The organism is Paenibacillus sp. UMB7766-LJ446 (genome assembly GCF_030226665.1).
Taxonomy (GTDB): Bacteria; Bacillota; Bacilli; order Paenibacillales; family Paenibacillaceae; genus Paenibacillus; species Paenibacillus vandeheii.
The window spans coordinates 1-57671 of sequence record NZ_JASOYM010000001.1; the positions used below are offsets into that span (position 1 = coordinate 1).

Annotated in this window: 44 protein-coding genes (1 of these 44 running past the window's edge); 9 read left to right on the forward strand and 35 right to left on the reverse strand. The window is 47.0% G+C overall.

Annotated elements, in window-relative coordinates; all coding sequences use genetic code 11:
• Window positions 1-58: 58 nt before the first annotated feature.
• The 13 genes from QP794_RS00005 to rpiA form a co-directional block, all read right to left on the reverse strand.
• Window positions 59-1000, reverse strand: coding sequence for a phosphotransferase enzyme family protein (locus QP794_RS00005; protein ID WP_285074370.1), 942 nt, complete (start codon window positions 998-1000; stop codon window positions 59-61).
• A gap of 248 nt (window positions 1001-1248) precedes the next feature.
• Window positions 1249-1896 carry a GDSL-type esterase/lipase family protein gene (locus tag QP794_RS00010; protein ID WP_285074371.1) on the reverse strand — a complete coding sequence of 216 codons (648 nt, stop codon included), beginning with the start codon at window positions 1894-1896 and terminating at the stop codon, window positions 1249-1251.
• Window positions 1897-2069: 173 nt separating this feature from the next.
• A complete protein-coding gene (locus tag QP794_RS00015) occupies window positions 2070-5237 on the reverse strand; it encodes an MMPL family transporter (RefSeq protein WP_285074372.1) in 3168 nt (1055 codons plus the stop codon).
• A complete protein-coding gene (locus QP794_RS00020) occupies window positions 5234-5692 on the reverse strand; it encodes a MarR family winged helix-turn-helix transcriptional regulator (protein WP_285074373.1) in 459 nt (152 codons plus the stop codon). Before QP794_RS00020 ends, QP794_RS00015 begins: the two co-directional genes overlap by 4 nt.
• Before the next feature lie 209 nt (window positions 5693-5901).
• A complete protein-coding gene (locus QP794_RS00025) occupies window positions 5902-6339 on the reverse strand; it encodes a GNAT family N-acetyltransferase (protein ID WP_285074374.1) in 438 nt (145 codons plus the stop codon).
• 63 nt (window positions 6340-6402) lie between these two features.
• Window positions 6403-7389 carry an N-acetylglucosamine kinase gene (locus QP794_RS00030; protein ID WP_285074375.1) on the reverse strand — a complete coding sequence of 329 codons (987 nt, stop codon included), beginning with the start codon at window positions 7387-7389 and terminating at the stop codon, window positions 6403-6405.
• A gap of 120 nt (window positions 7390-7509) precedes the next feature.
• Window positions 7510-8223: a class I SAM-dependent methyltransferase gene (locus QP794_RS00035; RefSeq protein ID WP_285074376.1), complete on the reverse strand. Its 714-nt coding sequence runs from the start codon at window positions 8221-8223 to the stop codon at window positions 7510-7512.
• A gap of 17 nt (window positions 8224-8240) precedes the next feature.
• Window positions 8241-8591 carry a hypothetical protein gene (locus tag QP794_RS00040; protein ID WP_285074377.1) on the reverse strand — a complete coding sequence of 117 codons (351 nt, stop codon included), beginning with the start codon at window positions 8589-8591 and terminating at the stop codon, window positions 8241-8243.
• Window positions 8592-8638: 47 nt separating this feature from the next.
• Entirely contained in the window at window positions 8639-9601 is a 963-nt protein-coding gene (locus QP794_RS00045) for an alpha/beta hydrolase (protein WP_285074378.1), read from the reverse strand.
• Between the two features lie 56 nt (window positions 9602-9657).
• Window positions 9658-10170: a response regulator gene (locus QP794_RS00050; protein WP_285074379.1), complete on the reverse strand. Its 513-nt coding sequence runs from the start codon at window positions 10168-10170 to the stop codon at window positions 9658-9660.
• A 260-nt stretch (window positions 10171-10430) separates the two neighbouring features.
• Complete coding sequence (locus QP794_RS00055) at window positions 10431-10889, reverse strand: MarR family winged helix-turn-helix transcriptional regulator (protein ID WP_024630132.1); 459 nt, start codon at window positions 10887-10889, stop codon at window positions 10431-10433.
• Between the two features lie 23 nt (window positions 10890-10912).
• Window positions 10913-11458 (reverse strand): GNAT family N-acetyltransferase, encoded by a 546-nt coding sequence (locus QP794_RS00060; RefSeq protein ID WP_285074380.1) that lies wholly within the window; start codon window positions 11456-11458, stop codon window positions 10913-10915.
• Window positions 11459-11527: 69 nt separating this feature from the next.
• Entirely contained in the window at window positions 11528-12199 is a 672-nt protein-coding gene (rpiA, locus tag QP794_RS00065; RefSeq protein ID WP_285074381.1) for a ribose-5-phosphate isomerase RpiA, read from the reverse strand.
• Between the two features lie 674 nt (window positions 12200-12873).
• Between rpiA and QP794_RS00070 the strand changes: the two genes are divergently transcribed.
• Together QP794_RS00070 and QP794_RS00075 are read left to right on the forward strand one after the other, a co-directional pair.
• Window positions 12874-14616, forward strand: coding sequence for a methyl-accepting chemotaxis protein (locus QP794_RS00070; RefSeq protein WP_285074383.1), 1743 nt, complete (start codon window positions 12874-12876; stop codon window positions 14614-14616).
• A 45-nt stretch (window positions 14617-14661) separates the two neighbouring features.
• Window positions 14662-18369, forward strand: coding sequence for a non-ribosomal peptide synthetase family protein (locus QP794_RS00075; RefSeq protein WP_285074384.1), 3708 nt, complete (start codon window positions 14662-14664; stop codon window positions 18367-18369).
• Between the two features lie 126 nt (window positions 18370-18495).
• Here QP794_RS00075 and QP794_RS00080 read toward each other — a convergent pair whose 3' ends face one another.
• On the reverse strand, window positions 18496-19116 hold the full coding sequence (locus tag QP794_RS00080) for a TraX family protein (protein WP_285074385.1): 621 nt from the start codon (window positions 19114-19116) through the stop codon (window positions 18496-18498).
• Window positions 19117-19167: 51 nt separating this feature from the next.
• On the reverse strand, window positions 19168-19665 hold the full coding sequence (locus tag QP794_RS00085; RefSeq protein ID WP_285074386.1) for a GNAT family N-acetyltransferase: 498 nt from the start codon (window positions 19663-19665) through the stop codon (window positions 19168-19170).
• A gap of 205 nt (window positions 19666-19870) precedes the next feature.
• Between QP794_RS00085 and QP794_RS00090 the strand changes: the two genes are divergently transcribed.
• The 4 genes from QP794_RS00090 to QP794_RS00105 are packed head-to-tail and all read left to right on the forward strand — an operon-like array spanning window position 19871 to window position 23847.
• Window positions 19871-21316 carry a spore germination protein gene (locus QP794_RS00090; protein ID WP_285074387.1) on the forward strand — a complete coding sequence of 482 codons (1446 nt, stop codon included), beginning with the start codon at window positions 19871-19873 and terminating at the stop codon, window positions 21314-21316.
• Window positions 21313-22464 carry a Ger(x)C family spore germination protein gene (locus tag QP794_RS00095; RefSeq protein ID WP_285074388.1) on the forward strand — a complete coding sequence of 384 codons (1152 nt, stop codon included), beginning with the start codon at window positions 21313-21315 and terminating at the stop codon, window positions 22462-22464. The genes QP794_RS00090 and QP794_RS00095 overlap by 4 nt, the downstream gene beginning before the upstream one ends.
• Before the next feature lie 43 nt (window positions 22465-22507).
• Window positions 22508-22714, forward strand: a complete 207-nt coding sequence (locus tag QP794_RS00100; protein ID WP_285074389.1) for a hypothetical protein — start codon at window positions 22508-22510, stop codon at window positions 22712-22714.
• Between the two features lie 14 nt (window positions 22715-22728).
• Window positions 22729-23847: a GerAB/ArcD/ProY family transporter gene (locus QP794_RS00105; protein ID WP_285074390.1), complete on the forward strand. Its 1119-nt coding sequence runs from the start codon at window positions 22729-22731 to the stop codon at window positions 23845-23847.
• 9 nt (window positions 23848-23856) lie between these two features.
• Here the strand turns inward: QP794_RS00105 and QP794_RS00110 are convergent, their stop codons facing one another.
• Complete coding sequence (locus tag QP794_RS00110; RefSeq protein ID WP_285074391.1) at window positions 23857-24330, reverse strand: RbsD/FucU family protein; 474 nt, start codon at window positions 24328-24330, stop codon at window positions 23857-23859.
• 300 nt (window positions 24331-24630) lie between these two features.
• Between QP794_RS00110 and QP794_RS00115 the strand changes: the two genes are divergently transcribed.
• Window positions 24631-25059 carry a MarR family winged helix-turn-helix transcriptional regulator gene (locus tag QP794_RS00115; RefSeq protein ID WP_079347093.1) on the forward strand — a complete coding sequence of 143 codons (429 nt, stop codon included), beginning with the start codon at window positions 24631-24633 and terminating at the stop codon, window positions 25057-25059.
• A 31-nt stretch (window positions 25060-25090) separates the two neighbouring features.
• Entirely contained in the window at window positions 25091-26419 is a 1329-nt protein-coding gene (locus QP794_RS00120; protein ID WP_285074395.1) for an MFS transporter, read from the forward strand.
• Between the two features lie 97 nt (window positions 26420-26516).
• On the opposite strand, the gene bcbE is transcribed toward QP794_RS00120, so the two are convergent.
• From bcbE to yicI, 4 genes are all read right to left on the reverse strand, one after another.
• Complete coding sequence (gene bcbE / locus QP794_RS00125) at window positions 26517-27818, reverse strand: bacillibactin exporter BcbE (protein ID WP_285074396.1); 1302 nt, start codon at window positions 27816-27818, stop codon at window positions 26517-26519.
• A gap of 180 nt (window positions 27819-27998) precedes the next feature.
• Complete coding sequence (locus QP794_RS00130; RefSeq protein WP_285074397.1) at window positions 27999-30911, reverse strand: glycoside hydrolase family 3 C-terminal domain-containing protein; 2913 nt, start codon at window positions 30909-30911, stop codon at window positions 27999-28001.
• A 15-nt stretch (window positions 30912-30926) separates the two neighbouring features.
• Window positions 30927-31943 carry a phosphotransferase gene (locus QP794_RS00135; protein ID WP_285074399.1) on the reverse strand — a complete coding sequence of 339 codons (1017 nt, stop codon included), beginning with the start codon at window positions 31941-31943 and terminating at the stop codon, window positions 30927-30929.
• Between the two features lie 173 nt (window positions 31944-32116).
• Window positions 32117-34435, reverse strand: a complete 2319-nt coding sequence (yicI, locus tag QP794_RS00140) for an alpha-xylosidase (protein WP_285074400.1) — start codon at window positions 34433-34435, stop codon at window positions 32117-32119.
• 171 nt (window positions 34436-34606) lie between these two features.
• On the opposite strand from yicI, the gene QP794_RS00145 reads away from it, so the two are divergent.
• Window positions 34607-35521 carry a helix-turn-helix transcriptional regulator gene (locus QP794_RS00145; RefSeq protein ID WP_024630115.1) on the forward strand — a complete coding sequence of 305 codons (915 nt, stop codon included), beginning with the start codon at window positions 34607-34609 and terminating at the stop codon, window positions 35519-35521.
• 153 nt (window positions 35522-35674) lie between these two features.
• Here QP794_RS00145 and QP794_RS00150 read toward each other — a convergent pair whose 3' ends face one another.
• The 15 genes from QP794_RS00150 to QP794_RS00220 all read right to left on the reverse strand — a co-directional run.
• On the reverse strand, window positions 35675-36595 hold the full coding sequence (locus QP794_RS00150; RefSeq protein WP_285074402.1) for a hypothetical protein: 921 nt from the start codon (window positions 36593-36595) through the stop codon (window positions 35675-35677).
• 390 nt (window positions 36596-36985) lie between these two features.
• Window positions 36986-38842 carry an adenine deaminase gene (locus tag QP794_RS00155; RefSeq protein WP_285074403.1) on the reverse strand — a complete coding sequence of 619 codons (1857 nt, stop codon included), beginning with the start codon at window positions 38840-38842 and terminating at the stop codon, window positions 36986-36988.
• Window positions 38843-39155: 313 nt separating this feature from the next.
• The gene (gene helD, locus QP794_RS00160) at window positions 39156-41531 is read right to left on the reverse strand and encodes an RNA polymerase recycling motor HelD (protein ID WP_285074404.1); all 2376 of its coding nucleotides are present in this window, start codon (window positions 41529-41531) and stop codon (window positions 39156-39158) included.
• 241 nt (window positions 41532-41772) lie between these two features.
• Entirely contained in the window at window positions 41773-42234 is a 462-nt protein-coding gene (locus QP794_RS00165) for a pyridoxamine 5'-phosphate oxidase family protein (protein WP_285074405.1), read from the reverse strand.
• 140 nt (window positions 42235-42374) lie between these two features.
• The gene (locus tag QP794_RS00170) at window positions 42375-43442 is read right to left on the reverse strand and encodes an FUSC family protein (protein WP_285074406.1); all 1068 of its coding nucleotides are present in this window, start codon (window positions 43440-43442) and stop codon (window positions 42375-42377) included.
• 252 nt (window positions 43443-43694) lie between these two features.
• The gene (locus QP794_RS00175; RefSeq protein ID WP_285074408.1) at window positions 43695-44420 is read right to left on the reverse strand and encodes an HD domain-containing protein; all 726 of its coding nucleotides are present in this window, start codon (window positions 44418-44420) and stop codon (window positions 43695-43697) included.
• A gap of 1 nt (window position 44421) precedes the next feature.
• Window positions 44422-45861, reverse strand: coding sequence for an NAD-dependent malic enzyme (locus tag QP794_RS00180; RefSeq protein WP_079347122.1), 1440 nt, complete (start codon window positions 45859-45861; stop codon window positions 44422-44424).
• A 280-nt stretch (window positions 45862-46141) separates the two neighbouring features.
• On the reverse strand, window positions 46142-48214 hold the full coding sequence (locus tag QP794_RS00185; RefSeq protein WP_285074410.1) for a beta-galactosidase: 2073 nt from the start codon (window positions 48212-48214) through the stop codon (window positions 46142-46144).
• A gap of 37 nt (window positions 48215-48251) precedes the next feature.
• Window positions 48252-49361 carry a glycoside hydrolase family 53 protein gene (locus tag QP794_RS00190; protein WP_285074411.1) on the reverse strand — a complete coding sequence of 370 codons (1110 nt, stop codon included), beginning with the start codon at window positions 49359-49361 and terminating at the stop codon, window positions 48252-48254.
• Window positions 49362-49393: 32 nt separating this feature from the next.
• On the reverse strand, window positions 49394-50272 hold the full coding sequence (locus QP794_RS00195) for a carbohydrate ABC transporter permease (protein ID WP_285074412.1): 879 nt from the start codon (window positions 50270-50272) through the stop codon (window positions 49394-49396).
• A gap of 30 nt (window positions 50273-50302) precedes the next feature.
• On the reverse strand, window positions 50303-51193 hold the full coding sequence (locus QP794_RS00200) for an ABC transporter permease (RefSeq protein ID WP_024630104.1): 891 nt from the start codon (window positions 51191-51193) through the stop codon (window positions 50303-50305).
• Between the two features lie 247 nt (window positions 51194-51440).
• Window positions 51441-53126 (reverse strand): type 2 periplasmic-binding domain-containing protein, encoded by a 1686-nt coding sequence (locus tag QP794_RS00205; RefSeq protein WP_079347300.1) that lies wholly within the window; start codon window positions 53124-53126, stop codon window positions 51441-51443.
• A gap of 124 nt (window positions 53127-53250) precedes the next feature.
• Complete coding sequence (locus tag QP794_RS00210) at window positions 53251-54873, reverse strand: response regulator (protein ID WP_285074413.1); 1623 nt, start codon at window positions 54871-54873, stop codon at window positions 53251-53253.
• A gap of 85 nt (window positions 54874-54958) precedes the next feature.
• Window positions 54959-56704 (reverse strand): sensor histidine kinase, encoded by a 1746-nt coding sequence (locus tag QP794_RS00215; protein ID WP_285074414.1) that lies wholly within the window; start codon window positions 56702-56704, stop codon window positions 54959-54961.
• Between the two features lie 333 nt (window positions 56705-57037).
• Window positions 57038-57671, reverse strand: partial view of a hypothetical protein gene (locus QP794_RS00220; RefSeq protein WP_024630100.1) — the 3' portion only. 65 nt of this gene lie beyond the right edge of the window; only the last 634 of its 699 coding nucleotides appear in the window; its start codon lies off the right edge, out of view — the gene reads right to left on this strand; the stop codon is at window positions 57038-57040.

Consider the following 57671-nt stretch of genomic DNA (forward strand, 5'->3'; position numbering starts at 1 on the left):
CCTCAAGGCAGGAACCGGTGCACTTTTTTGCACATCGAAATTCTTCCTATGGTTATCGCTATATCAGCAGCCCACGCAGCCGCTCCTCATTACCTTTCATCCAGTCTACCCGTTCTCTCAGCGTTCTGATTTGCTGCACAGCCACTTCAGGCTCATCTGTACCTTCGAACAACCGACTGATAAAGTGCATGACCACATCCAGACTTCGAAGCAAAACAAGCTCTGGAATTACACTCAGCTCCTTTGGTTCCAGGCTGACCTGTTGTCTGAATCCCTGGATTAATCCCTCCAAAGCCGCCCAAATCCATGCTTCATCCTTGTCCATCGTCAGAAGGTCAGACATGGGAACAGCAAGCTCCATCACCCGCAGATCCCATGTGGCAAATTCAAAATCCAATATGGCACATATGCCTTCCTGAGAGTCTGCCAATACATTGGATGCATTCAAATCCCCATGTACCAGTTGATGCGGCAAAACCTCCATACCTCGCAGCGTATCGAACAAGTCTGGCAACACCATCCTCAGCTTCTGCAGGTCATCCGCACATGCCATGAGCGTATCCGGGGGTGAAGTGCATAGTTGTAACAGTTTCTCCGGTGAACAGAGCGGGTAAGCCTCCTGAATTTGATAATAGGGCGGGTAAACGGGAGCCAGAGATATGGGAAGACTCGCCATAACAGAAGATAACATTCCCGCCGCCCGGCCCAGTCCGATCAGTTGATCGGGTGTAATCCAGACCGGATTGTGGCCTTCACGATAATGGAACAAGGTTACGATTTTGGTATGGCCTGTTAGACGATCCTGTACGGTAAGAAATGTCGTATCTTTATCATCAGGAAGGCTAACGGGTGCAGGCACATCAAACTCCAAATCTGAACGCAATAATGCAGACAACACCTCGTGTTCAAAAGCAATTTTCTCTTGATCGTTATGCGTTTCATACTGCCTAAGCACGTAACATTCTTGGTCTATCTCTACCATGAAGGTAGAGTTGTTCATTCCTCCCCTTCCGCGCTGAGCGTTCCAATGGGACGTGAATCCATATGAGGATAAAACTGTAGATATCAGCTGCTGTTCTGAATCGTTTAGGGAATCTGAATCGATGATGTGCACCAAAAATAACTCCTTTATCTCACGTAATACAACCTCTATATGTCCTCATCTTAACGGAAGTATTTCTTTCGGTCTAGTCAGCTCTTCGAGGTAATCGTCATTCTAAACTTTAACCCCACTTTAAACCCTGCTGATCAGGCAAAAGGATAGTATCCTGTACGATTTAGCTGTTCTGCAATTACGCGATAGCCTTTTGCATTTGGATGAACCCTGTCCCAAAATAACAGTTCACGTTCACGCCCTTCAAACCGGTCATAGATCTGGGCACAGGCATAGTTCCCCGATCCCACACCATTCAGAAAGGAATTATATTGCCGCACCCAATATGATGCTTCGGCTGCTTGCGGATACGGGTTGTACAACCCAATCGTACGAACCAAATATAAACTGTTGCCTTTCAACTGCCGGATGTGCCTCATAATCTGGGACACGTTGCTACGCGTTTCGCCAAGCACCTGTGTCATTTTACTTGCGTTCGGGATCCCGCCACTCGCTTTGAACGTACGAATCAGATCGTTTCCACCAATCGATAATGTAATAATATCTGCTTCACGCAGCGATTGCCGTACTCTTGGATTGTTGGATATCATCTGCAGCATTTCCCCTGACGTAAGTCCATTCACTCCAAGGTTATCCATCGATACAAACGTACGTACATTCGTTTCTGCCATTCTCCGATATAAAGGAACAAAGCCGGTGCCCAGCAGCGCTCCTGTACCTACCGTTAATGAATCTCCTATAGCCACATATCGATATACCATCCCGCCGCCCCTCTCTGCCATGTTATAACTACTCCATATACAATTCCTATATATCGTATGAGAGGAATGCAGACAAGGCGCGGGATGGTGTCCGTAGGCATACACATTTATTTGTCGTTTCACGGTTTTCTTGCATAAAACAATACAGAAAGCCCCGCCGGCAATGCCAGCGGAGCTGTTCTTTAATCATTTGATTACATGCCTATATTACGATCCGATTCAACGGAATCTGCCTGTTCCTTGTTCGGGAATGGCCACCAGTTGGCACGGCCAAACATTTTCACCATTACAGGAACGAAGAATGGCAGGAATAGAAGAGAATACAAGATTAGACCGCTGAGTACAACCGTCGCAATCTGCATCATTGAAAGTACTCCCGATGGATACATGGCGGCAAAGGTACCGCTCAGAATAACGGCTGCAGACAGAATGACTGTACCCATGTTTTTCATGGCATACAGCATGGCATCCTGTACTTTCATTCCTTTATTCTCATTGAAACGATCCATCAGGAAGATGCTGTAATCCACCCCGAGTGCAATCAGCATGACAAAGCCGAAGAACGGTGTAACCCAGCTGATGCCCGAGAATCCAAGTATATTCACAAAAATGGCTTCCGTCAGGGCCATGGAAGTGAAATATGCCAGCAACAACGAGATGATGAGATACAGCGGCATAATGACCGAACGGAGCAGCAGGACCAGAATGATAAACGTTCCTGCAAGCATCAACATGACCGTGCGTGTATAGTCGTTGTTGGAGACTTCCTGCAGATCTGCAAACGTACTGGTTACCCCGCCAATGGCGATATCCGCTTTTTCAAGTGCACTTCCCTGTACAGCACGATGTACAGCAGCTTCGATATCCGGAACCCGATCAATCGCTTCTGTCCCATATGGATTTTCGGCAAAAATAACGTCAATCGTCATCGTTTTCCGATCCTTGGACAGATACGTATCGAATACCTGCGTGAAGTCTTTACTGTTCAGTGCTTCTTCAGGAACATACCAGCCTGCCAGATCGGAATCAGGAGAATTTTGCAATTGTGTCAGGTAGTCCTGCGCTGAATCGAGTCCACCTGAAACCTGTTCGATTCCATCTACACTCTGATTAAGACCATCCGTCAGTTGCGTCAGTTGACCACTCAGATCCGAGAAGCCTTGCTGAATTTTCTCCTGACCACCCTGAAGCTGACCAAGTCCGTTCTGGATGGAAGGAATTTCACTTATGACTTTACCTTGACCGTCAGCGGCCTGTTTGAGACCGGATTGCAACTGACTGATTCCCGTCACAATCTGACCCAGACCATCGGCAAGTGCCTTCTGTCCGGAAGCTGCGGAGGCAAAGCCTTCGTTAGCCTGATTGATTCCAGCCGCGGCTTCGCCCAGCTTGGATTGAATTTGACCCAATCCTTGAGCGAGCTGTGCCGTTCCGGTACCCGTCTCTCCAAGGGTTCCTTTGATACGCTGATAATCGGCGTCTTGCAGCAAATCAGGATAGCGCTCCTCAAGTGCTGTGAACGATTCATTCAAGCTGGTCAACGCTGTAGATACACCTGTGAGCTGTTGTTGCAGTTCACCTACGCCATCACCCAGGGCAGCGACACCTGCTCCTGCCTGACGATAGGCTTGAAGCAATTGATTGTTCGCTTGTGCAAGTTGATCAGCACTCGTTTTGGCTTTCTGAAGTCCGGCTTTCAGTTCCCCGGCACCTGAGGAGCCGTCACGGATTCCTTTTTCAATCTGCTGAAGTCCTTCAGATAACTGTGTAATACCCGATTGCAACTGGGAAGTACCCTTCGACAGTTCTCCTGCTCCATCAGCAGCTTCTTTAAGCTGTGGTTCATTTTTGCTTAACTGACTGCTGGCCTCACTCAGACCATCACGGATTTTATCCAGACCCGTCTTTCCTTCACCCAGTCCATCAGATAATGTCCCCACTTGTTGTGTTACTTCAAAATCTTTGATCTCATCACCGGTTGGACGTGTCATGCTGCGGACACCAGAGATACCTGGCACCTTCTCCACTTCCCGGCTGATCTTCTCGGCGAGCGCCATATATTTGGCGTTGTCCATTGCTTCATCATTCTGGATGACGACCTGACCCGGCAAGGATTCACCCGGACCGAAGCTGTCCGAAATGATATTGAATGCTTTGACCGAATCATATTTGTCACCAATTTCATCGAGACTGTTAAACGACAGTTTGCCGTCGTAAGTCGCCAGTAATGGCACACATACCGCTGCAACGATGAGCAGGGCTGCCCATGGACGTTTCAGGGAGAAACGACCGGCTGCACCATAAATCCGGCTCTCGGCATGCTCCAGTGAACCCTTGGAAGGCCAGAACAACCTTTTGCCCAGCACCGCCATAAAAAATGGAACAATCGTGACTAATGCCAGCATCATCACGGCAATACCGACAGCGACCGCTACCGCAGAACGATACAGCATAAACTGTGCAAAACCAATGGCAATGAATCCAACCAGCACGGCGAGTGCGGAGAAGAATACCGTTTTGCCTGCTGTGCGATAGGTAGCGATAATGGCATCCCACGTATTTTCATGATGAGCCAATTCTTCCTTGAACCGGCTAATCAACAGGATGCAATAGTCCGTACCAATCCCGAACATGACCGCCACCATAAAGATCTGTGTAAACGTCGAAATCGGGAAGTCTAGTCCGTCCACAAGGAACGCGACAATCTGCTGTGAAACAATGTAGCTGATCCCCACCGTAAGCAGCGGAACAAATGGAGCTACGAATGAGCGGAATACGAGGAACAAAATGAGCAAAATAAATACAACCGTAATGTATTCCGACTTCTTGAGCCCCTCTTGGGAACTCTCCACCGTATCCTCATCAATTAAGCCTTTACCGGTTATGTAATGCTCCACATTGACCGATGACAATGCTTCATTGAGGTCTTCGCGCATTTCCTTGACTGTACGATCTCCCTGATCAATGGAAAGCGATGTTAAGATCGTCTTGCCATCGGCAGAAATCATTTTGTCTGATAATTCAGGCTGAGAGAATGGCTCCAGTATGGACAGAATGCCCAGTTTCTCTTTTTCGGCCTCCAGTTTCTTAACAGCCTGTTCTGCCTCTTCTTTACCATCGGCACCCAAACCATTCGGATTATAAAATACAAGAGCCAGCTGGCTGCCCTGCTGCTCTCCTTTTTGTGCCGCGGCTTCTTCCAGAATCGCCGCTGCCTGGGTGGAGGAGTGCCCTTCAGGAACCGAGAACTGTCCCTTTTCCCGAATCAATTCACTCATGTTAGGGGCGGTGAACATCAATACGGCAGCTACAACGACCCATAGCCCCATCAACCACCATCGCGCTTTCAAAATCGTTCTCATTCGTTCTCCTGTCCTCCTTCATGCGTTAGCAAAGCGGCAAGCTTCTCAAAAGATTCAATGAAATTTTGGACCTCTTCCGGTTTAAAATGAACCAGATACGGCTCCAAAAGCTGCTGTATTTCCCGTTCCGTTTCCTTGTATACTTCCCGTCCGTTATCCGTCAGGGTTAAATACACAACTCTGCGGTCGCGCTCATCTCCCGCCCGATGGACCAGATCCCGATCCACCAGCTTGTTGACCAGTGCGGTGATACTGCTTTTTCCCACACACAGAAGCTCTGCCAGATCGGAGGGCGTACAAAGCGGTTTCTCTTTAATCATACGAAGTGCACAGAACTGATCTGTGGTAATGGTTTGGCCCAGCCGTTCACGTATCTGGGTATCAAACCGTTTGGTTACCAGGAAAGAAGCATCCAAATAGCGGTTAACCAAACTTTTGGCATCCGGTGTGTTCATCCTTGATTCTCCTTCCTCCCAAATATAGTTCATCCATCGAACTATTCTTCAATGAAACTATTCTATAATGAAACTATATTGCAAAGCAATACGTTTTTCCTATTTTTTAAGTGAACGACAAAAAACAGGACGTCTGACTCGGCTGCATCGCCAAATCCAACATCCTGTTATGATATGCTCTCTTTATGTTACACAGTAGTAGACCGATACTAGTCTTCGTCTTGCCCCTCGTCCTTCTCCAATACACACCGGAATCGTTCCACACCTGGATATAATTCACCCAGGCTATACACTACGAATCCTGTATTGCGATAAAACTCTACAGCTTCCACGTCGGTCTCCGCGATCAATCTGTCAGGATTATATTTGGCCAGCACCTGTGAAATCATGCCGCGACCATAATTTTTAAAACGGTTCTCTGGCAGGACTGCGATATGATGAATGGTGACCTCACTAGCTCCTGTTTTCTCATATCCAATCAGGCCTATCAGCTGGCCTTCGTCTTCATAACCGTCCAAATGCAGCTCGTCCTTGTTAACATAATGTTGTAACGCACGATTCAGATGATCCGGATCCGGAAAGACCGAGTAAGACAGCAGTTCCTGCACTTCCGGCTCCTGTATGCGTGATTTCAAATGAATTAACACCCTGATTCCTCCTATAACTTGCTTGTTTCCGTTATCGTATTGTAGTCGTTAGCCTGTAAAAGTTCAAGTCATGTACCGTTCCAGCTCCGATTGAATGACATTCGTCATGCCTTCCGGTACTAGGATTCCTGCCAAATGATATGCATCCAGCAGCGCACCTCCAACTGCCGGCCCATTGCTGGTAATGTACTGAATTTGTTGTCCTCCCGGTTGATAGGCTGCATCCAGCCCCTTACGGACGGCTTCCACCATATAAGGTGTACACAGACAACTTCCTGTAAGCGTCATCGATACCTGCTGATCTTTAAAACACGATGCAAGTATGAGAATACCTACAACAGCCGTATCCGCTGCTGAGTCACATACTCTGAACGCAAGGGGAATATGGTCGGCAGCGGCTTTAGTCACCAAGGGAGCCATTTGACCAAATATCCGATTGAGGGCCTGTCTGTTTTCAGCAAAACCTGATACGCCCAGTTCAGCAAGCTCGGGAATCGAATTTACATTCCAATAGGCTAATATCTGCTCAATCAAGGGCTGATCCTGGCGCCCATAACGACCAGCAAGGATCGAATGCACCGCGTCATAAGCCAAAAAACGTGCTGCTGTTGGCGCATAGTGGCCAAACTGATCATTGCGAAGCCAGGTCCCCTGTTCCGTTTTACCCAGGATCAGAGAGCCCGTGCCTCCAATAGCTACAATGCCCGGCTCACCACCAAAGGCTGCTGTATGTGCAATTTGCGTGTCATTTACCGCGCTGATTATGCCAAGGATACCGGTTTGGGCGAGCAATGCTTCAGCCCAGAGCGTATCTTCAGGCCGATCCAGCCCTGCCATCCCCGCCTGAATGGAAGCAATCTGTCCTGCTTCTACCCCGGCTCCGGCAATGGCTTCAGCGATGCCGTCCAATACATGCTGCTCTGCATTGGCATCATGATAACGGTTGCAACCACCCTTTTGCACGTATGACAGAACCCTTCCGTGCTCATCGGCCAATGCTACACGTGTATGGCTTCCCCCGCCATCCATCCCAATCACATATGTACTCATTCTTATCCCCCATGTTCTGGTGTGATGATTTCCCATGTCCCATGATGCTTCTCGCGATGTTCCTATTGCTATCGAGTCATACGTCTGCCGGGGCCAAACTACTCGATCCCGGCAGAGCTGTTATTGCTTCTGTGCAGCGAAACGAAGCAGTTCACAACGGAACTGTGTCGGTTCATCATATTTTTCCTCTTCGATCGTCTGTGTTACATGTTCCTGGAGCAGAATATTCCAGTCAGCATAAGCATTTTCCAGTAATGCGACAGCCTCAGCTGTAGGTAGATTCAATTCAATCAACGGCTCAATTGTTCGGCCGGTGTTGATTTCCATTTCCTCCACACTTGTACTCATCGTAATACAATGTATGCCGCCTCTGCGTGTTCCCACTTGTAATCGTTCTATAGCTTCAATCAAAGCTTGTTTATTAGAAACATGTTCCAGACAAGAGCAAGCAGCAATATAATCAAAATGATCCGGCTCAATAGCGTAATGCTCAACATCCGCTTTCTCTACTTGTACAATATGATCAACCTGATATTCTTTCGCATATTTGCGAAGTCCATCTACAGCCTCATCCAGCAAATCCACACCGATAACTTCACTGTTCGTTTGCCCGAGACGCTGTGCAATCGGTATCGTATGTCTGCCTACACCGCATCCCAAATCCAGAACACGCAGCTCCGTCTTATGGGCAAGCAGACGCTCCAGCATGTCCATAACCATTGGCATAGGCCTTGACATCCAGGTACCGGACGCAAATAATTCATTATTCTGATAGAAGTTGGAATGGTAACCTGCCTCTGCTTTCCTTGCAGCCTCAAACTGTTTATTTTCCATAAGAGCACCTCCATGGCTTAGAAGTTAATCGTCAATGTCCCCGAACCTGCGAACAGAATAATGGTTAGTATGACTATGACTACAAATGCCCCGGTGACGAGCAGTTTACCTGTGTCCCGCTTATACATACTGTCATTAAATAACATCACACCGCCAATGACCATGGCTACCGGAGGAAGAAATAATGTCATCAGTACAAGCAGCACCATTGAATATTGATCCAACACGGATTCTTCATATTCCGTCATGTATGGTTGGTCAGGCACAGCTGTTTTGGTCACAACGAGATTGCCGCAGGATTTGCATTTGAACTCATCCTCTGCCATTTCTTCATGACAATACGAACAAACTCTAGGTGTACGTGGCATCTCACACCTCCCCTTTAAGTACATCTTCTACTTAATACCCTGGATGCTTAAATGGAATCAGATGAATGTGACAGGCTCTTTGTCAAAAAGGATTCAAGTACCTCCTCATATCGGGTACGATCCACCTGGAATGCTGTCCCATGACCCGCACGAGGAACAGTTAGCAGTTCCTTTTCTGTCGGACAAGCTTCATACAATCTATAAACCATTTCCGTTGGCACGAACGTATCCGCCTCACCATGAATGAAAAGAACCGGGACTTGAACTTTGGCGAGTTGATTTAATGCGGACGCTTCCCCAAAGAAATAGCCCGCTTTCCACCTGGAGATGAGACTGGTTACAGGAATAAACGGAAATGCGGGCAGCTTGTATAGCTGCTTGAGCTGGAAGGTCAGCTCCTCCTTCACTGAGGTATACGCACAATCCGACACGATGGCCTTCACCTGCTTGGGAAGAGCTTCACCCCCTGTCATCAGTACGGTAGCGCCTCCCATTGAAATTCCGTGCAAGATGATCTCCGTTTCTAAGCCGACCTTGTCGAGAACCCAATGGACCCACTGAACATAATCCTTGCGGTCCAGCCAGCCAAATCCGATGATGTTACCTTCGCTTTGGCCATGACCCCGATCATCCGGCATCAGCACGTTATAGCCATGTTTTTCCGCATAAAAGCGAGCAAAACCCGCCATTTCCCTGCCTTTTCCCGAATAACCATGCGCCAGAATAACCGTTCGATGTTGCGATCCGCTTCGAGAAGGAAGCCATGTCCCGTGCAGCTTTAATCCATCATGGGATTCCATATCTATATCTTCGGTTGGCTGCGAATTAAGCCACGCCACGTCAGACGCACTGCTGATAATTTCATTATCCGGCTCGGGCATCAGATTCGGATTATCAACCAGAAATGATTTTGGAGCACGACGAATGGCAGTTTTGAAGAAGTAAAGCCCACCAAACCATAATAGAGCAAGAACGATTAGCACCAGAACAGCAAGACCGTATAATAACATGAACATTCCCTCTCTTTCAGACGAACTTCCACGTGAAACATATATGTATATACTATCTATCGTTTGGCAACCTTTCCAGACACGGATGCTTGTTGCCACTTCTGGATCACGTTGCTTAGAGCTTCAAGCGTGAAGGGTTTGCCGATAAAATCATTCATCCCGGCTTCAACACATTTCTCTTTCTCTCCATCCATAACATTTCCTGTCATCGCAATAATTGGTATGGAGTGCCGCGACACATTCTCTTCTATGGCCCTGATTTTGCGTGTCGCCTCCAGTCCGTCCATTAGAGGCATCATATTATCCATCAGGATCAAACTATAATCTTTGCTGAGAAAAGCCGTGATAGCCTCTTCCCCATTGGAGACGGTATCCACCCGGGTTATGCCCAGCTTTTTGAGCTGCATCAGCACAACCTGCCGATTAATGGCGTTATCGTCAGCGAGCAAGAGCGATATCGGTAAGAATGTATGCACCTGCTCCTGACTTTCCTTATTGCGATTCATCTGATTGGATATCGGTTCGACCGTTCTGCGCAATGATTTCATTTCGCCATGTTCATTAGACATCACATGATCACTCTCCTAATCGCGAATTATGCCATACTGCGTATAGGAAGGCTTCATTCATCCTACCTTTTTCACCAGCTTCAAATGCCTGGACCGTTCCCGCTCAAATACAACCCATCTATCATTATACATGATCGATGAATGGGCATGTGTTCAGCCCATCATTAATCTCAACTAATTTTCTATAATTTGAAATTGTCCTGTAAGTGATCTAACGAGTGACTTCTGTTCTTCAGATATAAAAAAACTGACCTGCGTAATTAACGCAAGTCAGTTTTCCCCTCTGCAGCGAGTCCAAGCTTTTTTAACAAACGAATTGCATCCGCCTTTTCCGAGGGTTCCAGTCCATCCACTGCATCAATGATCACCTGGTGGTGCTGAGGAAAGATTTGTGTAAACAGATGTCTTCCTTCCTCCGTCAATTCAGCATATATAACACGCCGATCTTCCTTGGATGCTCGACGAATCAGCAGATTTTTGTTCTGAAGCTTGTCCACAACATACGTGATATTACCGCTGGACATTAATACTTTTTCACCGATCTTTTGCAACGCCTGCGGCCCTTTATGGTATAACAAATCAAGCACGCCAAATTCTGTCGTATTCAGTCCATGACTCTGGATATCCCGATTGGACCTGGATGTAACGGAATTGTATGCGCGAGCGAGAACCACAAATAATTGTAAAGACAGTTCCCGATTGTCCTCGTTGTTCGGCATTTCTATAATCCTCCATCAGTTGTTTACATTTCGACCTGCGTCTGGGACCGTATCTGCTCCCACTCTTCGCGCAGCATTCCCATACGAATTGAATCATAATGCTGGCCATCCACGATGCGGCATTTGCGCATACGTCCTTCCACCTGAAGCCCCGCCTTCGAAGCTGAACGCATCATTCGCTCATTGCCTGACCATGTTGTTAATCCAACCCGGACCAGTGGCAATTGCTCGAATAAGTAACCGGACCACATCTGAAGTACTCGCGTGCCGATCCCATGCCCCCATTGGGCGGAACGATATAGCAAGATTCCCATTTCCAGCCACAAGGATGGACGATGCTCCCAATAATAGCTGATTGTGCCGACAATTCGGCCATTCAACTCAACAATTCGAATGGAGTCCGGGTCAGAATTGTGCTTGGTCGCTTCAAGTGTTCTCAGCATGTTCCGTTCGAAGTCTTCGTAGCTCTCGTGTTCAAGCGCAAAATATGGCGCATCCCATTTTTTCCATTCCGGGACATCTTCACTGTAGATTAATTCATAGAGTTCAGTCAGATCCTCTTTTTCCACACATCGAAGAGAAATTTCTCCATCGACTAACGGGTTCTCCCTCATCTATACAATGACCTCGCTTTCAGTTCAGGAACGATGACGTTCATCGATGCTGCCATCACTCTTCGCAAGAATGACGGTGTCCGCCATATTAATAAACAGTCCATTATCGACAACACCGGGCAGCATATTTAACTGAACGTTAAGCTCCGCAGCTTGTTCTATGGCTTCCATGCGGCAATCCGCAATGAGGTTTCCATTATCCGTAAGATACCGTTGATCCCCATCCATACGCCATTCCGGGTTACACCCAAGTTTCTCAAGCGCCTCGAAAGTCCACTCTGACGCAAAAGGAACCACCTCAACTGGCAATGGAAATTTCCCCAGCTTTGGTACTGCTTTGCTGCCGTCGGCCACAATAATCAGCCTGTCGCTGTTTGCAGCTACAATTTTCTCACGTAAAAGCGCACCTCCGCCACCCTTGATCAGGTTAAACTCAGGGTCAACTTCATCTGCACCGTCAATGGTCAGATCCAGACGTCCAATCTGATCGAATGGAACGATCGGAATCCCCCACTCCTTGGCGAGCTTGTCCGATGCTTCCGAGGTAGCTACCGCCTGAATGTTTAACCCTTCGCGTACCCGCTCACCAATTCGACAAATAGCGTAATACGCCGTTGAACCTGTACCCAACCCAACCTTCATTCCATCTTGAACATATTCTGCCGCGCGCTCAGCTGCTATCTGTTTAAGATTCATCTATAAACCCCCGCTGCTCATGATTTAAGAAATGCATACTGTAGTTATTATAGATAAAACCGCTTCCGATGTATATCTGTGCAATGAGGTATTCCACTGGGAAACTTGGCCTGTTTCTCTGCTTCACATGCATCATTGATCATGCTTATGTATGTTCTTGGTTAGATTAAATGCCAAATCCAAACATCATTTCCTTTACATTCTCCCCCTTGGTGCACGATTGGAAAGGCAGACGATAGGAACATTTCTCTGTCATTTGCCTTATTTTCTTCAAAGTTTAAGGATGTTTTTTAACCCACCATGTTATAGAATACAGAATGAAACTAAAAAATGGGAATTATTTTAAATAAACAGTTCTAAATACCTACATCTTACTTTCATATGTCCATAAATACGTAAAATATTAAAAAAGTTTTAACAAAACTATTCAATCTGACGACATTTTATACGACATATTAAGTATAGATGTGTTTTAATAATTAGACACCTATAGGTATCCAGGTAAAAATATCTCTACATAGCGACTACAAACCCAAGACCATGGTCGCACATTATGCCTTTGGAGGGGATTAAGAAATGATGTAATTGGCGTCATGAAAGCAACCAAAATATATGTTTTTAATTCAAAAGAAGATCAGGAGTGGACTTTAGTGAAATCATTAAGTTGGAAAAGTATGTCATTTTTCTCGAAAAATCTGTTACTATCATTTACGAACATTATCATTATCGGTGTGGCGCTTATTGCCAGCAGCTACTATTTTCAAAAAACGATTCTTGTAGATCAGTTACATGGTCAAGTAGAACAAATCACCAAAAAATGGGCAGAAGGTATTGATTCCACTGAAGTACAGTCTGCTATCACAGAAGGCAGTTATGATGGAAAAACACAAACCAAATTGCGCGCCTATTTCGATGAAATGCAGCAATATTATCCCAACATTGCCCAAGCCTACATCTTTGGCGTTGAGCTCGGTGGAGATAACAATCGGTTAACTTCCCTTGTCGCCATGCCAACCAATCTAAAGGAAGCCTTCCAGAGTGAAAATGTAAAGATTGGCGATATGTATGAACAGCCTGTCGTTGTGGCAAATGCACTCAAAGAAATGTTGAATACTGATCGTCCAACATTCACCACATTTTATTCCGATGATTTCGGAACTTGGACAACCATCGCTTATCCGATCAAGGATAGTAACGGCAAGATTTATTCTTACTTTGCAGTTGATGCAGACGCATCAGCGGTACCGGCTGGGCTGAACAAATTACTTAAAAACGGAATTATCATTCTGGTAGCTTTCCTGCTGCTGTTCCTGATTATCCAATATCTTGTTGTCAAAAACACGCTTTCCCCTATTCGTCACCTGATCAAAGGGATTGATGACGTAAGTCGGGGTAATTTGAATGTCAAGATTCCAACTGGTAAAGACGATCTGGGAATTGTGAATGAAAAGTTCAATACCATGGTTCGCAAGATTAACGATACTATCGTTAAAGTGCAAATTACTTCACAAGAAGTCAATGAGTCTGCGAAGGAATTGTATGAAGTCTCTGAGAGAAACAGCGAGAATGCTGATTCTATCAATAGCAACGTTACTCAGATTACATCCAATATTCGTGCACAGGAACAGGCAACACGAGATAGTGCACGTGCGATGTCCGAGATGGCTATTGTTATTCAGACTATTGCCAGCAGTTCAGCCAGCGTAGCTGACGAAGCCTATGAGATGGAACGCCGTTCACAACTAGGAAACAGTGTTGTTCGTCAGGTATCCGAACAGATGAATCTGATTACGGAATCTGTTAAAAATACCGCTTCTGCCATTCAGGTTCTGGAGAGCCGCTCTCAGGAAATTGGCGATATTCTGAATATTATCTCAGGTATATCCAGCCAAACGAACCTGCTTGCGCTGAATGCATCCATCGAAGCAGCACGTGTTGGTGAGGAAGGCAGAGGATTCGCAGTTGTAGCGGGTGAAGTACGCAAGCTTGCTGAGCAATCCGAACAATCCACGAGCCAGGTTGCTGTACTGATCCAGGAGATTCAAGCTGAAATCAGACAAGCCGTTCGTGCGATGGAACAAGGTACTTCCGAAGTGGATACCGGCCTCAGTGTAGCTGATCAAACCGGTCAATTGTTCGAGGAAATTCTGGAAGCAGCCAAAAAAGTATCGAATCAGATTCAGGAAGTATCCAGCGCTACTGAAGAAATCTCTGCAGGTACAGAAGAAATGACAGCAACTGCGGATGATTTGTCTGCCAGCGTGAGTAAGACAGCTGATAACAGTGAACGCATCTCTTCATCCGTTGATGAACAAAAAGCTTCTCTGATTACACTTGTTGATTCTTCTACCCGTTTGAACACGATGTCTGAGGAACTGCAAGAACTGATTTCTCATTTTAATGTAAGCAAAATATAATTCAATCCAAAATTGAACGGTTTGAACCAAGGAGGATAAACTGAAGTGGTCAAAAATCAATCATCGTCTTCCCACACAATGGAATCTGGCCTGCCGGTTCTTCAGATTCCACTGGATTATGGGCGCCGTCAACAAATCTTCTCTTATGAGTCTGCTCATATACCACTAGAAAAGTCTCTGGGGCGGGAACTCCAACAGAAGTTCAACTCAGAAAACGTGTATCCAGTTTTACTGACTGCGTATGCAGCATTATTATTCCGTTTGTCAGGGGAACAGGAACTTGCCATTGGCACGTTAGCTCCAGACCAGGCAGCTTCCCATGTGTTATTGCAGATTCATGGCAAGTTAACCTTCAGTGAGCTTGTACGTCAGATTTCAGATCAACTTCAGCACCATCATACGCTCCAAACTGGAGGAAACCCGGAAACCCTGTTCATGTTTAATCGTGTCCAGTTGCCTCAAGCTCCTCAATTGTTAAATTGGAATATTCGTGATGATCAGGATATGCTCATGCTGGATCTGTTCTACGACAGTTCACTTCTGAATGAATCCACAGTCACAAGATATGCGGAGTATTATCAGACCCTGCTTCGCGCCATGCTGCGAAATCAAGACAAAGCAATCGGTACAGTGGACATTTTGTCCGCTTCAGACCGGTTGTTATATAGAGAAATGAATGACACCACCGTGCTCGAACCGGAGCATCAGACGATTCATGGCTGGTTCGAAGCGACAGCAGCCCAGTATCCTGAATCACCGGCAATTACCTCTCCAACCAGCCGGTACACGTATAGAGAACTGAACGAACGTGCGAATCAGGTTGCCCGTGTGCTGTTATCCAACGGATTGCAAAAAGGAGAATTTGTCAGCATCTTTATGGAGCGGAGCCTGGAAACGATTATTTCTTTGCTCGGTATTCTCAAAGCTGGCGGAGTATACGTTCCTGTTGACCCTGAGCATCCACAAGAACGCAACAGTTATATTGTCGAAGATACAGCTTCATCATTTGTCCTGACCAAAGAGTCCTCTTTACTTGAAGCTTCACGGTTATTCTCAGGTATTACTACTGTTCGCCAAATCCTTGCCGTGGACGGACGCCTTGCCGGATTTGCAGCAAGCAACCCCAATCTGGATATTCAACCAGATGATCTGGCGTATATCATTTATACTTCAGGATCTACCGGCAAGCCCAAAGGTGCACTTATTGCCCATCGGGGTGTTGCCAATCTCGGTAGTGTTGTGCAGCGGGATTGCGATATTAAACCAGGTGACGTATTAACCCAGTTTGCTACATACAGCTTCGACGCATCAGTGTGGGATACGATTGGCGCCTTGTTCTACGGAGCAGAATTATACCTGTTATCGGCGGAGGAACGTGTATCCGTTGAAGAGTTTGCGAGTGCAATCGAGCGCACAGGCACAACGATTATTACGATACTGCCAACCATCTTTTTCAACCAGCTGGCTTCCTTCCTTTCAGATGAAGGCTTCCACAAGCTGGCTAAAGTCAAAATCATTACCGTGGCCGGAGAAGCTCTCTATGGTGAGCAGGTTCGTGCCTTCCAACGCAAATTTGGCAACCAGATTGATATTGTTAATGTATATGGACCCACGGAATGTACAGTAGCTACAACGACCCACCGTATTAGTGAGCAAGTTCCGGAAGGTGTCGTTAATATTCCAATCGGAAGACCGATTCATAACTATAAAGTGTATATCGTCAACGAAGAACAGCAACTCTGCCCGGTAGGCGTCCCTGGCGAGGTATTTATAGCGACACCTGCCCTGGCTCAAGGGTATCTGAACCAGCCAGAGCGCACAGCTCAGGCATTCATTGATAATCCTTTTGCCATCGATGAGAAAATCTATAAGTCAGGCGATATAGCCAAACTGCTCAATACCGGATTACTGGAATATGTCGGACGCAGCGACTCGCAATTAAAGATTCGGGGTCACCGGATTGAAATCGGAGAGATCGAGGATCATTTTGCCCGTCTGGAGCAGGTCCAGGATGTCGCCGTGATTCCCAAGAAGGAATCGGATGGTCAAAACATGCTCGTGGGATACTTTACATCCAAAGATGGCAGTACACTTTCCGTTGCGGACATCAAAGCCGAGCTAACCGTTAAGCTCCCTTCCTATTTTGTACCGAAATGGATATGTCAGCTCGACGAAATGCCGATCGCACCGACAGGAAAAATCAATCGCAAAGCGATGGTTTCTCTGCCTCACGTCGAGCGTCATGAAGATCGTCCTGATCGGGTACTGCCGGAGACGGAAGCTGAAGCTATTATTATGGAAGCATGGAAAGAAATTCTTCAGCACGATGACTTTGGTGTGGAGGACAGCTTCTTCGCCATTGGCGGCGATTCCCTTCGGGTCATCCATGTGCTGGTCATTCTGAAGCCGCATTATCCGCAGCTGAAAATTGCTGACTTTTTTGCCAAAAAGACGATTCGTGCTTTGGCACAGCATGTGGAGACGCTGGCTCAAATAACAGAAGTTACTGCCCATTCCTCAGTGCGTGAGGGCGTAATCACCCAATTGTCAGAACATCCTGTAGAGCTGAGATCCCAGATTGGTTACCCCGATATTCTGAATCCCGAGCATGTACTCTTGACCGGGGCTACCGGATATCTTGGTTCCCATGTACTGCAGCAGTTGATTCTAACTTCGAATACACGCATCTATACTCTTGTTCGCCGCCCTGCAGATGGAAGCTCTGCGATGGATCGACTGAGCAACGTCATGAAGGGTTACTTCGGGCCAGAATTACTGCCTCTCCTCGCATCCCGTGTCGAGATTATCGAAGGTGATCTGGAGCAACCGAATCTTGGTCTTTCTGCCGAGCAGACGACTTATGTGCAAGAACGAATTGACCGTGTGATACACTGTGCCGCTGATGTACGACATTTCGGTGATGCAGCACAATTCGCCAAAACCAACGTGGATGGAACCATCGCACTGCTTCATCTTATTCGCAGCAAGCCGGGTGCTTCCTTCCACCATGTATCCACGATGGGGATTCCGGAAGATCTTGCACTCAGTGGACAGTGGGAGACCTCATTGCAATATGACCGCTTCCCTGCGGATTTGCACGTGGACAACCTGTATTCGGACAGCAAGCTTGAAGCCGAGAAAGTGCTTATGATTGCTGCCGAAGAGGGTGTGCCTGTGAGCATCTATCGTGCTGGTAATCTGACCTGTCATTCTGAAACGGGACGCTTCCAGTCCAACATCGATAGCAATGCCTTTTATCGTATGATTAAAGCGATGTTATTGCTGGGCAAGGCTCCAGCAGCCGACTGGATGGTTGATTTTACGCCGATTGACTATGCAAGTCAGGCAATTGTTCATCTGGCATTGCGCCAAGACACAGCAGGACGTGTATTCCATATCTGTAATCCGGAGCCGATCAGCTACGATGATCTGATTCGTTCTGTGAATCGGGCCGGCTATAACGTGGAGACTCTGCCCTTTGCAGAGTATACCAACTGGTTATTCGATGGCAGTGTTAGCAAGGACCCTGAGGCGCTTCAACTGGCAATCGCACAGCTTGAAGGAGACGGTGCCAAGGATTCTGCATACGTGTATGCTTCTCCTGTAACAACCGCCTATGTAGAACCAGCCGGAATTACTTGTGCCAAAACGGATGATCGTTTCATCTCAAACATGCTAGAGCATGCCATTGAGATTGGTTATTTTCCTAAGGCCGTACGACCGCATTATGGCACTTCTTCAACAAAGGAGTAAATTCAATACCGTAAATGCATGTAGTGTAGTGCATCCACTGAAAAAATATTAAGAAGCCACCCAACGTCAGTGATGACGTTGAGGTGGCTTCTTTCTTCATGAAGGCTCTTTCTTCAAGAAAACTTCTTAAATCCAGCGAATCAAGGCAATAACCGCCAAATGTGCAGGATAAAAATAACGCCAAATCCAACGTGGACCTTTCAGACGGAACCCTGCGTTATAATACTGGGCCACTGCGATTCCAACGGTAGCGATTACGCTGTACATCTGAACAGAGCTGCTGTACAGCAAAATATACAGAACATTCAAGAGCACATGAGCCATGACCAGAATGGGTCCCTGGAAGTAACGGAACAGCAATACAAGCAGCAAGCCATACATGCCGTAATCCATATGGGCCATCTCCATGACCAAGCCTGCCCCGATCACAATCGGAATTCCCAGCATACGGTTCGGAAGTTTATCGAGTACGAGCAACACAAGCAGGGCTGACCACAATGTCCATACCACATTCAACGAAAAATGATTAAAAGCCGCCATAAACGGCAATTGCGAGAGAACAGCAATCCAGAACAACCGCCATATGTATTTTTGTACGTTGCGCGTATGTTTATAACCGATATAAACAGCAAAAGCATAGATTGGAAAAGCAATCCGACCAATAATTCGCAGCTCGGTTACCTCCGGATAAAAGACGGCTCCTATATGATCGATCAACATCGTAATCATCGCTATCCATTGCATCATTTTGAGCTAATGCCTCCCTTGCCCTGAAGTTCTGGGGTCTCTATAAATTCCTTATACTTGAAGTTCATAATACATGAACTCGGTATCCAGCGTATAGCCTTCCGACTCATATAATGCCTGAGCCTTCTTGTTGCTTATCGCTGTAGAGAGCACGATTCGTACAGCTCCACTCTCATCTGCCAATCGTTGTGCAGCTTGCAGCAGCTTACGCGCTATTCCCTTCTGGCGATGATCTGCATGTACATACAGATCATTAAGCACCCAGATTGGTCTCATGGACACCGAGCTAAAGCTTGGATAAAGCTGTACAAATCCACCCACCTCGCTCGATATAGGCTTATCCGTCAAGCTGCTCTCCTCTCTCTTGTCTGTATTCACTTCCAATTCTGCAATCAGAATAACGGATTCATTGCGTTCACTACGTTCTCTTATATACTCATTCGCTCCGTTCAGATCTGTAAGCTGATCGTAAAACATCCTATATTCATTGAACAGCTGTGCCACTTTATTAACATCTCCAAGCTCAGCACGTCTAATCCGATACGTCATCTTCCCTCAACTCCTTATATAACGTCTCCCGCTTCATTCCACCCTCTTATTTTAAGCCTAATTTGGCGCTTTCCCCATTCAACATCTGCATCAAAGTTTGTAATATATTTCGATAATTCAAACTTAAAAGTATATTTCATTGGAAGCGTCGCACACTATAGTCAGATTAGAGACTCAGGATTAAGCATAGGGAGGCGAAACTGAAATGGAAAAAGACAATATCTATGAACAGGTTAGGGCTAATCTGTTGGGTGTTGCCGACATAATCTATCAGCCTTTTCAAATCGGACCTTTCCATTGTGAACTCATCTATATTCAGTCCATTGTGGATACCCCTACCATGCGAGAAGCCATCGTCAAACCACTACTTGAGGAAGCCTCACGAAATGAAATAGATCATCAATTCATTACCCGTGTCGTAACCGGATCATTTTTCACCCTTAACAGCCACCACTCGAATTCAGCAGCAACAATTGTGGATGATATCGTTTCAGGTAATGCAGCATTATATATCGAGGGTATTTCGGGCATGATCCACTTTGCTCTTCAAAATTATCAAAGACGTTCCGTAACGGAATCAAGCAACGAAGTTGTCATTGTCGGGCCCCAGGAAGCCTTCATCGAAGACATTCATGTGAATATGTCTCTGCTCCGGCACAAAATCAAACACCCTGATTTGAAAATGGTTAAATTCATCATCGGTAAATACACCAAAACTGAAGTATTCGTGGTGTATATTCAAGGGTTATGCAAACCGGACATTTTGGAAAATGTGCTGGAAAGCCTGGGTAATATTGATATGGACAGCAGCTTGGGCGTGAGTTATTTATCTGAATTTCTGGAGGATCATCCGCTCTCTCCTTTTCCACAATATCAATATACCGAACGGCCGGATACGGTGGCGGCTGCACTGGTTGAAGGGCGGATCGGGGTCATGCAGGACGGAACACCGTTTTCCCTGCTCATTCCCGTAACCTTTTTTTCTTTAATGCAGTCTTCGGAAGACTATTATCAACGATTTTATTCTGCTTCCTTTATCCGGCTTATTCGTCTGTTGTTTGCCTTTATAGCCTTCCTGCTGCCATCCTTTTATGTCGCCGTTACTACTTTTCACCCGGAAATTATTCCGACCAACCTGCTGATTACGATTGCTTCTGCCAGAGAAAACATCCCCTTCCCCGCCCTGATTGAAGCGCTCATTATGGAAGTGACCTTTGAAGGTTTGCGCGAAGCGGGAATTCGTATTCCGAAGCCGCTGGGTCAGACGGTGTCCATTATCGGCGGGATTGTGATTGGTCAGGCGGCCGTACAGGCTGGAATTGTCTCAGCACCATTGGTTATCGTCGTATCCATCACAGGTATTGCCGCCTTTATCATCCCGCACTTCGAGCTCGGACTGGCCTTCCGGCTGCTTCGTTTTCCAGTGCTGTTTATGGGCGGAACGCTGGGTCTGTTCGGCATCGTGATCTCGATCTATCTGATCTATTGGTATATGGTCAGTCTTCGCTCATTTGGCGTTCCTTACATGCAGCCCTTTGCTCCTCTCGTACTTCGTGATATCAAGGATACTATCGTTCGTGTGCCCTGGTTCCTGATGAAGCAGCGTCCAACAGCTTATGCAAATGCTAATAAAAAAAGGCAAAAGACATGAAAACGTTAATCATTACAACCAAACTGAGTGTCGTTTTGATATGTGTTTTACTTTGCAGTGGCTGCTGGTCCAAAGTGGAGATAAATGAACGTTCGTTTATTACGACCATGTATGTGGATAAAGGCGAAAAACCAGGTGAAATCGATATTTCACTTAGTATGCCGCTGCCGAACCGTCTCACTCCGGAAGGAACCGGAGGACCCGGAAAAAATCCATATGCTCTCGTTTCGGCTTCCGCATCCACCATCGCTGATGCTATGGAGAAAATCCAAACAGATCTCACACGAAAGCTTTCCTGGGGGCATACACGGGTAGTGGTATTCGGTGAAGCATATGCCAGAGAAGGAATTCAAGATACGATGGAATGGATTTCACGTGAACCTTTGTTCCATCTTAGCAGTTATGTCATGGTTGCCAAGGGCAGAGCCCGAGACGTGGCTAATCTGACCCCGGTTTTCGAAGAAACACCCAGTGATGTGTTAAGAGAATTTGCAACTGAAGAAAATATGTTAAAGACACAAATGCTCACTGTACTTATGGCTGACAAAATGAATCAGGGCTTTGCTGCCCCCTTACTGGAGTCGAAAGCAACCACAATGGCAAGCGAGGAGAACAAACGAAAGCAATGGACCAGTCAGGTGGGCAGTGCTCTTTTCAAACAGATGAAGATGGTTGATTCGATCTCACCCGAAGAAACAAGAACGGTAGCCTGGGCCAATCGCAATTTGGATACTTTGGTCGTCTCCGTGGAAACTGATGACGAGAAAGCGAGTATGACCATCTATAATATGAATTCCAAAATCAAGGTCAAACTTGTAAATGGACAACCTTTTTTTGACATCACTTTAAGGGGTGAGGCAGAACTGAATTCCGTAATCCCCGTTCTCAAGGTCAAGGATGTTGTGGGCGTTAAACAAATACAGCAAAAGGCCAATGAAAAGGCGAGTGCCTATTTAACAAACGCAATAAAGGCCGGACAACGAAAAAAAGCTGATATTCTGATGCTTGGTTATCGTCTGGAATGGGCCTATCCTCGCATCTGGGAACAGTTGCGTCCCGTTTGGAATGATTATGTCAAAAACGATTTGCAGTTTAACGTGCATACCAAAATCAACATCCAGTTCGTAGGATCGGAATCCAGCTACTGATAGGAGCAGTTGAAAGTGTCAAGCCACTTTAGGAGGTAAACCAATGATTGCTGTTGTTTTGTTTGCCGTACTGTACATACTTGAGTGGCCCATAATCAAGTCCAGCAAAAAGGGAATTAAAAGAGCCTATTTCATTTTGCTGGGCCTATTTCTTCTGTGGAATACCCTGGCTGTCTCTGTACCGGGCTGGCCTAATCCCAATGATGTCATCAGGCTGCTCTTTGGCTGGGCAGACCGCTTATTTGGCTGAGAAAGGAGTACGCCATGATCAAATTGTCTGCCGGACAAGCGTACCGTTTTATGTTTGTCTACCTGTATTCCGAACCCATAGCTTTCCTCCTGCAGCGCTTGTTCAAAATGAGCGGTTATCAGGGGTGGATATCCATCCTTGGCGGGTTTGCGATCAGTCTGATTCTTCTCTTCTTCACATACAGATTGGGAGCAGTTCACCCGGATCGACCGTGGGTTGATTTTGGTGAAGAAATTGTGGGCAAGGTCGTTCACAAGCTGTTCCTCGGTCTCATTGTGTTACTGTGCCTGTATTTGATATCCATTGACGTAGAGAATTTCATCGTTTTCCTGCAATCCATGTACTTACCTGAGACACCTATATGGCTGACAGCAACCGTAACCATTTTATGTATCAGCCTCTCCGCGCGTTCAGGTTTGATTACCATTGTCTATTTGTCAGAAGGCATATTCTTGGTGCAAATCTTTACGTCTGCTTTTCTCATGCCTGCTGTAACAAGCGGGGGGAATCCGGATGTACTGCTTGCCATGCTCACTCATCATGATCTGAAAGAAATTTTCACGGGCTCCCTTTCAACCATGCCCTGGTTTTCCGAATGGATGATGTTCCTGTTTCTTGCCCCTGCCATCGCTTTCAGGCGGCCGCTTCTACGAAGTATGTTGTTTGCTGGCTCTACACTTGCATTATTCATTATCGTATTCTGGATGTTTACTTTAATGAATTTTGGACCTTATGAAGCCAGCAGCCTTCGCTACCCTTTGCTGGAAATGATACGTTTTGCCCGTTACGGCGATTTTCTGGATAACCTGGACCCATTCCTGATTGCCATTTGGTCTACGACCATGTTTACTCGCAGCTCGTTTCTGTTATATGCAGCCTCGGTTTGTCTTGCCAAACTTACCGGAGTTCGAAAGGATAGAACGGTAGTCTATCTGCTCGCGGGAACGGCTGCTACTTATGTGCTTCAATATGCAAAAGACGCGGCTTCCTATGAATTAGCCATTCGTTCTTACGCCATCGCTACCTATGCCGTACTTATCGAGTGTATGCCTATACTATATGTTATTGTTTACTGGCTGCGTTCTGGGAAAAACAAAAAGGCGAGCGAGACCTCTGCCTCTTCGTCGCCTTGAACTCTAAATTCAGTTTAATTCCACTTTTTTTGATTGCGGAAAAGGATCAGTATCTGGAAAAATGACCCCTTTTTTCAAAATCAAATTGGCATACTGCGCACGTTCACCGGTTGCAATGATAACATAGGCGCGGGAAGCCCTTTCATAAAACGCGAAACGCTCTTCATGATCTAAAGCATCCGTGATGCCCTCATGGTCCAGGATCAGCCTGCGATAATCTTCCCATATCATAGGCACCACCTGATCCCCCTTGACGACCTGCATTACGGCTGCCGGCCGCTCAGCATACGTATCCAGCGGATACAAACTTAAAATGGCATCCAGTAATTCAACCGTACCCAGCGCATCACAGCGAATCAGCCGCTGGGCATGACTGGCTGCGGGGAAGTTACCATCAGCCAGTACCAGTTCGTCTCCATGACCCATTTCAGACATGATTTTCAGCAGTTCCGGAGGTATTATTGCGGGAATGTTCTTCAGCATACTCAGCTCTCCTCAGTCAGCTCCATAGGTAGCTGGAGCAGATTCGTCTTCGTAACCTCACCATCATGTAGTCCAATTACCACAATACAGCGGCACTTCCATTTTATCAGTATTTTCCAACGTTTGCATATTTCAATGTGCGCATCAAAACTTTAATCCACTGTCAATTTTAAATAAAAAGGGTTTTATCATGCGCTTGTGTTCAATAAATCTGTTTTGACAAAATTAATTGTTTAGCATATAGTTGTTATAACAAGTATATGCATTGAGACTATTTTGTTTAAAGAAAGAGAGGATTTTATGGGGACCGACTATTCACTCGATCAATCCATTGGTTTCATGCTGGGCATGACACACCGCAAAGCGTCGGCTTTACTAGCCATACGATTTAAACCCTATGATATTACGACAGAGCAATTTTCCGTTCTGTTCAACATCGGTAAAGGCGAAGGCGTGAATCAGAAGGAAGTTGCGACGCGCGTTTATAAGGACCAGCCCACCACTGCCCGAATTATTGATCTGTTGGAAAAGAAAGGCTGGGTCGATCGCCGGACCAGCGAACAGGATCGCAGAGCCTACCTGCTCTACTTGACCGAAGAAGGAAAACGATTGCTTGACCAGCTTGTTCCGCTCGAAAGAGAAATGAATAAAAATCTTACTGAAGGTATTCCCGAAGACCAGATGGAAGCATTTAGACATACTCTTTCCCTCATGAACAGCAATCTGTAACGAATTTTACACCAGGGGGAATGAACAAAAAATGAAATCACAATCATCGCAAGTCAAACTGTGGACCACCGATTTTATCCTGCTCATGTTATGTAACTTTCTACTCTTTCTGCAACTTCACATGATTGTATCCCCACTGCCGTCCTATGTGCAGGACCGTTTTCACGCCAATGCCTTTGAAGTCAGCCTTTTCACCTGTCTCTTTGCCCTTAGCGCCATTGCTGCCCGGCTCTATTCAGCCAAAGCATTGGAGAAGGGTCTTCGTAATGCCATGATCTATATTGGCTTGACCGTTGCCTTGCTTGCGACACTTGGATATTATTTTGCTGCCGGGATTGCTGTCCTGTTATTGCTGCGTATGGTGTTCGGTATCGGATTTGGCATGGGTAGCACGGCTTTCCCGACGATGGCATCTGATATTGTGCCTGTGAAACGGATGGGTGAAGGTATGGGCTATTTCGGACTGTCCACAAGTTTAGCCATGTCCATGGGTCCCATTATTGGGGTCACCGTGCTGCAGGGCGCTGGGTTCGTGACACTCATGTTATGTACGGCGGGGGTTATAGTGGTCATCTATCCTCTCAGCTATTCACTGACTCGCAAAAAAGATAGGAGGGTCAATGACGTTGACGAGGTAGTACCTACTCCACCGGCTGGAATAGCTGCAATATCTGGCACCAAGGTAAAGACGCCCTTCAACCGCAAACTGATTCTGCCAAGTGTACTGAATTGTTTGCTGTCCATCACATATGGCGGACTTGTTGGATTCATCGTGTTGTACGGAAAGGAAGCCAACCTGGCTAACCCTGCACTGTTCTTTTTGTTTAATGCTCTCGCTGTCCTGCTGGTCAGACCATTTGCAGGACGGATCTATGACAGTAAAGGTCCGAAAGCGTTACTGATTCCCGGAGCGATATTCATTGCTGCTGGACTGATTACTCTCTCATATGCTACTTCTATGCTTATCTTGTTTGTTGCTGCATTTTTATACGGGATCGGATATGGTTCCATCCAGTCCTCTATGCAGACCTGGATGATCCAGATTGTCTCTCCATCACAGCGCGGTATGGCTAACGGCATGTTTCTGAATACGCTGGATTTAGGGATTGCTATGGGAGCACTTCTGCTGGGCGCTATTGCTTCCATAACCAGTTATACCGATATGTATCGTTATTCCATTATATTCATGGTCCTGTTTCTCCTGATCTACCTGATTCAAGGAAAACGAAGTGGAGGTTTTGCAGTTCCTGTCCATCCGCTATTGAGTCATACACATATTGCTGGGCAGGACTCCGAACGACCTGAGCATACTGAAACTGCAAGTGAAAATGACACACCTACTCAACGAAAAAATAACTGATGCAATTACGCTGCTGTACTTCAATTCATTAGAACGCGTCTACTCTGTAAGGGAACCATACTTCCCCCAGAGTAAACGCGTTTTTTTATAGCCTTAATCAGAGTGGACTTTTCTTTCTACGTCCTGGCACATACCCACTTGGCTGTTTCACATCATCATAATCAGGTTCACGATGATTTTGGCCACCGCCTGATGTGGGCTGATTTCCCTTATCCGGCTTGACTGCCAATAACGTAAGCAAGCCTCCCACCGCCCCGGACGCGGCGAGAATACCAAACAGAATAAAATGGTGGGACCCGATTAACAGTGACACAATAGGAGGTCCGAGTGACACACCGATAAAACGCATACTGCTGAATAACGCCGTGATGGTACCACGCTGTTCCTTGTCCACCCCTTCAGTAACCATAGCATCCAGACATGGCAGTGTAGCACCTATTCCGGCTCCGCCAAGGGTAAACAGACCGACAACGACATAAATGTTGTCAAAAAGCCCGATTACGCCAAGACATACCGTTAAAACAGCAAGTCCGATAAACCCGAGCCATTTCATCCGTGTCTTGTCCTTCCCAATCCACTTTCCAGCAAAGAAAGATGCCAGACACAAGGCTGCCAGCGGTATGGCAAGCACAAGCCCTTTAACAACACCTTTTAATTTGAACTCCGATTCCAATGTCTCCGACAGATAAAAAAGCACACCAAAGAGAACAAACATGCAAATTCCGCCGATGGCAAAAATCGCATACAGCCAGCGCCCCTTTTCTTTCAGCACACTGCGGATGGAAGCAACAAATTCTTGAAAGCTCTGTGGTTCTTCCTTCTTCTTGGGTGTTTTCACCAGGAAAATAACCAAGACCAATGAAAGCAAACAGAGTACCGGAATAGCCATAAAAGGCAAATACCAAATCCAGACAGCGAGAGCTGCACCCAAAATCGGACTTAGTACCTTGCCGAAGGTATTCGAGGTTTCAATAATCCCAAGGCTTTTACTCACTTCGTTTTCATCATCGAACATATCTCCAACCAATGGAATGACAATCGGGAAAGCCCCTGCTGCCCCTATTCCTTGCAAAAGTCTGCCACCGAGAATGGTCCAGTATGCCGCATTTCCATTCAGCATCCAGGCTGCTCCTCCTGCTACCGCACCTCCTGCGGCTGCAATGATGAGACTGGGTATAATGACGGCTTTCCTGCCGAAACGATCCGACAGATATCCTGCAAGTGGAATGAGCAGGATCGCGACGACCGCATAAACCGTAATTAACATGCTGACCCTGAATGAGGACACTTTCAATTCACGCTCAATCTGCGGAAGGATGGGGATCAGCATGGAGTTGCCCAGTGTCATAATGACCGGGATGGAAGCGAGTGCGACGAGATCCCACTTTTTATCGTTCATACCTCAACCACCTTTACAGAATCAGAAAACAACAACGTTATTGTGGGTTGTTCTGCAGTTGAATATACGGCTTATGTAAAAAAGATCACTTTGGATAACAACGCAAAAAAGCTGTCTCACTGAAATCAGTGACATGACAGCCTTTTTTGCTATACATCATGAAGGTTTATAAATGAAAGGCTAAATCAGCACAAATTGCTGAAGGGCTGCACCGCCCTTGAAAACGATGCAGAGCTGTTCTAGCTCACGCTCTGTCTGAAGTGCACAACGGACGGTGCTCCATTGAAGATTCTTCCCGTTTACAGTCCCAACGGAACCTGGAACAACACAAGTGCCGAGCAGCGGTCCTTTCGGACCTTCCGCTCGAATCTCCAATTCGCCACCTTCTCCGAAGGCTGCCACCCGACCCTCAAATCCGTTAGCTTGCCGGAAAGCATTATCGTGGAATGAAATCCAAGATGGGCATCCTTCACGATACAGCGGTTCGCCTGAAGTAATGGCACGGACGGCTGATCGTCCTTCCAGACATTCATCCAATAGCACGCCTGCATATGCATCGTAATTTTCCGCAAACGTAGGCAGATTAAGCGCGCGTGCAGGAATGGTTTCACCCTCGATGTGGATCTCTGCCGTTTGACAAATATTTGCCGAGGAACGTCCAGCCATGATCGACCATGTTGCGGTTTCAAGACAATATTTGTCACGAGTGACATCCCAGAAAGCCAATTTCTGAACAGGTATTTCAAACGAAAGATCTTCCACTGCGCCTGAGGCAAGATGAATCCGCCGGAAGCCGATCAACTGACTTTGCGGGCGCTTCACCCGTGAAGTTTGGGCATGCCCGTACAGCTGCACCACCTCATCGCTGTCGCGTTCCCCTTTGTTCTCCACCTGTATTTCAATCTTCAGTACATCGTCTCCAGAAGATCCCTGCGCTCGCTGTACTCGAATCGCTCTATACTCAAATTCCGAATAGGTCAATCCATGACCAAAGGGATACAAAACTGGACCTTCATGATACATATAAGTTGTACCGTTATGAATAATGTCATAATCCATGAGGTCAGGAAGCTGCGATTCATCCTCATACCATGTCATGTTCAGTCTGCCAGCAGGAGCATAATTTCCAAGCAAAACATCGGCAACCGCATTTCCCAATTCCTGACCAGCATGCGTTAAATATACGATAGCCGGAGCCACATCTTTCAAATCTTGCAGTGCAAATGGATAACTGCCCACAATGACGACGACCGTATTCGGGTTCACGTGGCAGACTTCCTTCACCAGCCGAACCTGATCCGGCGGAAGCAGCAGACTTGGACGATCAATTTCCTCTTTGCCGTTAATATATGGACTATTGCCGACAACAACAACAGAAACATCACTATTCTTCGCAGCTTCTTTCGCCTGCTCTATCCCTTCAACAACAACGTCCATCTTGAATAAAGCAGGTTCCTGCGTCTCCACTATAGCTTCCGGATGACCAGATGAACTCAAGTCTTCGTCAGTTTGTTCCGGCGTTGGGGACAGTACCCACTGGCCCTGATGCTCATTCAGCCCAAGCGGCAATCCGTTCCACGTACGCAACGTACTGCTTCCATCCGCTTGTGAATCAATCTGCACCACTTCCTTGACAAACCAGCCACCAATCTCCGGTGCACTCGCCTGATATATCCCCTGTTCGGTTAACGTAACATATCGATTATTCTTCAGACTGCGCAGTGTGTGACTTCCCCAGCCCCAGTCTTGATGGGTGAACTCGGCTGTCTCTGCACTTTCCTCTGGCACGGCCACAAGCTTCCCTTCAGCATCGAGTGTTACTATCTTTCCATCGACCGTCTTGAGGCTGATGTGATCATTTCCGTCTGTAAAGGATACTTCTGCACCGACAAGCTGCTTGCGCAATCCTTCCAGAACGGTAACACGATAAGGCAGTGTGCCACTATACCAATCGGTATAGACCACATCCGCAAGGGGTCCGATTACGCTAACCTTCTGCAATCTCTCCGGTTGGAGCGGAAGCAGTCCATCATTTTTGAGCAAAACGATTGACTCCGCTGCCGCTCTATAGCTTAATTTGGCATGTTCAGGCGCACACAATACAGATTCCGATATTGAAGCATAAGGATTAAGACCCGTCTGATCCAGCTGTCCCAGTCGCATACGTACGCCAAAAATATTGCGAATGGCCCGGTCAAGATCCTCAACCTCCAGCAAGTTCCGCTCAAGTGCCTCTTCCAAGGCAGATACGACCAAGTCGACCTCGTCCGTCAGACAGTCCACGCCTGCTTTTAAGGCGCCTGCAGCTGATTCCGCATGCGAGGCATGATAACCGTGATAATTGACCGTCTGGGACAAGTCACCCCCATCACACACGATAAAACCTGGCATGGCCCACTCACCCTTGACCACATCATTCACATACGGACTTTCTATGGCTGGTGTGCCGTTGATAGAGTTGTACGCTGTCATCATCGATAAGGCTCCGCCTTCTACGAAAGGTGTCTCGAATGCTTTTAAATAATATTCACGCAAGTTCCGCGGATCGATGCTGGATGAACAATTCAACCGATCCTTCTCATTATTGTTGGCAAAAAAGTGCTTCAGCGTCGCTACCATTTTCAAATAGAATGAATGATAACCCTGCATGCCTTTCACAAGAGCTGCCGACATTTCGCCCGTCAGTACAGGGTCCTCACCATACCCTTCTTCCGTTCTTCCCCAACGCGGGTCCCGTTCCAGATCGACGGTAGGCGCCCATAAGGTCAAGCCGTGACGCTCGGGTGCACGATGATGGTATGCTCTGGCTTCATCTCCGATGACAGACCCAATTTCACGCATGAGCTTGGTATTCCAGGTGCTCGACAAACCAAGCGGTTGCGGGAAAACGGTAGCCTCTCCAATCCAGGCAACCCCGTGAGCTGCTTCACCTCCCACATTGTAGCCGGGGATTCCCAATCGGGGCACTGCTGCTTCACGTGTAGGAATTAATCGAATTTTCTCCCCCGTTGTCAAACGCGCAATCAAGTCATTTAATCGTTCTTCCAATGGCAATGTTGCGTCCCACATCGGATATTCATTATATTCATTCATACTAAACCCTCCTACTTATTTGTTAATTTTGAGTTGCTTCCATTGGTCCAATAGATACCGTGTTCGTTCACAGTACTTCTGTCCTGCCTCAGACTGATGCACCTGATGTTCATGGACATATGCGTTAAAGTAGGAGGACAGTATTCGGTAGGCAAGAAGGCGTGCCTGTCCTTCATGGGACATATCCTGAGGTTGACTATAACCTTTATGAAAAGCAGTTGATGATTCAGTCGATAAAATAGCTTCAAACGCCCTGTCCGCAAACATGGAACGATCCCCATCAATGATGGCAGCAATGGTTAACTCACCATTTTTCTCATGAACAAGCACGTTGGCTTCCCACAGATCGTTATGAACAAGAACCGGAACAGTTACCTGATCAAATAAATCCTTATTCTTAATGAACATCTCTGCGACCTCTTCCCCCACACCTGGCATATACCCGACTTGGGCGGCTTTAAGAGACGTTTCCTGAGCAAAAGAGTGCAGCACCTCGGACCAGTGATCCGAGCCTTTAATCGTACCATCGCCTTGCGGCCACCCAAACGCTGTACCCTGAATCCGATGTATGGCAGCGGTATATACGCCGAGTTGATGATACAATCGTTCTTTGTCGGACACCGAAATCGATGGGTGGTCCAGCTGCTTACTAGGGATAAACTCCATAAACATGTAGGTTCTAGGAATGACCAATCCGCTGTCATCACAGACGATAATATTTGGAGCAGGAATGCCTGCCTTACGGTAATATTCATAAACAACAGGTTCAGCAGACATCATCGAGCGCTCAAACGAGAATAGCGGATCACTTGCTGAACCGGACGGCATATCTCCCCGCTCTGGTGCCAAACGCAAAATCACATCCGTATGCGATGCATGTTCTAGCTGAATACGATACGTTGTATTAAAAAGCCCACCCTGCAAAAGTACAAAATCATTCACAATGGTAGCGGTTCCAAAATTATTCTCCACTAACTGATGCAGCATCTCTGCTGTAATGGTTTGATGTAAACCTGACTTCGTTGTACTCATTTAAGATATAATCCCCTATCTTTATCTGCCGCTGTATAAATTGAACTAAGAGGTATTTACATTTGCCACTTCGATGACAGAACAAACCTTACTAGAACCATATATGCAATGGCATGACAGTAAACAAACAGACGGCACCTTGCGGTACCGCCCTTTTGTTTATGCAATAAACATTACAGTTGGATTGTAAGCGAGCTTGCACCTGCTGCAGCCGTAACGACAACACCATTTGCACCAGACGCTTGGGAACCACCCTCTACGCCGGACACACGCTCAATGCCACGTAGCACGATATTCCATGGTTTGCCCGCACCTTCAGCACGAACCTCCAGAACAGAGCCGTTACGGGAAACATTAACGACCAGCTCCTGCTCAGCACTTTGGTTCACAACAACCGCTTGAGCGGAGTTGCCGTCAGCCAATTCGAACAAATGAAGGCTTACATCATTTGCAAAGTCATAATCCGGTTTGTTATCCACAGCACCAACCGCGATCAGACTGTTTGGTTTGATCATCATTGGCAGTGTTTTGAAATCATGGTTTTCACTGATCCAGCGTCCACCTTGTACTTTAGCTCCAGTCAGATAGTTAGTCCAAGTTCCTTCAGGCAGGTAATAACGCACATCGCCTTCCTTATTGAAGATTGGCGCAACCAGAATGGAATCACCGAACATGTATTGTGTATCCAGGCTATAAGTTGTTGGATCCTCTGGGAAATCCAGCAGCATAGCGCGCATCATCGGAATACCTCTTACCGTCGACTCCACCGCAGAATTGTAAAGGTACGGCATCAGGCTGATTTTGAGTTTGGTAAAGTCGCGAACAACGTCCACGGACTCCTCATCAAACAGCCAAGGCACACGATACGAAGTGCTTCCGTGTAGACGGCTGTGAGAAGACAAAAGTCCGAATTGTACCCAGCGTTTGTAAACGTCAGGGGTCGCTGTACTCTCAAAACCGCTGATATCATGGCTCCAGAATCCGAAACCGGAAAGTCCAAGCGAGAGGCCGCCTCGAAGTGATTCAGCCATGGATTCATAAGTAGAAGAGCAGTCTCCACCCCAGTGAACCGGGAACTGTTGACCACCTGCTGTTGCAGAGCGTGCAAACAGGGCAGCTTCGTTTTTGCCAATCTTGTCTTCGAGCAATTCAAATACAGCTTTGTTATAGAGCTGTGTATAATAGTTGTGCATTTTAACCGGATCAGAGCCATCGAAGTACACGACATCTGTCGGAATTCTTTCACCGAAATCTGTCTTGAAGGAGTCTACACCTTGATCCAGCAGGACTTCCAGCTTACTCTTATACCAATTCACAGCATCCGGATTCGTGAAATCAACGAGAGCCATACCTGCTTGCCACATATCCCATTGCCATACGCTGCCATCCGCTGTTTTAACCAGATAACCGTTCTCCATGCCTTCATCGAACAAATAGGATTTTTCAGCAATATAAGGGTTGATCCAAGCACATATTTTAAGACCCTTTTCTTTCAGACGTGCAAGCATACCTTCCGGGTCCGGGAACATCGCTTCATCCCATACAAAATCAGACCATTGGTATTCCTTCATCCAGAAGCAGTCAAAATGGAATACAGAAAGCGGAAGATCACGTTCAGCCATGCCATCTACAAAATGGTTAACCGTTGCTTCATCATAATCCGTTGTGAATGATGTTGTCAGCCACAGACCAAATGTCCATGCCGGTGGAAGCGCTGGTTTACCTGTTAATTGGGTATAATTATCAAGCACATCCTTTGGATTGTCACCGCCGATAATGAAGTACTCCAACGTCTCTCCTTCTACGCTGAACTGCACTTTAGATACATTCTCAGATGCAATCTCATACGATACGCGTTCAGGATGGTTTACAAATACGCCATATCCTTTATTGGACAAATAGAAAGGAATGTTCTTATAGGACTGCTCGCTGCTTGTACCGCCGTCCTCATTCCAGGTGTCAACCACTTGGCCATTCTTAACGAACGGCGTGAAGCGCTCACCGAGTCCGTAAACGTATTCACCAATGCCGAGATCAAGCTGCTCGCGGAAGTACGCTTCCTTACTTGGACCTGTAATATAACCAGCCGCTCTTTGGCCGCTACCTGTAATTCGTTTTCCTTCATACAGGAAGCTGACGTCCCAACCATTCGTTTTGTCGATTTGAACTTCCAGATTGCCGCTTTTCAAAACAGCCCCTTGTTCATTCTTCGAAATGTCAACGTTCACATCTTGATGGTTAAGCTCAAATTCAGGCCCTTTTTTCACTCCGCCCTTATGATGATTCAAGGTTACACGAATAACGTTAGGCATAGGGGAGCTGTACGTTGCTTTAAGCAATGTACCGTTCAACGTGTCGCCTTTGGTGCGAATATATTTAGTTGCCGCATATACGGTCAAAGAATCCTCTTTTTGCACAATATCACGAATGTCAGTCGGGTTTTGAATGTGGTACCCTTCACGAGTCATCCAGAATCCATCAGTAAATTTCATGTTTTCTTTCCCCCTTCGGTTATACTATAATAATATTGACATTAATAACGAATTTCTTCTCATATTTTGACCAAATATATCACGATTTTGATATTTCTTATCCGATTCCTTATAAACACCACCAATCTATGGTAACGTTTACATTAATAATGATGCAAAAGGAGAACTACTATGGAACGTGAACGATTACGGGAAGACCGGATTCACGGCAACGCCATGTATCCTGTCAGTGTGTACCCGGATATTCAGCAGCTGAATGGCGACAGCATTCTCGATTGCCACTGGCATGACGAGATGGAGTTCACCATGGTGACTCAGGGCAGTGCTGTTTTTCAAATTGACATGAATACGGTAGAGGTTCAGGCAGGAGAAGCTATTTTTATCAATCGGGGGGAAATCCACGCAGGTTATCTGAAAGGCGATGTCCCCTGCGTTTTTTCATCTATTGTATTTAACCCGGAGCTGTTAGGCAGCCGGACATTCGATGCTGTGCAGGAGAAGTTCGTTGGCCCGCTCGTACACAAAACAGCAATCCCCCCTTACCATATCCAAACCGATGAAGCTTGGGGTCAAGAAATCATTTTTCATTTGAAACGAATTTTCGCCGATCATGCCGCCGGCACACCAACCTGCGAGATGACAACAAAAGCTTACCTCTATCTAATATTTGCACAAATGTTTGAACATATGAGACCCGCTGCACTCAAAGGGACCGTATCATCAGGCAGTCACGATAAAGTGGAGCGCCTAAAATCAGTGTTAAGTTATATTCACAAGCGTTACCCTGAACCACTCAAGTTAAAAGAACTGGCAGATGAAGCCAATATGAGCGAAGGACACTTTTGCCGCTTTTTCAAACAAATGGTGCAGAAAAGTCCGGTCGACTATATCAACTATTATCGCATCCAGCAGGCCTGTTATCAGCTTGAGAATACCGATCACAAAATTGTGGATATTGCCATGGACGTCGGATTTGAGCACTTGAGCTACTTCATTACAACATTCAAGAAACACAGGAACATTACCCCGTCCCAATATCGCAAAATGTTTTATGAGAAAGTGGCGGTGGAACCTGCACTGGTCTAAGATTAAGCTCCTGTCAGGGACAGCACTCGGCACTCCGAACTGATGATCGTTCACTGTTCTCCCTTTTATATCAGATAGCAGATACAAATAAGGTGCCACAGCCCGTTCTGCTGTAAGCACCTTATTTATCATGCTGATGAATGGAGTTTCATTTTACTTCTTCAATGTCTCCCATGAGCTGTACTCATGGACCGAAAAACCGTTAAACGACGAATGTGAACTCGCCATTTTCTCAACCAATTGGAGCTGTGATTCCATATACGTTGTACCTTCTTCATAAAAAGTGATAAAGTCGCCTTCCTTGCTCTGCTTGGTCTCCACGGCAATCGATACCGTTTTGCCCAAAAGTGAAGCTTCCTCAAGCTCATCTTTTGCAACCTTATAGATGGCCGCTGCCGTATCCCGATAAGCCATAATGGTGATGGAGTCAAACTTGCGAATCATCCAGCTGCTTACGTTCATCGTGGAACCCGGAATCTTGTAACCGTCCAGCCAGAAAGGCAGGTCTGCGCCTACAGGCATCTTCATCCGTGCGGCCCGATCGACAATATATTGAACGTTCCCCTGCCACTGCGTAATCACACTGGCCTGATTCGTTTTCCACTCTGGATGAACATGAGGTTCGATGTCCAAATGGATGCCGGCAAACTTTTCATTGGGCTCGACTTGATTTTGATAGGCTTCAACCCAGTCCAGAAAATCGGCAATTTGCTGCCGGCTCTCGGCCAATCCCCAGGAAGGTCTGCCATCCATAACGTCCACGGCAATATTTTTCTCTCTGGCCTTACGAATGAAATCCGTATAATACGGAAGCTTTACATCCCGATTCATTTGTAGGTAAATCGTATTGATTTTGTTCGTTGCGGCAAACTTCAGCACTAGCTGAGGGTTACTTTGGATCTGCGTGGTGTCCCAAACCCAGGTTGCTCTTACGGAGCCTTGTACCGTTCCATGAATCGTTTCATAACTGTCGACTGAACCAAGTGCAGTAGCCTTGCAAACATACGCATTCCCTGTAAACAGCATGAAACAACTAATTAACAAAACGAATTGGTAACCTCTTTTTCTTTTCATATTTATACACTCCCTATAATGTTATGCAGCTCTAACGTGCAAACCCGGATGACATTCTGTCGTTTTATATTCATTCCCTAAGCACTATTTCAAAGCACGACTATTTACATTGCTTTTATATGCAACATCATCTCTTAGACTTACGACGAAAGAATCATATAACATTATTTCGGGTATTCACACTTCTGTATTTATAGTTCTAAAGACTCATTTATGAAAAAGCTTTTAATTTTTAGCTGCATTCCGACTAAATATGGGTCATTTTTTGCATATGTACAACAGACGACTCAAGACCTAGTAAGCGTTTTCCTATTCATCACAAAAAAGGCCGCCCTAGGGCGACCTATACTTCTCTCCCCATTTCTAGGAAGAATGGATACCTGTTATTCGTTAGTTCCCGGCTGGAGCAGACGGTGTATTCTCCACCATTTCATCAAACAGGGATACCAGCTCAATGCCTTCTGCCGAAATGCGTACCAGGCCCTTATCGGACAAGCGCAATTCCGGAATAACGACCAGTGCCAGCAGGGACAGTGTCATAAATGCGTTATTTAACGTACAGCCAGCAGACTGCAGCGCTTCACTGACAGCTGCAGATTGAGCTGCTACCACTTCGAATGATTCCGTGGACATCAAACCTGCAATGCGCAGCGGGAATTCGGTCACACCTGTTCCAGTCACAACGGCTACGCCACCCTGCATTCCGATGACACGATTGCCCGCCTCAGCCATCATTGCGTCATCATTACCGATAATGAGCAGATTGTGGCTGTCATGCGCAACGGTCATCGCGATGGCCGCAGGACCTGTGAAGCCGATCCCCCCAACAAGTGCCACCGCACGATTTCCCGTTTGTTTATGACGCTCCAGCACCGCAATTTTGCAGATTTCACCTGCCGTTGAGATGACTACATTGCCATGTTCCACCGTGACATTAACATGCTTCTCCTTGGTATCCACATGATTCTCCGTCACATGAATGACTTTCGCTCCAATCATACCTTCAGTAATCGGCGCAGACAGCTCCATATGCTTCGGCTGGATATTGGCCTCCAGCTTTACGGTGTTCAGCGCCTCTTCCGGATAGGTGAAACTGTCCCAGACCGCTGTCATTTTGCCGTTCTCTGCTACGACATGCCCTGCTGCAATCGTCATGCCTACACGGACATCAGCCAAGCGTCCATCCAGCAAAATAATGTCGGCGATATTCCCTGGAATAACCGCACCAATGTCGCGTGCTACACCGAAACGTTCAGCCGTATTAATGGTGGCCATCTGGAATGCAGTGACCGGCTTCACCCCTTGAGAAATCGCCAAACGAACAACAAAGTCCATATGACCTTCTTTGAGCAGCGATTCAGAACTCCGGTCATCGGTCACCAGCATCATGCGGCGTGTATCCAGGCCAAGCTCTGTGCAGGCTTTGATCGTTTCTGCAACGTCATGCCATGCAGAGCCCTGACGCATTTTAGCGTACATGCCCAGCCGGAGACGTTCCACTACATCTTCCTTCGTAACACATTCATGATCCCCCGTCACACCGCTTGCTGCGTAGGCTGGCAGACGCCAGTCATCCGCTGCCCAGGTGAAGTGACCGTCTGCCACCTTGCCTGCTCTCAGCGTCGCCTGAATCTCACCAATCATCGTCTCGTCCCCGTATACAACCCCAGGGAAGTTCATCACTTCACCGAGACCAATCATATCCGGACCCCAGGATAAGGCTTCTGCTACTTCTTCCGGTCCAATATATGCGCCAGTTGTCTCCAGTCCAGGATGTGTGGAAGGAACACAGGAAGCCACCTGCATATAAGCAGCCATGGGCGTCGTCCGAGCTTCATCCAGCATCAATCGCAAACCTTTGAGTCCAAGCACATTGGAGATTTCATGCGGGTCAAAGAACCCTCCCGTTGTACCGGAAGGCAGAACGGCTCTTGCAAACTCTGTCACTTTCATTTGTGTGCTTTCAATGTGACAGTGCCCATCCAGCAATCCGGGAGCAATGTATTTGCCTTCCGCCTCAATAATACGTGTATGCTCTCCGATCGTATGGCTTACATCTTTGCCAACATATGCAATCCGGGCTCCCTGTACCGCTACAGACATGCCCGGCAAAATTTCACCCGAAATTACATTAACCAGCGTTCCGCCCCGAATGACCAAGGTTGCAGGTAAGTCTCCCCGTGCCGTTGCCACCAGATCCGGTACGCAATCCGCCATTAATGGGCGTTCAAAAGATGGTGTGTTCATGTTGCTGCCTCCTTCATGAAATAAACGATCCAAAAAAATAGATTGTTACGATTATATGAGTCTCACCGTCATGTGTAAAGAAAATTCACACCTATTGTCCGTGAACACAAAGGATGGATTATTTTTTATCCATAAAACCTAATCCATCTAATATCATGTCAGAAGAGATATCTAATTCAATGATCTCCACCATGCTTTCACATCCAAGACCAACCTTATGAAGCTTCTTATTCCCCTCATCGTATTCTGCAATACATAGAAAGACTCCCGTCCCATCGAACGGAAGCCTTCTTCATGAATTTGAAAGACGCAGTCATTCGGCTTGAGCAGCAGACACCTTGCCCATATCATACAACTCTTCGGACTGGGATGTAATGAACGGGCTAGGTTTGCCCATGCAATAAACATGCAGTAAATGCATGGCACGGGTACATGCCGTATAGAACAGCTTACGTTCATGTTCCTGCGCATATTGCGATGCAGATCCATCATAGATCAGAACCGCATCAAACTCCACACCCTTGGCCAGATACGCCGGGATGACATGCACACCCCGTTCAAAGGCCAGTGTTGTTTTTTTGATCAGCTTCGGTGCCACAGGCAGTATTTTGCTTAATGCTTCATGGATGTCCTTGCTCTCTTCCGCCGTTTTGCAGATGACCGCAACCGATTCATACCCTTCCTGAATCAGATGTTTGAGATCGGCTGTAATGACATCCAAATGCTCCTGTTCATTGGCGGAAACGATCACTTTCGGCTTCTCCCCACCGCGGTTAAATGGAACAATCTCTTCTCCACCCGGAACCATGCCCCGTGTAAACTCCACGATCTCCTGCGTTGAACGATAACTTCTCGTCAGCTCAATCACTTCCGTATTTTCCGGTCCATACAGGTTAGTCAGCGGCCCCGTTCCACTCAGTACCGATGAGTGTGCATAGATGGCTTGATTAAAATCTCCAAGTGCGGTGATTTTTGATCTCGGGAACAATCTTTTCATAAAGGCCAGTTGGAAGGCAGAGTAATCCTGTGCCTCGTCAATGATTACATGGCGGATATTGGAGTTAATATGGAAGCCGAGAAGCAACTCACGCAGATACAAATAAGGTGTGATATCCTCATAGGCCAGCTCCTGTACTTTCAATCTGCGAAGTGTCATCTCACCAATTTCTTCCCAGTGTGAAGGTAATGTTTCCTCCCCCAACAGGCGAACCATCTGTGCCCGGTCGTTGAATAGGTGGGCGTACAATTGACGTACATCGACAAAACGTAAGGATTTAATCCATTTGCGCAAAGGCTTGAGCCGATCACTGACCACCATTCGGGCAAGTATCTCTCGTTCCTGCTGGAAATCATCAAACGTGTCCGACTTCCCTTTTTGCTTTCGCTTCAGGCGCTGATAGGCCCGCTGCAGATCCTCTGGCTCCATTATATCCAGCTGTTGATCTACCCAAGGAGCTTCTAATTCGCCTTTGCCAAAGGCCGACAACTCTTTCAGCATCCAGTCCCGCAGTATTTCCAGTCGATTCACCAGCTTGACGGATGGTTCGAAGCTATAGAATTTCTCCGCCATAGCCTCAGCCGTAACAACAGCCCGCCCCTGGAAACGAACCGGTTTGAATTTCATACCTTCAGACATCATGCTGTCCTTGTATCGTGTAATAACCTTAAGGAAGGACTCAGACGATTTGAAACGAATGCCGGACATACGCGCTTCGTATTGAGGGTCCTCAGTTCCCGTAAGTACGTATTCAAGCTGAATGAATGGATCTTCCAGTTGATATTCACGGCCCAGACGGCGTTCCAGATACTCCTGGAAGGTCGTTTGCAGCATATTTTCCTCTCCAAGCTCAGGCAGTACGGTGGAAACATAACTGTTGAACATCGGGTTTGGCGAAAAAAGGACCATCTGATCCGCTTGCAGATGCTCGCGGTATTTATAGAGCAGATACGCTACACGCTGGAGCGCAGCGGAAGTTTTACCACTGCCTGCAGCTCCCTGCACGATCAGCATGCGAGTCCGGTCATTACGAATAATCCGATTCTGCTCTTTCTGGATTGTCGCCACAATGCTTTTCATCTGTGCATCTGAGGTTCGACTGAGGACGGCCTGTAACAGCTCATCCCCAATCGTAACTCCGGTGTCGAACATAAAGCGGATACGTCCATCCCGAATGACAAACTGCCGCTTCATCTCAATATCTCCACTAATCTCACCGCTCGGTGTATGATACGTGACCGGACCTGGCGCTCCATCATAATACAGGTTGGATATGGGCGCACGCCAGTCATAGACAAGGAAGGATTCCTCCTTCTCATCCAGCAGGGATGCGATCCCCAGATAGATTCGTTCTGCATTCGGATAGCCATTTTCCTTGAAATCAATCCGACCAAAATACGGTGAATGGTGCAGCCGTTTCATTTTATCCAGCGCTGCGGCCGTATTCAGATGGCTGCGCTCCCGATCCGACAGGACCTGTGATTGCTGCCGCATACTGGTGGAGGTTTCCCCTACATCATCCGCTTCGCTGAAGTTCATGGTGACTTCGTCCCAGAAATCTTTTCTCATTCCCACAACTTCATCCCGGAAGGAACCTACCTCTTTTTCCAGAATGTCGATTTTCCGATCAATCTGTTCCGTTACCTTGTTGACCCGCTGCTGCTCCTCGCTCCATTGCTGGTCTGTACTCATATGTTAATACGCCCCTCTTTCCCCGGATTGTGTCCTCAAAAGCCCATTTGACAAGCCCGAAAAGGCTATGGTATAATTAATTAGAAAGTAAACATTTTTATTTTATGTTAATTAGTTCTAATTTTCTGAAAACCATTTTTTATTGTACCAGTGACAACGTCCCGATGCAAGCGGAGGCGTTTTTTGTTGTTTTTATTCTATTATTACCCTCGACTGGGATGAATATAGAACGCGCCCCGTTTTATTGTCGTAATTCTTCAATGGTCTCTCTCCAGCGTGTAATAGCCCCAGATTCGTCTTTTAATTGAAATGTGATCCCTGAAGTAATCTCCGCATACGGCGCATGATCTACACGAATGTTAATCACCTGAGCCTCGAAACGATCTCTCGGATGAGCTGCTTCCCTTAATGCCGGCAGTGAAGTCACATCCAGACGAATAGATAACAAACTTTGCTGATGAACCGCAATCAAGGTAGCCTTGCCTGTTCGACTCATATTCATACTTGTCTGTGTTCCCGGCCATAAAGCCAGTCTCAGCAGGCTGGGCGTGACCGCAATGACTTCTCCCATACTGATCATCGCTTGATGCGGCCATTCACCCCCGGACACGGTCAGCAATTGCATCGCATCGTGCTGCTTCTTCTCCAGATTCTCTCCATTGAACCACTCCATCCATTCAGGTCCAAGCTGTGTCAAATTCATATATATCTACCTCGGTTCGATTGAGTTGGTTGCGCAAGGTCTACGCTATGTATGCAAAACAACCCGGACACGCTGTCCGGGCTAGTTGTGGTTCCATTGTATATGATGAAACCACATCACCGCAAACCGTACTACCATGTTTACGGCCATTTAAGCCAATTCAGAATTTTATCCTGTGAATCCTTGTCTTCACTGGCACTGTGCACATGTTCGGCAAGCCGATTCAGCCGCTCCAGCTGGTAGCCGTAATCGTAGATCGCAGCAGCCACGATGGACAGCCTCAGCATCCCTTCCTGATCGATATCAAACTGGGAGATCGCCTGCTCCATGAAACGATCATTATCCAAAATGAACTGTGCCGCCTCCTCACCATTCGGTTTCAGCTTATCCTCGAACTTGAGCAGCGCATGTTCATGGAATTTGATAACAAGCTCCAGATGTGTATCAAAGAACTGATCCATTTCCGGTGTTCGCTGTGCCTGGAAATAGTGGCGTTCTACCGAATCCAGTACATCGAATCCTTTCTGCAGACTAAGCAGCATCTGTTTGTATACGACCATCTGCCGGGTCTCACTGAATTTGGACCGTTTCATCTTCTTCTGTTCTTCTTCAAACAAGTTATACTTATCCGACAATGATTTGATGGAGCCGCCCAGATTATTTTTCTCATCCCGGAACACCACTTCCTTGATCTCATCCGAGATGGATGTACGCAGCAGCAGTGACATGCCACTGAACACACTCTGAATCTGCTTCACGAACTGGATCTTCGGCTTGGGTGGGAATACCGTAATATTAATAAGAAACGCAGATACAATGCCGACAAGTGTCAGCAGGAAACGGTTCAATGCAAAATGCCAGTCACCCGACGCTTCCATAATCGATACAACGGTTACCAGCGTCAGGCCAACCGTTTCGCCCATATTCAATTTAAGACAAATCATAATAACCAGCACAATAATGAGCCCGACGGCGATGGGCTCATTGGATAGCACCATGCCTCCTATCAGCGCCACGATTGCCCCAAGTGTAGTGGTCTGCAGCTGATCCAGGAAGTACTTCCAGGAACGATAAATGGATGGCTGCATGGCAAAGATGGCCGCGATCGCGGCGGGAACGGGAGATTGCGGGTTTAGGAACATGCTGCTAAGGTACAGGGCCAGTGTAACCGCAATCCCTGTCTTAAGTACACGTGCACCAAATGACATGGTGACCCCTCCTCTTTTTCAAAACGGATTTCATTCGTTTGATGATCATTATCATTATTACCCCATATTTCTTTTTTTGCCCGAATCAATTCAGGAGAACGATTTATTGTATCATGGAAGCCATTGGGTTACCATGCCCTGTATCCTGTTGATGAGTTAAATTCCCTACTGCTTATCCGTGTACACAACAAATACCCCCCACTCCACTCTCGGAAGTAGGGGGTATTGTATGTTTAACTCAAACGGAGAAAGTTATGAAAACCTTCCTTCCCATTCGCGCTTGAACTGCTCCACAAACTGCACCATAAAGTCATGACGCTGCTCTGCCAGTTCCTTGCCATAGGACGTGTTCATCAGATCTTTCAGCTTGAACAGCTTTTCGTAGAAATGATTAATCGTTGTACTGCGCCCATTCCGGTATTCCTCGCGCGTCATCTGCTCTCGTGGGGGAAGGGCGGGATCATACATCTCCCGACCTCTCGCGCCGGCAAAAGCAAACGTACGCGCAATACCGATAGCGCCCAGCGCATCCAGGCGGTCCGCATCCTGTACCACCTGAGCTTCCAGCGATGTGACGGCAGGGCGCTGTCCTCCTGCATAGGAAATAGAACAAATGATGTTTACTACGGCTTCCCGCGTACCCGCTTCCAGCGGCTGGGTATCCAGCCATGCATTCAGCTTCGCCATCCCCACTTCCAGACTTTCGTTCAGCTTCTCATCCGGCACATCATGCAGTAATGCAGCCAGTTCACAGATGAAAGGATCGGCGCCCATACGATGTGCGAGCTCAACCGCAAGTGTGGTGACCCGTTCGATATGAGGCCAGTCATGGCCATCTGTATGTGCGGCAGCGTCTCCTTGTACAAAAGCTCGAGCCGCTCGAAGAATGGCCTCTCCTGTTAACGTTCCATCAACATGATCCTCATGCCCCGATTGCTGCGCGCTTGGGTTCGGATGTTGAAGGGATTTCTCTTGCATCTTACACTTCCCCGCCTTCGCGAGCTTGTTCACGCGGTATACGTCTTGCCACACCCGTCTTGACCGCTGCCTCAATCACGCGAGTGCGCATTGATTTAACGATTTTATCGTTAAACACACTCGGAATAATATAATAACGGGTACGCTCTTCATCCGAAATGGCCGAAGCAATCGCCTGAGCTGCAGCGAGCTTCATCTCCTCGTTAATCTCACTGGCGCGGCAATCCAGAACCGCTCTGAACATACCCGGGAAGCACAATACGTTATTAATCTGATTCGGATAATCGGAGCGACCTGTCGCCATAACAGCCACAATGTCCTCCACTACGGACGGCATAATCTCCGGTACCGGATTCGCCATCGCGAAAACGATCGGGTCGGCTGCCATCGTTTGCACATCTTCCCGCGTTAACAGATTGCCACGGGACAGACCGATGAAGACATCTGCTCCGCGAATCACTTCACGAAGTGAACCTGTCTCCAGTTCGGGGTTGGTACGAGCCGCATAATCGCTCCACACTTCATTTTCATAGGTATTCGTCCGTACCAGCGCACCTTCACGATCTACCCCAACAACCCGGCTCGCTCCAGCGGACAGCAGAATATTACTGCATGCCACACCTGCTGCGCCGATTCCGCAGACGACAATTTTCACATCCGTGATGGACTTGCCAACCAGCTTGAGCGCATTGATCAGACCTGCATACAACACAACTGCCGTACCATGCTGGTCATCATGAAATACAGGAATGTCCAGCTCCTCATTCAGACGACGCTCAATTTCGAAGCAACGCGGTGAAGAAATATCCTCCAGATTAATCCCGCCAAATGCTGGTGAGATCGCTTTCACAGTTCGAATGATTTCCTCGGTATCCTGTGTATCCAGGCAGATTGGGAAAGCATCAACCCCTGCAAACTGTTTGAATAACATCGCCTTACCTTCCATCACCGGCATCGCAGCACGCGGTCCGATGTTACCGAGTCCAAGCACAGCACTGCCATCCGACACCACGGCAACCGTATTCCGCTTGATGGTCAGCGAGAATGCCTTTCCAGGCTCTTCTGAAATGGCCGAACATACCCGGGCCACATCCGGTGTATATACGCGGGACAGGTCTTCCCGGTTATGAATCGGGGTCTTCGGTGTAACTTCAATCTTGCCGCCCAAATGCAGCAGAAACGTTCGATCCGATACGTTAATAATGGATGCTCCTTTGAGCTGGCGCACCCCTTCTATAATTTTACTGTTATCCTGTGCATCTGTTACCGCGACAGTTAAGTCGCGCACACTTACATCCTGATTGGTCGAAATCACGTCGATGGCAATGATGTCCCCGCCGGCTTCCGAGATGGCCGAGGCCACTTCACCAAACTTGATATCTTTTGTTGTCATTTCCAGCCGAATAATAAAGCTGTTACCGTCTAGATTCCTTTGATTCATTCCAATTCCTCCCAGACTGCAAGTCTTGAGTTACAGTGTTACCTGTTTGTCTTCGCTGCGCGGACACGTTTTTCCTTTATATTGTCCAGAAAAAGTATTTGTCGTGATCTAATACGACAAAAAGGACCACCCTCTCCGTCTAATCGAGACGTTAAGGGTGACCCTTCTGCAAGCTATCTAAGTTGAACTAAAGCATATTTACACTTGCCACTCCGATGACAGAACAACCTTCCGATCGCTGCTTATCCCCAGATTTTTCAGCCAAATGAGTTATATTCTATTATTTACGCTCAGCCGCTCTGCGCAGTACCCGGATGTCATATGGCTGCAAATCAAGGTTGCCCTCTAAAGCATCACCACTCAGCAAATCGGTGTAGGTCTGCTCGTCCAGCTTCACCTGTTTCGTCTCCGGTGTGTAGTTCTGCACGAACACATAATCCGCCGTGCCATCTGTACGAATATGTGCCGTAACTCCAGTAGGAAGCTGAGTTTCAAGGGCACGCTCAATCCCCAGATCAGCGATTAAACTGCCATAGAAATCGTCGTAAAATGGAGCTTTGAAACGCGTAGCCATATAATAGGCTTTACCAGAACCAAGACGATTCACAGTCAAAGCAGGACGTCCGGCATAGAAGTCGGAGCGATACGTCGCCAGCGCTTCTGCACCTTCCAGATGAATTAGATCGCATAATTCGAAAGCATCATATTCGGCATTCAGTTGAAGCTCGTTGTCCTTCACAGGTACAGCTCCATTCAGATCACGGTCATGCAAGCCATCGATTTCTTCCGACCAGATTCCCAGCGTCTTGCGAAGCGGTCCAGGGAAGCCTCCTAGGAAGCACAAATCATTCTCATTTACGATGCCTGACCAATACGTAGCTACAAATGTACCGCCATTTTCCACGAATCGCTCAATGCGTTCGCCCACGCCTTCACGCACCAGATAGAGCATAGGTGCGATGAGCAGTTTGTACTTGGAGAGATCAGCATCCATGTCGATTACGTCTACAGGCACACCTTTTTTCCAGAAGGCATCATAATGCCATTCTACCGTCTGCTCGTACTTCACTCCGATGTTACGCGGTCCTTGGGAATCCTTTACCGCCCAACGGTTTTCCCAGTCGAAAATGATAGCAACTTCTGCCGGAACGGACGTTCCAACCACCGCCTGCATTCCTTCGAGTGCCGTACCTACATCAGTCACGTCCTGGAATACACGGGTATGTTCATGTCCTACATGATCCACAACCGCCCCATGAAGCTTCTCACTGGAACCCCGGCTCTTTCTCCACTGGAAGTACTGTACGCTGTCCGAGCCGTGCGCTACAGCCTGCAGTGATGACAGCAAATGCATACCCGGACGTTTCAATTTGCTGGTCTCTTGCCAGTTGGTTGAGCTTGGTGTGCTCTCCATCAACAGAAACGGCTGTCCTCCTTTGATGGAACGAACAATATCATGCATCATAGCAATTCTCGATGCGAGCGTATCTTCTTCGTCCGCGTCATGCCATGTCGGGTAACTGTCCCAGGACAGGAAATCCAGAATGTCGGCGAACTTCCAGTAGTTCAATCCTTCATAAAATTCCATCAGATTGGTCGTTACCGGCAGATCAGGATTTTTGGCCTTGAGCGGTTTCGTTTCGTGCACGATAAAATCAGCGGTCTGATCCGTTACGAATCGGCGCCAGTCCAGATTCATCGCATGAACCTGTGTCTCTCCATGTGGGGCAGGAGACTCCACTTGACTCCAGTCCGTCACGGTATGGCTCCAGAATGTCGTCCACCAGGAATGATTCAGCTCATCCAGTGTGCCGTATTTGTTTTTGACCCAACCCCGGAAAGCCTCCTGGCAATAATCACAGTGACAGTCCCCACCGAATTCATTCGAAATGTGCCAGCCAATGACTGCCGGATGATCCGAATAACGTTCTGCTAGTTTCGTATTGATCGCCGTAACCTTCTCCCGGTATACAGGGGACGTATAACAGTGATTGTGACGGAAGCCGTGCAGATTGCGAACACGGTTGGCCCCAACACGCAGCACTTCGGGATACTTGGCTGACATCCAGGCAGGTCTTGCACCACTTGGGGTAGCCAGGAATGCATAGATTCCATTGGCAGCAAAACGATCCAGTACCTGATCCAGCCATTCAAACGTGTACACGCCTTCCTCCGGTTCAAGAGATACCCATGAGAAAATGCCGACGGACATCACATTACATTTGGCCAGCTTCATCAGGCGGATATCTTCTTCCAGTACTTCAGGATAGCGGAGCCATTGCTCCGGGTTATAATCTGCACCATGTAACATATGAGGTGCTTTGGAACTTACGGGTGGATATGTGTATGTCATGCTGACAACTCCTTCATTCATTTCATTTTAGAAGCATCTATTTGATCAATACCGCACTCGGCTGCTCATCTAATGTGGTGTCGTTTTCCTCTCCAGCCTTCAGCGCTGAAAACGATTGCAACTTCTGTCCCTTAAAATCAAACATCGTCAGGTTGCCCCAGTTATTCGGATGTCCAACAGACCACTCTTCCTTGCTAGGAATCCAGGCAGGCTCCCAGTAATAGAATCCCGCTCCGAGACCGCCGGGAACTTCACGAATAATCTGCAGCAGATCCTTCAGATAACGTGTCTGTCCTTCCACACTAGCCGGATACCCGGGCAGCAGCAGTTCTTCCTGATTCAGAATCCACTCGTGACCCTCAGGCTGCTCCAATGTCCAAGGATAAGCGGTTTCAACAACGTTGATTGGTTTGCCGTATCGTTTAGCCAGATCATGCAGATTATCCCGGAGTGCATCCAGTGTTCCATGCCACCAAGGGTAATATGAGAGCCCAATGATATCGAACTCCACACCAAGCGCTTCAAATCGATCATAGAACTTGCGACTCTCCGCATTGTCACCACCGCGGTCAATATGAATCATAATCTTGATTTCCGAATCAACCGATTTAACAGCAGCGATACCATACTTCACAAGTCCGGCAAAACGCTCCCACTGTTCATCGGTATCATGTTCTTCTCCGCCAACACGCCCTTCATCCCATAACATGCCCGGTGTAATTTCATTCCCCACCTGCACCATATCCGGCAATGCATCATGCTCCTTGAGTGTTCTCAGCACATCTGCCGTATAGGTACATACCTCACGCTGCAGTTCCTCATAGGACAGCTTCTCCCACGCCTTCGGCTTCCATTGATTGGCTGGATCAGCCCAGCGATCGGAATAATGAAAATCCAGCAAGAATTGCAGGCCTTTTTCCTTGATTCGTTTGGCAACCGCTACCGTCCGCTCCAGATTACAGAATCCGCCTACAGGATCATTCCAGATTCGCAATCGGATTGCATTGGCATCACCCAGCTTGAGAAGGGTCAGCAAATCTGCCTGCTGCCCATGCTCATCACGATAGCTCCCACCATGCTGCTCAATTTCATCCATAAACGACACATCCATTCCGAGAATGAATGCCTCTTCCTTTAAATGGCTCACTTTATCAACCTCCGTTTAATTTAGATGCAGGCTCAGCCTTTAACCGAACCCAAGGTCATACCTTTGACAAAGAAGCGCTGCAGGAATGGATAAACGATCAGAATGGGTGCGCTTCCGATGAAGATTTGTGCCGCTCTTACCGTGGTTTGAGAAAGAGCTTCCATTTCTTTGGGGTTCATGCTCATGCTGCTCATATCCCGACCGATAATGACGGTTTGCATAAATGTAGCCAGCGGGTAATCCTTGGCATTGTTCATGTATAACAGTCCGTCAAACCAAGAGTTCCAATGAAACACCATGCTGAATAAGGCAATTGTTGCGATGGATGGCATGGAAATCGGCAGGAAGATTGTGAACAATGTTCTGAAATGGTTGGCTCCGTCCATCAGAGCTGCTTCCTCCAGTTCTTTTGGAATGCCGCGGAAGAAGTTCAGCATTAGAATGACCAGGAAGGTATTGACCGCCCCCGGGAGGACCAGCACCCAGAAGGAATCCATCAGACCAATCTTCTGGATAACCATGTAGAAGGGAACCAGTCCGCCATTAAAGATCATACTAAAAACAAATATCCATGAATATAAGGTTCTGCCTTTAAATTCACTATTTTCTTTCGACAACGGGTACGCCGCCAAGAAGGTAATGAGCAACGTAATTGCTGTGCCGATGACCGTACGCAGCAGGGAGATCCAGAGCGAGTTCAGGAAAATCGGATTGTTCATCGTTTTTTTGTAGGCCTCAAGCGAGAAGCCCACGGGCCAAAGATTGACCAGATTCGCATCGGCCGCAGCCTTCGTGCTGAAAGAGACAGCCAGAACATGAATCATCGGTATAATACACATAATGGCGACCAAAATCAGAAAGCAGGTATTAATTATATTAAACACGCGATAAGGTAATGATTTGTGGTACATCGTGGTCCCTTCTTTCTTATGTTCATTCGATTAGAATATGCGATAACCGGCGTATTTCTTAGCCAGACTGTAAGACACAAGAATCAAAATCATGCTGATTACCGATTTGAACAATCCGATGGCGGTGGCAAAGCCCATCTCACCATTTTGCATCGCAGAACGGTATACGAATGTATCAATGATGTCACCCGTTTGATAAACGAGCGGATTGTACAGATTAAAGATTTGGTCAAACCCGGCATTCAGCACATTTCCGAGCGCTAGCGTACCCACAACCATAAGCATTGGCACAAGTGAAGGAATCGTAATGTGCAGCGTTTGTTTCCAGCGTCCAGCTCCGTCTATTTCTGCTGCTTCGTACAACGCAGGGTTAATTCCGGCAAGGGCAGCCAGGAAAACAATCATGTTATAGCCAAATTCCTTCCACACATCCGTCAGAATGACCGTAGACCGGAACCAGCTGTTATCCCCGAGGAAGAAGTAGGGCCCAAGTCCGAAGGTTCCAAGAACCCGGTTAACCAAGCCACCAGTGGACAGCAAATCGATCAAAATCCCGCCCAGGATGACCCAGGACAAGAAGTGAGGCAAGTAGACAAGGGTCTGAATGGTTCTCTGTATAGCCATCTTGCGGACTTCATTCAACAGAATGGCGAAAACAAAAGGAACAAATAAATTAAATATCAGTTTAAGCACAGCAATGATCAGCGTATTCCAGATCACCTGCAAGCTGTCTTGACGCTCAAATAAAAATCGGAAGTTATCCAGCCCGACCCATTCGGAGCCGCTAATGCCCAGCCATGGCTTATAGTTTTGAAATGCCATGACAATGCCGCCCATGGGAATGTAACTGAATATGATCAGAAAGATGATGGCTGGCAGCAGCATTACGTGGAATGGCCAAGTTCGTTTTAAAGTTCTCATGATTGCTCCCCCTGTAATTCTTCCTACTCAAGTACTCCCTGAGTGGCTTATACTGCGATTATATCAACCGTTTGCATAGGTCAAACAGCACATAAAAGCAATATAAATGGCACAAAAGCAACCAGTTTGGACTCGCAGTCTTTCCAGTCATTCTTCCTCTGCTAACTCGCACCTCTCCCAAGCAAATCACGCTCTCACAACGACAAAAAAAGCGCACAGACTAATATAGTCTGCGCGCCCCTGTAACTTATTTTTTCACACTGTCATACCATTCGTTAACCTCTTGTGTGATTTGGTCACCGCCACCCGATTTCCATGTTTGTACGAATGTATCAAACGAATCTACCGGGTTTTTGCCATAAATAATTTCATTGAATGCCTGATTCTCAATTTTGTTCAGGTAATCAAGCTTCGATTTCATCGTTGCTGTTGTAGGACCAGTAAACATGTTTTTGTAAGAGATTTCTTCCTGACTGAGCAGCACTTTCGCAGCAGCAGGGGTCTCTTTACCATAGTTAACGGCAACATCCTTCTCAAGCTTCGTTTCAGGCTCTTTGCCATCTGCCAGATTCAGCAGGGCTTTCATCTGAGCATCCGGAATACGAGCGCCATCACGAACGAGCAAATAACGTACAACGTTCACATATCCGCCTTCGATTTGATCAATCGGCATTTGTTTACCATTGGCATCCAATTGGTAGTCATAGCCTGCAAACAGTCCGTTATCATACGGGCTGCCTGGTTCTGGGTCTGCATAATTGTCGAACAGGTAATTCTCATACGTGAAGAACGCCTCAGGATGTTCCATGTCTTTCTTAATCAAAATAACGCCGTTGACAAACTGTGTACCGTGACGCATCGCTTTGCCTTCTGGACCGGACGGGATTTGAATCGGTTTCCAGACCGCGCTTGGCACATTTTTCACTGTATCCAGAAGCGGCCATCCGCTCATCCAGTACGGACCTGGGATAATACCGGCTGTACCTGCCACCGCTGGCTCTGCTGTTTTGTTTTCATCCCATAATGCTGCTTCCTGCGGGATATATCCTTTTTTGAGCCATTCGCTCAATTTGGTCAGACCTTGTTTCATGCCAGGATTGATGGAACCATACTCCAGCTTGCCATCTTCAGCCACATTCCATTGGAACGGCAGTGTTCCGTATGCACCGAAGATCCAGGATGGATCTCCCATCCATGTGTTCATGGATGTTTTGAATCCGATGCTTAGTGGAGTAACCTTGTCCGGAGCCAATCCATCCGGATTTTGGTTTTTGAACGCATCCATGACTGTTTCCAGCTCATCGATCGTTTTTGGTGCCTCCAGATTCAGCTTGTCCAGCCAGTCCTGGCGAATCCACAGCAGGTAATCATTGTTGTATGCATAGTCCAGTACGGGAATACCCATTCTTTTGCCATCACGGCTGTACTGGTTCCATACATTGGGGTCCTGCTCCATCGCTTTTTTCCATGTGTCAGAAGCATATTTGTCGAACAGCGGACCCACTTCCTGATACATGCCGGAATCAATCAGATCCTGAGCAAGCAGGTTATCCCCAACCGTTACAATATCAGGCATCTCCTGACCGGAAGACATCGCAAGTCGAAGCTTCGTAGCAAACGCTCCGTTTGTATCCGTTACAGACCACAATGATTTGATGTCGATACCAAATTGCTCTTTGGCCCACTTGGTTGCTACGTTATTTTCCATCGATTCGCCATTTTTGAATTTCAGCTCAGGGTCAATTCCCCATGCCGTTGTAAGGGTTACTGCCGGATCATATTTTTCTTTGTATTCGTTTTCAACAGCAGGTGTGCTTGATGATGCACTATCTCCGCCTCCATTGCCTCCTGAACAGCCTGCAAGAACGACAGTAAGACACAGCGTCGTAGCGAGAAGCGACAGTACTCTCTTTTTCGTGGATTTCGCTCTCAATGTTGTTCCCCCTTTAATCATTTTGGTTACCCTTTCATTATAGGCCTGCCGGGTCTTTCAGCCTATGTCACGAACACAAGATTTCTGCACCTTTGGCAACCTATATGTTGGAATGATGTTGAAATTATGCCTGATCCCGATATTCATTCGGTGTCATTCCGTAATGCTTTTTGAACATTTTGCTGAAATATTGCGGATTCTGGTACCCTAACTCACTGGTAATCTCGTATATCTTTTTGTTGGTATTTTTGAGCAAATACAATGCACGCTCCATCCGCATGCGAATCATATAATCGCCCAGCCCTTCACCTGTCTCGGCTTTGTAAATCTTGGACAAATACACGGGATGCAAATATACCTTGTCTGCGATCATCTTCACGGACAGATCCTGTCCTGCATCTCTCGTTACCATTTCCTGAACCTGCTTGATGACGTGTCTTCGACTTTGTACACCTTCCTGATCCGATAGCTCCTCCTGCAGCTTGGCAAGCATCTCCGTCGCCCAGCGGCGAAGCTTGTCAGGCGATTGAATCAATTGGTGTGCGAGCAGCAGGTCAAATCCCGCATGATCAATCTCATGCACGAGATGCCCCTGCTTATGCGCGATATACATAAAAGCATTCGTTACAGACAAATACATCTCATATACATGCTCTCTGGAGAGACATACGCGTTCCGCTGCATCAAATACAGCATTCAGTTTGCGTGCCGCAGCCTCCCACTGTTTGGTTTCAAGCAGCTGAGGCAGCACGGGTGGCTTATAGAGCTCTTCAAGCGCTTGCGCCGCATCGTTCTCAGGGCGTTTGGACAGCTCTTTATCCATATAAATGACCGTATTTTCCTCTGGACCCGACAATACAAGTGATCCCAGACCTTTACGATAAGCGGTCGTTAGATCGGCAAATTGAAACGGTGCGGTAACCACCATCGACAGATTTCCTTGCAGATAACGAATGACATGCTCGCGGAAAGTCCCAGCTGGTTGCTTCAGTTCATCCACGTTCGTCTGAACAAGCTCCGTCCAGCCCTGACTCTGTATAATCATAACCAGACACTCATGAGGACCTCGTCCAAACCACACATTGAAATGGGGACCGAATACTTCCTCGGCGATATTGCCCACCGCAAACTCCATCAGATCCAGTGATTGCTGATCCATTGACGAGAACCGACCTGTAAGGCGAATGAGCATCATGACCGCCGGTTGATCCGGCTGGAGTACAATCTCGTACTGCTCCAGCTGTTCACCGAGTGCCCGTGCTGTAATTTCGCGGCCCAGCAACAGATCGTGCATCAGATTTTCCCGCAAAATTTTATAATCCGACTTCCGGCTGTATAACAACCGATGGTATTTATCAAATTCATCCCACTCATCCCGAAGGGACGTGATGGCGGCGGAAACCGAAGCCATGAATTCCTCATCGTTCACCGGCTTGAGAATATAATCGGCAGCCTGCAGCTGAATCGCTTTCTTGGCATATTGAAAATCACTGTGCCCGGTCAGCAGGATGCAGCGGATATGTGCCCATCGACTGCTTACCTCCTCAATCAGCTCCAGTCCAGACATGCCCGGCATTCGAATATCGGTCACCACAAGATCCACGGCATTCTCTTCCAAAATCTGCAGCGCTTCCTTGCCAGATGCCGCACGGAAAACCGTTGTAACCCCGAGCTCTCCCCAGGGAATGGTTAATTCCAGACTTTCAGTCACATATGTTTCATCATCCACCAGTAAGATATCTATCAAGACACTCACTCCCTATCTGCTTAATTATGCAAGGCATTCCATCGTTATCATGCTATAGTCATATGGCGTCTCTATTTCTATCCTTCTATTGAAGAAGATGTTCCTCGTCAACAGGCCAGAACAAGGTAACACGCAGCCCACCAAGTGGTGATTCCGTTACACTTAATCCCGCCTGCTCCCCATACCTGAGCTGAAGACGCTGGTTGACGTTCCATAGTCCACATCCCATCTCTTGATCCATACCACCTGTGAGTTTATGCAGAAGCATCTGCCTACCCAGTTCATCCATGCCTTGCCCGTCGTCATCCACGGTAAGAATCATCATGCCATCTCTCTGTTCCCCCGAAACTCGTATTTCTCCAGCTTCGGCATCGGCTTCAATTCCATGAATAACCGCATTCTCCACCAGAGGTTGTACGATTAGCGGGGGCACCTCCTGCCTCAGGATATCTTCCGGCAAGTCAATTTTGAAACGTATTCGGTCCATACGCATTTGCTGAATTTCCAGATAACAGGTGACGAATTCAATTTCCTCCGTAAGCGGCACGACATCACGCTCCTGCCTCGTCGTATACCGATAGTATCGGGACAGATTATGCGACATCGCAACTACTGCATCCACACGCTTCAACTTTGCCATGCTCGTAATAAACGAGAAGCAATTATAGAAAAAGTGTGGATTAATCTGCGATTGCAGCTGTTTCAGCCGGGCTTCGCGCACATGAATCTGTTCCAGATACACGTGTTCAAACAGCTGCTGAATCTGCGCCACCATCGAGTTGAATCGTTCCGACAAAAAGCTGAATTCATTGCGTCCTTTCGGCGTGATTCGAACTGAATAATCCTCCTGCTTCAACCGTTGGAATCCACGAATCAACTGTTTGACGGGGACCTGAACCTGGACGTATAACAGATAGGCCACAGCAAAGCTCATCAAGAGCAGACAGATCATGGCCGAATAAAACAGTATGTTGGATTGATGAATCGGCTTCAGAATCGCCGATAGCGGCATGTAATCGACCAGATACCAGCCTGTCGTGCTGGACTTTACCGTATTCACCATGTACGGCTCGCCGTCAATAACGACTGTCCGGTTATCCACATCCTTAAGCTTAGCAATAGCCAGCTTGTTCATCAGCTGACCTGTCAGTGCACGATCTGAAGTTCGGTTATAGATGACCCCTGACTCTTCCCGGTAATAAAACGGATCATGGCGGCCATCGTCCTTAAATTTATCCAGCATATCGCGAATATTGTCACTGTCGAATTCAAGCTTAATCACGGTCTGTGCATTGGCTGCCGGGTCGCTAATGCCGTATGGAGATACGGTGATCCAGCTAAAGATGAATTTTTCATCTTCTCCCTCCTGAATCTTTCGAACATTCCATCCGGATGACATGTTGCCTCGCAGTGTCTCCTGATCATAGTAGCCAGCATCTCTTTCAGAGATGACCCTGCCCAGCGTCGGCGAATACAGATATAACTTTGTTGTCCAGTTCGATGAACTTTCCTGGATGCTCAGCTTGTTCTGAATACGTTTAACCAGATTGATCGTATCCAGATCGAAATATTTACTATCGGCGTAGATCCGCCGGAAGCTCGCAATATCGGGGTCATGGATGAGCAGATTCGGCCACGAGGATAACAATTCGATGTGGGTATTCACCTGATTTTGAAAAAACTCAAGCTGGTTGCTGTTGGAGCGATTGAGTTCATCCCGCAGAACTGCTGTTGTTTTATGGTTGGAATACCAGTACAGCAGTACGACTGGAACCAGCATAATTAGAATTAAAATGACCATTTTGGAAAATAGATTCGTCCGGTATGACATCTTCTTACCTCACCTTGCCTTCATTAGTCAGTGAATCTAATTTTAACGATGCAAGCATTAAACATAAACTCTTTTTTTTCTGGGTGAATCCGCTTCACAGCTTATCCGTTATTCCGAACCTAATCCCATTACAATCGACTCTCTATATATCGTAAGCGTTACCATATCCATGCATAAAGGTGACAAAGCCAACTTTTCTGCACTAATTGCAACTTCCACGCAAAAAAAGAGCCGACAACCGTCAGCTCCTTTCTAAATGCAGCATATTGATTAATTTCTTCTAACTTGAAAGCTCTTCTTATGTATTCATTCTATCTTGCTAACGCAATATTCTTATGGAATATCGTAATCAAACACGGTGTTCTCTCCATCCACGGCGACATCCAGGACAATATCGGTTAACTTTCCTTTCACTTGCAGCGGGGAGTCAGCCAATCCGGAAAACGCTAGTCGACCCTTAAATGTTCCATGCGGCTCTATCTCTATATGCACAGGTTTTAGCTGGACCGATTGCAGGGATTCATAGAGCGGATCATCCTGGTGTTTGTAACTGCGGGCCAGGTCAGGCAAGAGCACAGCTGCGACAGGCTCTCTGGTGTAATTTTTGAGTGTCAGGTCACAATTTACCCGTGTGATCCCATTATCCAGTACATCAAAGGTACAGGAGCTATCATTTTGGACATAGGAAACACCATGGATACCGGAAGCTCCCCATTTGGCTACATACATCAATTTATCTGTCATGTAGGAATAACTGAGCACGATCGCAAGAACGATCAGCCAGAGCCGTTTGGCCAAAACCGGATATAAGGGCATGATTTCTTTGCGTGTAAGATAGTAGCTGCACACTAATATACCCATTCCAAAAAACAACGTGATATGCACACCACTTACGTAGGCAGTGGTGTAAGGCGACATTCCTATAGCAGACAACATCGTGTCCCCCACAGAAAAACCGAGGTGATGC

What these genes read in the sequence shown, in the direction of transcription:
- QP794_RS00005 (WP_285074370.1), bottom strand. Translation starts at nt 1,000, where the DNA reads ATGAACAACTCTACCTTCATGGTAGAGATAGACCAAGAATGTTACGTG.
- QP794_RS00010 (WP_285074371.1), bottom strand. Translation starts at nt 1,896, where the DNA reads ATGGCAGAGAGGGGCGGCGGGATGGTATATCGATATGTGGCTATAGGA.
- QP794_RS00015 (WP_285074372.1), bottom strand. Translation starts at nt 5,237, where the DNA reads ATGAGAACGATTTTGAAAGCGCGATGGTGGTTGATGGGGCTATGGGTC.
- QP794_RS00020 (WP_285074373.1), bottom strand. Translation starts at nt 5,692, where the DNA reads ATGAACACACCGGATGCCAAAAGTTTGGTTAACCGCTATTTGGATGCT.
- QP794_RS00030 (WP_285074375.1), bottom strand. Translation starts at nt 7,389, where the DNA reads ATGAGTACATATGTGATTGGGATGGATGGCGGGGGAAGCCATACACGT.
- QP794_RS00035 (WP_285074376.1), bottom strand. Translation starts at nt 8,223, where the DNA reads ATGGAAAATAAACAGTTTGAGGCTGCAAGGAAAGCAGAGGCAGGTTAC.
- QP794_RS00040 (WP_285074377.1), bottom strand. Translation starts at nt 8,591, where the DNA reads ATGCCACGTACACCTAGAGTTTGTTCGTATTGTCATGAAGAAATGGCA.
- QP794_RS00045 (WP_285074378.1), bottom strand. Translation starts at nt 9,601, where the DNA reads ATGTTATTATACGGTCTTGCTGTTCTGGTGCTAATCGTTCTTGCTCTA.
- QP794_RS00050 (WP_285074379.1), bottom strand. Translation starts at nt 10,170, where the DNA reads ATGTCTAATGAACATGGCGAAATGAAATCATTGCGCAGAACGGTCGAA.
- QP794_RS00055 (WP_024630132.1), bottom strand. Translation starts at nt 10,889, where the DNA reads ATGCCGAACAACGAGGACAATCGGGAACTGTCTTTACAATTATTTGTG.
- rpiA (WP_285074381.1), bottom strand. Translation starts at nt 12,199, where the DNA reads ATGAATCTTAAACAGATAGCAGCTGAGCGCGCGGCAGAATATGTTCAA.
- QP794_RS00070 (WP_285074383.1), top strand. Translation starts at nt 12,874, where the DNA reads ATGTCATTTTTCTCGAAAAATCTGTTACTATCATTTACGAACATTATC.
- QP794_RS00080 (WP_285074385.1), bottom strand. Translation starts at nt 19,116, where the DNA reads ATGATGCAATGGATAGCGATGATTACGATGTTGATCGATCATATAGGA.
- QP794_RS00085 (WP_285074386.1), bottom strand. Translation starts at nt 19,665, where the DNA reads ATGACGTATCGGATTAGACGTGCTGAGCTTGGAGATGTTAATAAAGTG.
- QP794_RS00090 (WP_285074387.1), top strand. Translation starts at nt 19,871, where the DNA reads ATGGAAAAAGACAATATCTATGAACAGGTTAGGGCTAATCTGTTGGGT.
- QP794_RS00095 (WP_285074388.1), top strand. Translation starts at nt 21,313, where the DNA reads ATGAAAACGTTAATCATTACAACCAAACTGAGTGTCGTTTTGATATGT.
- QP794_RS00100 (WP_285074389.1), top strand. Translation starts at nt 22,508, where the DNA reads ATGATTGCTGTTGTTTTGTTTGCCGTACTGTACATACTTGAGTGGCCC.
- QP794_RS00105 (WP_285074390.1), top strand. Translation starts at nt 22,729, where the DNA reads ATGATCAAATTGTCTGCCGGACAAGCGTACCGTTTTATGTTTGTCTAC.
- QP794_RS00110 (WP_285074391.1), bottom strand. Translation starts at nt 24,330, where the DNA reads ATGCTGAAGAACATTCCCGCAATAATACCTCCGGAACTGCTGAAAATC.
- QP794_RS00115 (WP_079347093.1), top strand. Translation starts at nt 24,631, where the DNA reads ATGGGGACCGACTATTCACTCGATCAATCCATTGGTTTCATGCTGGGC.
- QP794_RS00120 (WP_285074395.1), top strand. Translation starts at nt 25,091, where the DNA reads ATGAAATCACAATCATCGCAAGTCAAACTGTGGACCACCGATTTTATC.
- bcbE (WP_285074396.1), bottom strand. Translation starts at nt 27,818, where the DNA reads ATGAACGATAAAAAGTGGGATCTCGTCGCACTCGCTTCCATCCCGGTC.
- QP794_RS00130 (WP_285074397.1), bottom strand. Translation starts at nt 30,911, where the DNA reads ATGAATGAATATAATGAATATCCGATGTGGGACGCAACATTGCCATTG.
- QP794_RS00135 (WP_285074399.1), bottom strand. Translation starts at nt 31,943, where the DNA reads ATGAGTACAACGAAGTCAGGTTTACATCAAACCATTACAGCAGAGATG.
- yicI (WP_285074400.1), bottom strand. Translation starts at nt 34,435, where the DNA reads ATGAAATTTACTGATGGATTCTGGATGACTCGTGAAGGGTACCACATT.
- QP794_RS00145 (WP_024630115.1), top strand. Translation starts at nt 34,607, where the DNA reads ATGGAACGTGAACGATTACGGGAAGACCGGATTCACGGCAACGCCATG.
- QP794_RS00150 (WP_285074402.1), bottom strand. Translation starts at nt 36,595, where the DNA reads ATGAAAAGAAAAAGAGGTTACCAATTCGTTTTGTTAATTAGTTGTTTC.
- QP794_RS00155 (WP_285074403.1), bottom strand. Translation starts at nt 38,842, where the DNA reads ATGAACACACCATCTTTTGAACGCCCATTAATGGCGGATTGCGTACCG.
- helD (WP_285074404.1), bottom strand. Translation starts at nt 41,531, where the DNA reads ATGAGTACAGACCAGCAATGGAGCGAGGAGCAGCAGCGGGTCAACAAG.
- QP794_RS00165 (WP_285074405.1), bottom strand. Translation starts at nt 42,234, where the DNA reads ATGAATTTGACACAGCTTGGACCTGAATGGATGGAGTGGTTCAATGGA.
- QP794_RS00170 (WP_285074406.1), bottom strand. Translation starts at nt 43,442, where the DNA reads ATGTCATTTGGTGCACGTGTACTTAAGACAGGGATTGCGGTTACACTG.
- QP794_RS00175 (WP_285074408.1), bottom strand. Translation starts at nt 44,420, where the DNA reads ATGCAAGAGAAATCCCTTCAACATCCGAACCCAAGCGCGCAGCAATCG.
- QP794_RS00180 (WP_079347122.1), bottom strand. Translation starts at nt 45,861, where the DNA reads ATGAATCAAAGGAATCTAGACGGTAACAGCTTTATTATTCGGCTGGAA.
- QP794_RS00185 (WP_285074410.1), bottom strand. Translation starts at nt 48,214, where the DNA reads ATGACATACACATATCCACCCGTAAGTTCCAAAGCACCTCATATGTTA.
- QP794_RS00195 (WP_285074412.1), bottom strand. Translation starts at nt 50,272, where the DNA reads ATGTACCACAAATCATTACCTTATCGCGTGTTTAATATAATTAATACC.
- QP794_RS00200 (WP_024630104.1), bottom strand. Translation starts at nt 51,193, where the DNA reads ATGAGAACTTTAAAACGAACTTGGCCATTCCACGTAATGCTGCTGCCA.
- QP794_RS00215 (WP_285074414.1), bottom strand. Translation starts at nt 56,704, where the DNA reads ATGTCATACCGGACGAATCTATTTTCCAAAATGGTCATTTTAATTCTA.